The organism is Bradyrhizobium genosp. L (genome assembly GCF_015624485.1).
Classification (GTDB): Bacteria; Pseudomonadota; Alphaproteobacteria; order Rhizobiales; family Xanthobacteraceae; genus Bradyrhizobium.
The window spans coordinates 1-57,671 of record NZ_CP061378.1; the positions used below are offsets into that span (position 1 = coordinate 1).

Consider the following 57,671-nt stretch of genomic DNA (forward strand, 5'->3'; position numbering starts at 1 on the left):
ATGACGAACACGGAACAGGATCGCTGGTCGCGGGTGAAGGGACGGTTGCGGACGACTGTCGGCGAGGACGTCTATTCGAGCTGGTTTGCGCGGATGGACCTGGAGAGCGTGCACGACGAGAGCGTCCGCCTCTCGGTTCCGACCCGGTTCCTGAAGAGCTGGATCCAGGCGCACTACACCGATCGCGTGCTCGCCTGCTGGCAGGCCGAGATGCCCGAAGTGCACCGCATCGATCTGACCGTGCGTTCTGCGATCCGTCCGGTGGCGCCCGTCAAGGAAGCCCCTGCCGCGGTCGAAGCGCGCCCGGTGGCGCGCACCGACGGACGCCCGGCGCCGGAACTGCGCTCGTTTGCGACCGCGCCGGTCTCCGCCAATCATGATGCGCTCGGCGGCTCGCCGCTCGACCCGCGCCTGACCTTCGCAAGCTTCGTCGTCGGCCGTTCCAATACGCTGGCGCATGCGGCCGCGCGCCAGGTCGCGGAAGGACGCCGCGGCGATCCCGTGATGTTCAACCCGCTCTACATCCATGCCGGCGTCGGCCTCGGCAAAACGCATCTGTTGCAGGCCGTGACCTGGGCCGGCAATTCCGGCACCGAGCGCAAGGTGCTGTATCTCACCGCGGAAAAATTCATGTACGGCTTCGTCGCCGCGCTGAAGACGCAGACGGCGCTGGCATTCAAGGAAGCGCTGCGCGGCATCGACGTGCTCGTGATCGACGACCTGCAATTCCTGCAGGGCAAGTCGACGCAGGCCGAGTTCTGCCACACGCTGAACGCGCTGATCGATGCCGGCCGTCAGGTCGTGATCGCGGCCGACCGCCCGCCGTCGGATCTGGAGAGCCTCGATGACCGCGTGCGCTCGCGGCTCGCCGGCGGCCTCGTGGTCGAAATGGGCTCGCTCGGCGAGGAACTGCGGCTCGGCATCCTCAAGTCGCGCGTGGCCGCGGCCCGTGCCCACCATGCGACCTTCGAAGTGCCGGAGGAGGTGCTCGACTATCTGGCGCGCACCATCACCCATAACGGCCGCGACCTCGAAGGCGCGATCAACCGCCTGCTGGCGCATTCCAAGCTCAACAACCAGCCGGTCACCCTGGAGATGGCCGAGCGCGAGGTGCGCGACCTGATCCGCCCGCAGGAACCGAAGCGGATCAAGATCGAGGACATCCAGCGCGTGGTGGCGCGGCAATACAATGTCAGCCGCTCCGACCTGCTGTCGTCCCGCCGCACCGCCAACGTGGTGCGTCCGCGCCAGGTTGCGATGTACCTGGCGAAGACGCTGACCCTGCGCTCGCTGCCGGAGATCGGCCGGCGCTTCGGCGGCCGCGACCACACCACGGTGCTGCACGCCGTGCGCAAGATTGAGGCACTGGTCGCCAAGGACATCGCGCTCTCGGAAGAGGTCGAATCGCTGAAACGCCAGTTGCAGGAATAAGCCTGCCGCGCAAGATCGCCTGCGCCATCGCCCGCTCCCTTTGCATTGGGGCGGGCGAATGCTTTTTCAGGTCCAAAACGTGGGGGAACGGCCGCCGTTTCCCTTGCGCCGGCCCGCCATCCGCGCCACCTTGCGGTCCCCCCGTGGGTTTGATCAAATCCGATATTGATCCGGCTTTTCGGGTTTCAACGCCGCGGTGCTGCCATCAACGGCCGCCCGGCTCTTCCTCTGAGGGATCTGGCGGGTATTGCAATGAAGGTCACCGTCGAGCGCGCGCAACTCTTGAAATCGCTGGGTCACGTCCATCGCGTGGTCGAGCGCCGCAACACCATCCCGATCCTCGGTAACGTCTTGATCCGTGCCGCGGGCAGCGAGCTGTCGCTGAAGGCGACCGACCTCGACCTCGAGGTGACGGAGACGCTGGCCGCGGAAACCGGAACCGCCGGCTCGACCACCGTGCCCGCGCACATGTTCTACGACATCGTCCGCAAATTGCCCGACGGCTCGCAAATCGTGCTGGAGGCCGACGGCGACCGCTCGGTGCTCGCGGTGCGCGCCGGCCGCTCCCGCTTCACGCTGCAGACGCTGCCGGAGAGCGATTTCCCGGATCTCGCCGCTGGCGAGATGACGCATTCGTTTGCGCTGCCGGCCTCCGACATCAAGCGGCTGATCGATCGCACCCAGTTTGCGATCTCGACCGAAGAGACCCGCTACTATCTCAACGGCATCTATCTGCACGCGGCCGGCAGTGCCAAGGCGGCGACCCTGCGCGGCGTCGCCACCGACGGCCACCGCCTGGCGCAGATCGACCTCACGCTGCCGAAGGGCGCGACCGGCATGCCCGGCGTGATCGTGCCGCGCAAGACGGTCGGCGAGGTGCAGCGGCTGATCGAGGGCGACGCCGAGGAGATCCAGATCGAGCTGTCGCAGGGCAAGATCCGCTTCACGCTCGGCCATGTGGTGCTGACCTCGAAGCTGATCGACGGCACCTTCCCGGATTACGGCCGGGTCATCCCGCAAAACAACGACAAGGAACTGGTCGTCGACAAGAAGGATTTCGAGGCCGCGGTCGATCGCGTCTCCACCATCTCCTCCGAACGCGGCCGCGCAGTAAAGCTCGCTTTGTCCGCAGGCAAGCTGGTGCTCTCGGTCACCAACCCGGATAGCGGCAGCGCCACCGAGGAGATCGAGGTCGAATACGCCTCCGACGCCCTCGATATCGGCTTCAACTCGCGCTATCTGCTCGACATCGCCGCCCAGATCGAAGGCGAAGTCGCGGTGCTGCGGCTCGCCGACCCCGGCTCGCCGACCCTTGTGCAGGACAAGGACCACAAGGGCGCGCTCTACGTGCTGATGCCGATGCGGGTGTGATCGCATCTTCTCCTTGTCTGCGTCGTCACTAGATTGCGTCATGGCCGGGCTCGTCCCGGCCATCCACGTCTTGGCCGCAAGCAGGCGTGAGTGTCCGGCAATGACAGAGCAACCATGACCCCGTCCCGCATTCACCGCCTGTCGCTGACGCATTTCCGCAACTACCGGGCGGCGGCGCTGCAGGTCGCGGGTGATCTGGTGGTGCTGGTGGGCCCGAACGGCGCCGGCAAGACCAATTGCCTGGAGGCGATCTCCTTCCTGTCGCCGGGCCGCGGTCTGCGCCGGGCGACGCTGGAGGACATCGCCGACAATCAGGGCAACGGCTCCTGGGCGGTGTCGGCGGAGGTCGAGGGGGCGCTCGGGCTCGCGACACTCGGCACCGGCATCGATGCGCCGACCGGCGAGACGAACGGCAATTCCAGGCGCTGCCGGATCGACCGCGAGCCGGTGGGCTCCGCCACCGCATTCGGCGACCATTTGCGTATGGTCTGGCTGACGCCGTCGATGGACGGCCTGTTCATGGGCGCGGCGTCCGAACGGCGGCGCTTCTTCGATCGCCTGGTGCTGGCGATCGATTCCGAGCATTCCAGCCGGGTCTCGGCGCTGGAGCGCTCGCTGCGCTCGCGCAACCGGCTGCTCGAGGTGCGCAATTACGACGACCATTGGTGTGGCGCGATCGAACGCGAGACCGCAGAGCTTGCGGTCGCGGTCGCGGCCTTACGCGGCCAGACCGCGGCGAAACTCGCGGTGATGCTGCGCGAGCGCGGCGCGGCCTCGGCGTTCCCATCCGCCGAGATCGCGCTCGACGGCTGGATGGAGAATGCGCTGCTCGGTGAGCCCGCGACCGCGGTCGAGGACCGCTACCGCGAGATCCTGCGCACGAGCCGCCCACGCGACGCCGCCGCCGGCCGCACGCTCGACGGTCCGCATCTGACCGATTTGCAGGTGGTCTACGCGCCGAAGCACATGCCGGCGCGCGATGCCTCGACCGGCGAGCAGAAGGCTCTTCTGATCGGCCTGGTGCTGGCGCACGCCACGATGGTGGCGGAGATGACCGGCATCGTGCCGCTGCTGCTGCTCGACGAGGTCGTCGCCCATCTCGATCCCGCCAGGCGCAAGGCGCTGTTCGTGGAACTCGGCAAGCTCGGCGCGCAGGTCTGGATGACCGGTGCGGATCCCGCCGGTTTCGTCGACATCGGCCCAACCGGCGAGATTTTCGACGTCGAATCCGGCCGCGCCACACGGCGCAGCTGAAGCCGCGCGAGGGCCGTCCGAACGGCTGCGGATCCGGCTTCGAATCAAGCATTTCCGACGCCTCGGAATCGGCCTTTTGCGGCCTTGAAACAGGGCTAAAAAATCCTATTTATTCAATAGTTTGTGGATACAGACTTTGCGCTAGGCGCAACCCCTCTTTCATGGCACAAATAGCGTAATCAGCGCCTCATATTGCGCAGCTGATTCGGGACATCCTCGAAGGCCTCACATGACAGAACCTGCCCGGCAGACTCCTGCCGAACCTGAGCATCCCATTCCGGTCGAATATGGCGCGGAATCGATCCGGGTGCTGAAGGGCCTCGATGCCGTGCGCAAGCGGCCGGGCATGTATATCGGCGACACCGATGACGGCTCCGGCCTGCACCACATGGTCTACGAAGTCGTCGACAACGCCATCGACGAGGCGTTGGCGGGCCATGCGAGCCGCGTGCTCGTCACCCTCAACGCCGACAACTCCGTCACCGTGTACGACGACGGCCGCGGCATCCCGGTCGACATCCACAAGGGCGAAGGCATCTCGGCGGCCGAGGTCATCATGACCCAGCTCCATGCCGGCGGAAAATTCGACCAGAATTCCTACAAGGTCTCCGGCGGCCTGCACGGCGTCGGCGTCTCCGTCGTCAACGCGCTGTCGAGCAAGCTCGAGCTGCGGGTCTGGCGCGACGACAAGGAGCACTACATCGAATTCGCCCATGGCGATGCGGTCGCACCGCTGAAAGTGGTCGGCGACGGCCACGGCAAACGCGGCACCGAGGTCACCTTCCACGCCTCCACCGAGACCTTCAAGAACATCGAATACGACTTTGCGACGCTGGAGCATCGGCTGCGCGAGCTCGCCTTCCTCAATTCCGGCGTCAACATCGTGCTCTCCGACATGCGCCACGCGGTCGAGAAGCGCGAGGAGATGCACTATTCCGGCGGCGTCGAGGAGTTCGTCAAATATCTCGACCGCAACAAGAAAGCGATCGTGCCGGCGCCGATCATGGTGCGTTCGGAGGCCAACGGCATCGGCGTCGAGGCCGCGCTGTGGTGGAACGACAGCTACCACGAGAACGTGCTGTGCTTCACCAACAACATCCCGCAGCGGGACGGCGGCACCCATCTGGCCGGCTTCCGCGGCGCGCTGACGCGCCAGGTCAACGGCTATGCCGAGGCCAATGCCAAGAAGGAAAAGATCGCGCTGACCGGCGACGACTGCCGCGAAGGCCTCACCGCGGTGCTGTCGGTCAAGGTGCCCGACCCGAAGTTCTCGTCGCAGACCAAGGACAAGCTGGTGTCCTCGGAAGTGCGCCCGGTGGTCGAGAACGTCCTCAACGAGGCGCTGGCCGCCTGGTTCGAGGAGAACCCGAAGGAAGCCAAGGAGATCGTCGGCAAGGTGATCCAGGCCGCGGCGGCGCGCGAGGCTGCCCGCAAGGCGCGCGAACTGACGCGGAAAAATCCGCTCAGCGTCTCCTCGCTGCCCGGCAAGCTCGCCGACTGCCAGGAGAAGGATCCGGCCAAATCCGAATTGTTCATCGTCGAGGGTGACTCGGCCGGCGGCAGCGCCAAGCAGGGCCGCAACCGCGAGTTCCAGGCGGTGCTGCCGCTGCGTGGCAAGATCCTCAATGTCGAGCGCGTGCGTCCCGACAAGATGCTGTCGAGCGAGCAGATCGGCACGCTGATCACCGCGCTCGGCACCGGCATCAGCGACGATTTCGCAGTCGACAAGCTGCGCTATCACAAGATCATCGTGATGACCGACGCCGACGTCGACGGCGCCCATATCCGCACGCTGCTGCTGACGTTCTTCTACCGTCAAATGCGGGCGATCATCGATGGCGGCTTCCTCTATATCGCCCAGCCGCCGCTCTACAAGGTTTCGCGCGGCAAGTCCGAGCAGTACCTGAAGGACGAGCGCGCGCTCGAGGACTATCTGATCTCGACGGGGCTCGACGAATGCGTGTTCAAACCGGCCTCCGGCGACGACCGCTCCGGCCGGGATCTGCTGTCGCTGGTCGAGGAAGCCCGCATCATTCGCTCCGTGCTGCGCAACATGCACAGCCGGTACAATCGCGCGGTGATCGAGCAGGCGGCGATCGCAGGCGTGCTGAGCCCGAAGATCACCGGCGACGTCGCCACCGCGAAATCGGCAGCCGACTACATTGCCATGCGGCTGGACGCACTGGCCGACGAGGTGGAACGCGGCTGGGTTGGCGACTTCATCGAAGGCCACGGCTTCCAGTTCGAGCGCACGGTGCGCGGCGTCAAGGAAGTCGCAGTGATCGACGACGCGTTCCTTGGCTCGGCGGATGCACGCAAGCTCGACGAATATGCCAAGAAGCTGCAGGAAATTTACGCGCGGGCCGGCAAGCTTCGGCGCAAGGATGCAGAGCAGGCCATCCATGGCCCGATTGATCTTTTCGAGGCTGTGACCGATGCCGCCCGCAAGGGCGTCTCGCTGCAGCGCTACAAGGGCCTCGGCGAGATGAATCCGGAGCAGCTCTGGCAGACCACGCTCGATACCAATGCCCGTTCGCTGCTCCAGGTGAAGGTCAAGGAGGTCGACGAGGCCGACGATATCTTCACCAAACTGATGGGCGACGTGGTAGAACCGCGCCGCGACTTCATCCAGGAACACTCGCTCAGCGCCACCATCGATATCTAAGGGGCCTTTCTCCGCGTGCCGCCGATCCAGTACATCGTAGAAGGCGGCCGCCGGCTCTCCGGCACCATCGAGCCGTCCGGCAACAAGAATTCCGCGTTGCCGATCATCGCCGCGGCGCTGTTGACCGAGCACCCGGTGACGCTGACCAATGTGCCGCGGATCCGCGACACCGAGACCCTGGTCGAGCTGTGCCGTTCGGTCGGCGCGAGCGCCGAATGGACCGAGCGCAACACGCTGCAGATCCACGCCAGGGAGATCCGCGCCGCCGATCTCGATCCCGATCTGTGCGCACGCATCCGTGCCTCGATCCTGCTGGCGGGGCCGCTGCTCGCGCGCTGCGGTGAGGTGGCCTTGCCGCCGCCCGGCGGCGATGTGATCGGCCGGCGACGTCTCGATACGCATTTCCTCGCCTTCGAGCAGCTCGGCGCCACCGTGACCGCGACCCACCGGCTCGAATTCCGCGCCTCGCGGCTGAAGGGCGCCGACGTGTTCCTCGACGAGCCCAGCGTCACCGCGACCGAGAACGCGCTGGTGGCCGCCGTGGCCGCCCGCGGCACCACCTATCTGCGCAACGCGGCCTCCGAACCACATGTGCAGGACCTCGCGAATTTCCTGGTCGCGCTCGGTGCCAAGATCGAGGGCATCGGCACCAACACCATCACCATTCACGGGCCGGCGACGCTCGGCGGGACGACCTTCGCGATCCAGCCCGATCATATCGAGGTCGGCTCGCTGATCGGCCTTGCCGCGGTGACGCGCTCGCCGCTGCGCATTGCCCGCGCCGGCGTCGAGCACCTGCGCTCGATCCGGATGGGTTTTGAGCGGCTCGGCATCGTCTGCGGCGTCGAGGGCGACGATCTCGTCGTGCCGTCGAACCAGACCATGAAGATCCACGACGATTTCGGCGGCCACGTACCGAAGCTCGAGGATCAGCCCTGGCCGGCCTTCCCGGCGGACCTGATGTCGATCGCGATCGTCACCGCGACGCAGTGCGACGGCGTCATCCTCATGTTCGAGAAGATGTTCGAATCGCGGATGTTCTTCGTCGACAAGCTCATTGCAATGGGCGGCCGCATCGTGCTGTGCGACCCGCATCGCGCCATCGTCGCTGGTCCGAGCCGCCTGCGCGGCGCGCCGATGACCTCGCCCGATATCCGCGCCGGCATGGCAATGCTGCTCGCTGCTGTCTGCGCCGAGGGCACCTCCACGATCAACAATGCCGACCAGATCGAGCGCGGCTACGAGCGGATCGAAGAGCGGCTGAACGCGCTCGGCGCCAAGATCAAGCGAGTCCCGGCGCGAGCTTGATCGCCTGCGGCAGCTTGATTGCCTGCGGCAGCTTGGCCATGCTTTTGGCCGGCTTGCCGTGCTAAGCATCTCGCCATGACCTCCATCGGCAAGATCGCCCCGGCCGCGACGCGCGCGGCGGCCGTCCCTCGCAATCTGCTCGCGGCCGAGCTTGCGGAAACGCTGAAGCTCGCGGTGCCGCTGGCGCTGACCCAGCTCGGGCAGATCGCGATGATGACGACCGATCTCGCCTTCATCGGACGCCTCGGCAGCGAGACCGTCGCCGCCGCGGCGCTGGCGCACACCGTGTATTTCGTCAGCTTCACCATCGGCATGGGGATGGTCTCGGCGGTCTCGCCATTGGCCGCGCAGGCCTTCGGCGCCCGCGACCCGCATATGATGCGGCGCGCGCTGCGGGTCGGGCTCTGGGTCGCCTTCCTGATGGTGCTGCCGCTGATGGTGTTGCCATTCCAAGGCGAGCGCATCCTGCTCGCGCTCGGCCAGGCCCCGCTCACCGCGCATCTCGCGCAGCAATATCTGTTTGGCCTCGCCTGGGGAATCCTCCCCGCGCTGTGGTTCATCGCGCTGCGCGGTTTCATGAGTGCGGTGAACCGGCCGGAGCCGGTGCTGTGGATCACGCTTGCGGCAATTCCCGCCAATGCGCTGATGGTCTATCTCTTGCTCTACGGCAAATGGGGCATGCCCGAGCTCGGCCTGTTCGGCGCCGGGCTTGCGACCACGCTGGTCAATCTCGGCACCTTCCTCGCCGGCGCATGGTTTTGCGCAGAGCGTCGGCCATTCCGCAAATATCATGTGTTCAGCCGCATCTGGCGCATCGACTGGCCGCTGATGGGCAAACTGGTCGGCGTCGGCGCGCCGATCGCGATCGCCTTTCTGCTGGAGTATGGGTTGTTCGGCGCAGCCGGCCTCTTGATGGGGCTGATCAGCACCACGGCGCTCGCGGCACATCAGATCGCGCTGCAGATCGCGGCGATCCTGTTCATGGTGCCGTTCGGCGTCAGCATGGCGGCGACCGTGCGGGTCGGCCACGCGGTCGGCCGCCGCGACGCCGACGCGGTCCGCCGCGCCGGCTATGTCGCGGTTGCGCTGAGCGGCATCTTCATGAGCGTCATGACGCTCGCGGTGATCCTGGCACGTTTCGAGATCGCCGCGCTGTTCCTCGGCGAGGCCTCCGACACCACGGCGCAGCTCACCGCGACCTTGCTTTTGATCGGCGCGACCTTCTTCATCGCCGACGGCGTCCAGACCACCAGCGCCGGCGCGCTGCGTGGCATGAACGACACCAAGGTGCCACTGCTGTTCGCCACCATCAGCTACTGGCTGGTCGGATTCGCCTCGGCCTACGCGCTCGCCTTCTGGCTCAAGCTCGATGCCGCTGGTGTCTGGATCGGGCTGTCGCTCGGGACCGCGGTCTATGCCGCCCTCCTGATCTTGCGTTTCCGTTTGCTGGCGCGCAGATTGCGTCGATGAAGGTCGACGAAGTCACACCGAAGACGGATTCCAGCGCCCTGCTCGCAGGCGCCCAGTTCATCGATGCGTTCCGCATCGAGACCGCGCAGCCCGATCTCGACGCCCGGCGCGCAACCGAGGCGATGGTTGCGAGGCAGGCACGCTGGATCAAACTGTTGACCAGGCTGCGCAACATCCTGGTCACGCCGTTCGGCCTGAAAACGTCGGGCGCCGAACCGGGCGTGTCGCGCGACATGATCGGATTATTCCCGGTCGTCAGCGAAACGCCGGAGCGGCTGGTGGCGGGCTTCAATGACAAGCATCTGGACTTCCGGCTGGTGGTCGATGTCGATGCCGCGGGCACCGGCCGCAATGTCACGGCGACCACGCTGGTGCTGACCCACAACTGGCTCGGACGCGCCTATCTCGCTGTGATCGCGCCGTTTCACCGCCTGATCGTGCCGTCGATGCTGCGCAAGATCGCGGATTAGCTCGGCCGAACGCAAATCACGCCGCGCTCTTCGGTGCGGCATCCGCGACGATCTTCTCCGATGCCTCCTCGCTGGTGCACCAATTGTCGTGGCAGCGCTTGAGGTCGTTGAGGTTCTGTCGCATCTGCTCGAGCGAGAAGCCGAGCGCGAAGAAGCGCTCCATGGCATCGACCGGGAGGCCACGGGTCAGGCCCTCGCTGCGCACGGCGGCGACCTCGTCGCTATAGGCGTGCAGCGCCGCCTCGACCGGCGCCATGTCAGCCGTGCCGGTACCGGCGCGCAAGGAGGTCGCGACCGTCTTCATGTAGGTGACGATCGCATTGCTGACATCCGCCAGCGGCCGCGCCAGCCGGGTCTGGATATCGGCCGGGAGCGGTGTGACGGAGGCCCGTCCGATCATCACGACGTCGTGCCGCAGCCGCTGGATCGTCCGCAGCAATGGACCGGTCTCCGGCCCGGACGACAGATGCATCGAACGCTCGCGCTCGGCCTCCATGCCGGTCGTGTGCAGATTGGTCACGGCCGTGCCGATGCCGTCCTGGATCCGATGCAGCGCGTCGTTGTCGAGGCCTCGGGTCAGGCCGGCCAGCAGCTCGGCGAACGCGGCCGCGAGCAGCTCCAGCAGCTTCGATCCATTGACCCGGATCTGGCTGACCGCGCGCGACGGCAGCACCAGGAACGAGATCGCAAGCCCGGTGAGCGCCCCGACCGTGACCTCCAGCACGCGGTCGATTGCGGAATCCAGCGGATTGGATTGATGCATGGTCGGCAGCAGCAGCACGATCACCGCCGTCACCGTCGCCGAGTTCAGGCTGGGATTGAGCGAGGCGATGAAGGCCAGCGGCACGATCGCCAGCACCAGCAGCGCCAAGAGGCTGCCTTCGCCGGAATGCGGAATCAGCACGGCGATCGCGCCGCCATAGATGGCGCCGCCGATGGTGCCGAGCATGTAATCGCGCGTCGCCTTCAGCGAGCGGCCGACGCTCATCTGGGTCACGATCAACGAGGTCAGCACCGCCCAGAGCGGTAACATGAGATGAAACGCGACCGCGATCGCATAGGCCGCCACCCCCGAGGCCGCGATCCGGACCGCCAGCGCCAGCTGCGTCTTGCGGGCCCAAAGTCTGTCGAACATGCGTTTTGCGAAGGTGCTCATGCAGCGTGATCCGGAATTAATCGGGTGCCCCGTGTTAAACCATTGCGAGCATGGCTGCTGCCCGCGGCGGCAAGTCGGCTTGAACGGGTGCACCGTCCCGCCTACCCTGCGCCGCAAAATTGAGGAAACACGATGGCCCACGAAACCGCAACGCTCGCCGCCTATGTCGCCGGCCTGAAATATCAGGACATCCCGCCCGAGGTGCCGGAACGCGCCAAGGTGCTGACGCTGGATTTCCTCGGTAGCGCCATCCGCGCCCGCCGCGATGCGGAATCGACGCCCTCGCTGATGAAGATGCTGGAGGCCTTGGCGCTGGACGGCAAGGGCGAGGCCACCGTGTTCGGCGATGCGAAGACCTGGACGCCTGCGGTGGCGGCGCTGCTCAACGGCGCGCTTGGCCATTCGCTGGATTTCGACGACACCCATGCCGATTCCTCGCTGCATCCGAGTGCACCGGTGGTGCCCGCCGCGTTCGCGGTCGGCGAGATGGTTGGCGCCTCCGGCCGCGACGTGTTGACTGCGATCGTGGCCGGCTACGAGGTGTGCTGCCGGCTCGGCAACGCGCTCGACCCGACCTCGCATTACGCCCGCGGCTTCCACCCGACCGCGACCGCAGGCACCTATGGCGCGGCGGCAGCGGCCGCCAAGCTGTTCGAGCTCTCGGAAGCGCAGATCGTCTCGGCGTTCGGCGTCTCCGGCAGCCAGGCCGCCGGTTCGCTGCAATTCCTTGTCAACGGCGCCTGGAACAAGCGCTACCAGGTCGGCGCCGCCGCGATGAACGGCGTGATCGCGGCGACCCTGGCGCGCAACGATTTCGTCGGCTCGAGCGAGGCGGTCGAGGGCAAGCACGGCCTGCTGGTCGGCTACAGCGACGATGCGCATCCCGACAAGGCGGTGGCCGGTCTCGGCTCGACGTATGAAACGATGAAGATCGGCGTCAAACCGTATCCGAGCTGCCGCTACACCCATGCCGCGATCGACGCCCTGATCGCGATGCGCCGCGAGCACAATCTGACGCCGGACCAGATCCGGAAGGTCGAGATCGGCCTGCACCGCAACGGCATCACGCTGACCGGCGATGCCGCTACCAAGCGCCACCCGACTTCAGTGGTCGGCGGCCAGTTCTCGATGTTCTTCACCGGCGCGATCGCACTCGACCAGGGCCATTTCGGCTGGGACGATTATGAGCGCCTGGGCGACAAGGCGATCGACGCGCTCGCCGACAAGTTCGACGTGGTGCAGGATGATCGGTTGGAGAAGGGCCGCACCCACCCGTTCGGCGCCCGCGTCTCCATCACCACCGACGATGGCACCCATGAACGCCTCTATGCCGACCCCTCGGGTGAGCCGACCTCGTTCCCCGACGCGCAGGCGATGCAGCAGAAATTCCTGACGCTGGCCCGTCCGGTGCTCGACAAGCGCGCCGACCAGCTCGCGGATGCGATCCTCTCGCTGGAGCGATTCGATCGCGTGGAGAAGGCGACGCAGCTGGGACGGCAGTAGTTCAATGCTGTCGTCCCGGCGAAGGCCGGGACCCATACGCCGCGGCCCGTGTTGTGAACGGGACTCGTCGTTCCAACATCGCACAACAAGTTGCATTTGTGGTTATGGGTCCCGGCCTGCGCCGGGACGACACTGCGCTAATTGCGCTGCTTCCCGCTGCACGCGGCACTCTCAATTGCTTCCGGCAAGCTTCGCCTTGCCCGAGGTCGCGGCGACGACGTCGCGGACCAGGTCGAACACGCCGTCGGCTTCCGGCGGTGCGTTGGGCGAGCGTCCGAGGCGGACGATGACGAGGCGCTGCGACGGCACGATCACGACATATTGCCCGATCGTGCCCTTGGCGAAAAAGGCATCGCGCGGCCAGCCGCGGGCGACGCGATACGATGCGCCAAAGCTGTCGCCGAGATCGGTCCAGAAGCCGGCGCTGTAGCCGACCCAGGCGTTTGGCGTCGGCGATGCGGAATATGTCACCCAGCCTTCGGGCAGGATGCGCTTGCCGCCGGCCACGCCGTCATCAAGATAGAGCTGGCCGAAGCGCGCCCAGTCGCGCGCGCTTGCCATCATCTGGCTCGAACCTTCCGGCGTTCCCGCGGCATCGAACTGCATCACGACATTGCGCATGCCGAGCGGATCGAACAATTCGCGACGCGCGAAGCGCATCACGTCGGCGGCATGGCCGCCGGTTGCGTTGCGGATCAGATGCGAGAGGATGATGAAATTGCCGTCATGGTAATTCCAGACGCGACCGGGCGCGCTCTCCAGCGGAAAGCTTTCGGCGAAGGCCGCCATGTCGGATTCCATGAACTTCATCCGGTTGACCGGCTCCAGCGCCGAGCCCAGCGACGCCTGCAGCGAGCTGCCGAGCGCGAGCCCCGCGGTATGGCGCAGCAGATGATCGACCGTGATCGCGTGGCGCGGATCGGCGGGATCCTGCCAGGCCGCGATCGGCACCGGCTGATCGCGCGTGAGCTTGCCGTCGCGCACCAGGATTCCGATCAGTGCCGAGATCACCGATTTGGTCGCGGAGAAGCCGAGCAGCGGCGTGTCGGTACCGATGCCGTCGGCGTAGCGCTCGGCGACGATGCGGCCATCCTTCATCACCACAACAGCGCGGGTGTGACGGAACGGCGGCTCTGCCGGCTCGGCGAACGCGCGATCGAGCGCGGCGGCGAGTTGCGGGCTTCGCGGCGCGACCTCCGCGGGGCCGGCGATCTCGGGCAGCAGCGCGGGCTGCGGCGTCGCGGGCGACAACGGGCCATCGGCAAATGCCTCGCCATGATCGAGCGTGCAGCCGAGCCCGTCGCGATAGACCGCATGGCTGCGGCCGAGGCCGAACAGTGTGACGGTGACGTCCCTGGCGTTGCGATCGACGTCGGTGCGCATCGCCCAGGTGATCAGGCCAGCTCCCGGCATCGCCTCCATGGTCTCGGTGAGATTGCGCGTCGGCTCCAGCCCGCTGACGAAGGTCTCGGAGCAGAGGATGTTGGCGACGAAGCCGGTCGCCACTTTCGGCACGTCGTGGGCGCGAGCGGCAGACCACGCCAGCGCACCGAGCGCTGAGGTGGCGGCAAGGATGAGAATGAGCTTTCGACGGGTCACGGTGTCCTCCGGCATGGCGCGATGGGCGCGTGGCCGGAGGAAGCAGGACCGGGGCGGGAGCGCTCGCCGGATTTCGAAATCGGGCTGGTCGAAGCTTGGACGGGGCTCGCCGAATCTGAAATTGTCCAGCGATCCCAATGATCAAGCCCGCAAGCTGGGACGTTCGCCTCGTGCGGTGAGCACTTCGCTCAGGCTCCCTCCCCCCTTGCGGGGGAGGGTTGGGGAGAGGGGTGAGCCCCGCGCGAGATGATTGTTGGAACGGCTGCTTTGCAGTTCGCGCCGCGTCGTCGAACGCAATTGAGACCGCCCGAGGAGTACCCCTCTCCCTAACCCTCCCCCACAAGGGGGGAGGGAACCCTGCCGCCTGTGAGTCCCTCACGTCGTCGCCGATACTCCGTCGGCGTCACACCTGTCGTCGCCTTGAAGGCGCGGTTGAAGGGGCCGAGGGACTGGAAACCGGCGTCCATGGCGATGGTGATAACGGGGACTTCGGCCTGCGTGGGATCGGCGAGCGCGGCCTTCGCTTCCTCGATGCGGTGGTTGTTGAGGAAGACGTTGAAGTTGCGATAGCCCAGCCGCTGGTTGATCAGCCGGCGCAGCCGGTATTCCGGGATCTTCAGCCGGGTCGCCAGCGTGCCGATGGTGATGTTGTCATGGCGGTAGATGCGTTCATCCGCCATCAGCCGCGTCAGGGCGTCGACCAGTCGCTGGTCGGCCACCTCCTCGGCCGCGACCGGCTCGGCCGGCGCGACAATTTCGGCTGGCGCGGCGAACAGGTCGGCACCGTCGACGCGCATCATGGCCCTGGCGATCGCGGCGACGATGCCGGCCAACGCCGCGGCGTTGAGCGTGTTGGCCCAGTCCGATGCGATGCCGCTGCCGGCGATCGCGATCTGGAGCAGCGCGTTCAGACCGCCATAAAGTGCGGACGCGGCGACGATGAAGACGCGGACGCGACGGCGCCGCTCGACGAGATCCGCCGACCATGACGCGATGGTTTGCGTCACGGCCAGCGCGATGAAGACCAGCACCAGCAGATTGACTGCGACGATCGCAGTTCGTGCATGGCCGCCGGGCGCGAACCACAGGCAATTGACGAAGCTGAATGCGACAACCGCGATCCAGACCAGGCCATGCCACCAGCGCAGGGTGAAGGCATCATCGAACAGCGCACGGGTGAACAGCCAGAACACCACGATGTTGCCGGTGGAGAGCGCGATCAGCGGCGCGTGCCAGGCTGCGATCGCCGGTGTCGCGCCGATCGAGAAGGTCACCGCATGCGCCGCCGAGCCGAGCGCGAAGGCCGTGGCGAGCCGGCCCGTGAGCACGTTGCGGAAATCGGAGTAGAGCGTGGCCGCAAGCACCAGCAGCAGCGCCACGGTGGCACTGCGCAGGCAGAGTTCGGTTGCGGCCAATGTCATCGAGCCGAACAATCGTCGGTCAGCCGGGGTTTTTCAAGGCTGATCGCGCCGCCAGCGTTCGCGCTGCGTCACCCAGATATCGACAATGTCGCCCTCGAGCTCGCCCGGGCCCTCATTCACCGCGCCGAGCCGCCGCGCCACCGCCTGCGAGGCGACGTTGACCGGATCGATGCAATGGATGATGCGGTCGACCGTGAAATTGGCAAACACATGGTCGATTGCGGCACGGGCCGCTTCCACCGCATAGCCGCGGCCGCGATACGCCTTGGCGATGCCCCAGCCGACCTCGAAACCCGGCCAGCCCGGCGGACAATAAGGACCGACACGGCCGATGTAGCGGCCGGAGGATTTCTCTTCGACCGCGAACATGCCGAAGCCGTGCAGCGCCCAGTGGCCGGCGATGACGGCCGCATTGCGCCAGCCCTTCAGCTCCGACGTGACCGGCTGATGATCGGGCGTGATGAAGCGTGCAGTCTCGGGATCGGACAGCATCGCGGTGTTGTCAGCGACATCAGATGCGCGCCACGGCCGCAGGATCAGCCGCGCGGTCTCGATCACGGGACCGTCGACTGTCAGCAGTCGTGCGCCGGGCTTGATCAGAGAAACCATCGACATCCCCGGTTTCCAGGATTGCTCTCTGTCGTCCTGGCCTAGTGCGCAATTGCGCACGGGGGCCGGGACCCATTACCACAGGAGCACGTTGTCGGGCTGGCTGTGGCCCCAGCCTTCGTAACACAAACATTTGTGGTTATGGGTCCCCGCCTTCGCCAGGACGACGAATGAGGTATGATCGATGCAAACCTCGAAGGAGTCATACCATGAGCTGGCAGCCCTCGACCGATCCCGAACTCGGCGATCCCACAACCTGCGATGCGCTGGAGCTGATCATCGTGCCGCGCACCCGCGATCTCGGCGATGGCTTTGCGGTGCGCCGCGCGCTGCCGCATGGCAAGCGGCAGATGGTCGGGCCTTTCATCTTCTTCGACCATTTCGGGCCGGTGCAGTATCTCGCCGGCAAGGGCATGGACGTGCGGCCGCATCCGCATATCGGGCTTGCCACCGTCACCTACCTGTTCGACGGCAGCATCATGCATCGCGACAGCGAGGGCAATGTGCAGGAGATCCAGCCCGGCGCGATGAACCTGATGACCGCTGGCCGCGGCATCGCGCATTCCGAGCGCACCCCCGACGTCAAGCGCCGCGACGGCCAGACCATGCTCGGCCTGCAAAGCTGGATCGCGCTGCCGGCGGGCAAGGAAGAGATCGCGCCGTCGTTCCAGCACTACGCCGCAGGCGACCTGCCCATGATCACCGAGCGCGACTTCACTGCGCGCGTGATCGCGGGCTCCGCCTTCGGCATCGCCTCGCCGGTCTCCATGGTGTCGCCCTGGTTCTACACCGAGGTGACGGCGCAGGCCGGCACAAGCGTGCCGCTCGATCCCGATCATGAGGAGCGCGCGATCTATCTGGTCGACGGCGAGGTCGAGATCGCGAACGAACGTTATGAGGGGCCGCGGCTCCTGATCTTCCGGCCGGGCGACCGCATCACCGTCAAGACATTACGGCCGACCCGGATGATGTTCCTGGGCGGCGACGCGCTGGAAGGGCCGCGCCACATCTGGTGGAATTTCGTCTCCTCTTCCAAGGAGCGGATCGAGCAGGCCAAACAGGACTGGAAAACCGGGCGATTTGCCGCGGTTCCGCAGGAACACGAGTTCATTCCGCTGCCGGAGTGAGCTATCTCCTGATCAGGCTCTCTGCCGCCCGCGCGAGATGTGCGGGCGCGCTGCGTTTTCGAAAGATCATGTCATGACTGCGATGCTCTCCAGCGACTTGCCCCTGCCCCGGATCGGCCGCGGCAAGGTGCGCGATATCTATGCCGTCGGCGAGGACCGCGTGCTGCTCTTGACCACCGACCGCATCTCGGCGTTCGACGTGGTGATGGCGGAGACCATCCCGATGAAGGGCGCGGTGCTGACCCAGATCAGCGCCTGGTGGTTTCGGCAGCTCGAAGGCACCGTGCCGCATCACATGATCAGCGCCGATGCCGACGAGATCATCCGCGCGGTGCCCGAGTTGAAGAACCATCGCACCGATATCCTGGGCCGTGCGATGCTGTGCAAGCGGACCACCGTATTCCCGATCGAATGCGTGATCCGCGGCTATATCTCCGGCTCGGCGTGGAAGGAATACGCCGCCGAGGGCACGCTCGCCGGCGAGAGGCTGCCGGCGGGACTGGTGGAGAGCGAGAAGCTCGCGCCCGCGATCTTCAGCCCGGCGACCAAGGCCGAGACCGGCCATGACGAGAACATCACGGTGGCCCGCGTGCGCGAGATCGTCGGTGCCGACGTCGCCGCGACGCTGGAGAAGATGGCGCGCGATGTCTATGGCTACGGCGAGCAGACCAGCCGCGCCCGCGGCATCATCATCGCCGACACCAAATTCGAATTCGGCCGCGACAAGGACGGCCGCATCATCCTGATCGACGAGGTGATGACGCCGGACAGTTCGCGCTTCTGGGCGCTCGACGCCTACAGACCCGGCCGACCGCAGCCAAGCTTCGACAAGCAGCCGCTGCGCGACTATCTCGACACCGAGCGCAAAGCCGGCCGCTGGAACGGCGACGCGCCGGCCCCGGCGCTGCCGGCGAGCGTGGTGGACGCGACCAGCAAGCGGTATCTGGAAGCGTTCCGGCGGGTGACGGGAAGCGAGCTGAAAGTTTAACGCTATCGTAGCGTCGGGTGGGCAAGGGAGCACAGCGACGTGCCCACCATCCATGGCGTGCTCGCGATGGTGGGCACGCTGCGCTTTGCCCACCCGGAATTGCGCGCGAGGTGACGGCATTGCGCCGAACTCACCTCTGATCCACTCTCTGGGCAGAACAACAACACCCAGGGAGCGCCCCATGTCCGAACCTGATGCCGTGCTCATCGAGCGCGACGGCCCGATCACCATCGTCTCCATCAACCGTCCGCATTGCCGCAACGCCGTCGACGGCTTAACCGCGCGCAAATTGTATGACGCGTTCCTTGCCTTCGATGCCGACGCCAGTACGTCGGTCGCCGTGTTCACCGGCACCGGCGGCACCTTCTGCGCCGGCGCCGACCTGAAGGCGGTGGCGGCTGGCGATCCCGAGAAGAAGCGCGAGCTCGGCGGTCACACCACGATCGCGCCGATGGGACCGAGCCGGCTGCGGTTGACAAAGCCTGTGATCGCCGCGGTCGAGGGTTTTGCGGTCGCCGGCGGCATGGAGCTCGCGTTGTGGGCCGACATGCGCCTCGTCGCCGAAGATGCGACCTTCGGCGTGTTCTGCCGCCGCTTCGGGGTGCCGCTGATCGACCTCGGCACCATCCGCCTGCCGCGGCTGATCGGCCATTCGCAGGCGATCGATCTGATCCTCACCGGGCGTCCGGTCGCAGGTCCCGAGGCGCACCGCATCGGGCTCGCCAACCGGCTGGTGCCGAAGGGCGAGACACGCGCGCACGCGATCGCGCTGGCAAAAGACATCGCGCGCTTCCCGCAAAACTGCATGCGCGCCGATCGGCTGTCGGCGCTGCGGCAGTGGGATCTCGAGGAGGAAGACGCGATCAAAAACGAGATGCGCGGCGGTCTCGACGTGATCGCGTCGGGTGAGACGCTGTCGGGCGCGACACGCTTTGCATCCGGCGTCGGCCGCCACGGCGCGTTCGGCAATGAGGCCGGCAACGGCTGAGTTCCCTCGATCACGGCTCGCCCTCGCGGGAGCAATCAAGGGCGACGACGCGTCGTGGAACCGCGCCGTGCGCGTGTTGAGAATGCGTTTCGCAAAAATCCTGTTGTCGCTTGGTGCCGTGGTCGTCTACGACTGTGGCGACATTTTCAGGACTCCTTTTTGTGATCAGTCGTTCGTTCTATGTCGGCTCGCGGGCGCGGCGAGCCGTCAATGATATTCTGGGCGGGGGCGCGGCGAGCGTCCTCAGCATCACATTCGGCCTCTCTTACGCGTTGCTCATCTTCGCCGGCCCGCTGTCGCCCTATCTGTCGTACGGCGTCGCCGCGACCTTCATCTCGTCCGCGGTGCTCGCGACCTTCATTGCGCTTGGCAGCTCACTGCCTTTCGCAATCGGCGGACCGGACAGTTCCACCGCTGCGGTGACGGGACTCCTGACCGCCTCGCTCGCCGAGCGGATCAGCGCAGCCAACCCCTCCGCACCGCTGCTCGCGCCGGTGCTGATCACGCTCGGGCTCTCGACCATCGTCACGGGCCTCGTGATGTGCGGCCTTGGCCTGACGCGAATGGGCCGTGCGATCCGTTATGTCCCCTACCCCGTGGTCGGCGGATTCCTCGGCGCGACCGGATTGCTGATCGTGCTCGGCGCGATCAGGGTGATCACCGGCCACACCGTGCAGTTGAGCACGGCGCCGCTGTTTGAGAACATCATCACCGCCTCCGAACTGAGTGCAGCCGGCGCCATGGCGCTGGTGCTGTACCTGACCTGGCATCGATCGAGAACCCCGCTCGGCCTCCCGATCATCCTGATCGGCGGCGTCATCGTCGCGCATCTTGCGTTCTGGATCATCGGCCTCACGCCCGAGGAGGCCCAGGCCACCGGCTGGACGTTCCAGTCGCCGCCGACCTCGACTTTCATGCTGCCCTGGCATGTCGAGGAACTGGCGCGCTACCCGTGGCCGATGGTTCCCGACCTGCTCGGCAACCTGATCGCGGTCGTCTTCGTGACCGCCGCCTCGACCCTGTTCAACACCACCGGCGTCGAGGTGGCCGTGCACCGTGAGGCCAACCTGGAGCGCGAGCTCAACGTCACTGGCTTTGCCAATATCCTGACCGGCGCGCTGGCTGGTTATGCCGGCTGCACTTCGATCAGCCGCACCATCCTCAACTTCTCCAGCGGCGGACGCGGTCGCCTGTCCGGATTGACGGTGGCCGCAGCGTCGCTGCTGATGCTCGCCGTGGCGCCGGATTTGCTGGGCTTCATGCCGAAATTCGTGCTCGGCGGCCTGCTGCTCTATCTCGGCGCCGACCAGCTGCACAAATGGATCATCGAGTCGCGCAAGCGGCTGTCGCAGACCGAATATCTGTCGCTGCTGGCGATCATCGCCATCATCGTGATCTGGGGATTCGTGCCGGGCATCCTGATCGGCATCATCATCGGCTGTGCAACCTTTGCACTCAGCGCGTCACGAGTCGAGGCGATCAAATACAGTTTCGACGGCTCGGAGTATCGCTCGTCGCTCGACCGCTCGCGCGACGACCAGGAGGTGCTGCTGGCGCATGGCGGCCAGATCCGCGGGCTCAATCTGCAGAGCTATCTGTTCTTCGGCTCCGCCAACCGGCTGTATCAGCACGTCAAGGCGCTGTTGCAGCGGCATCCCGAGTGCCGCTATCTGCTGTTCGACTTCAAGCTCGTCACCGGCATCGATTCCTCGGCCGCCTACAGTTTCGCCCAGATCAAGCGCAGCGCGCATGACGTCGGCGTCGAGCTGGTGCTGGTGCATCTGCCTTCGGCCGCCGAGAAGGTGCTGCGCTCCGGCGACTTCATCGCCGAGGGCGTCACTGTGATCGGGGAGCTCGATCACGCCCTGGAATGGTGCGAGAACGAGATCATCTCCCAGCATCAGGGGCGCGCCCAGGAAGAGGCCGACCTGCACGGCTGGTTCACGCGGATCCTCGGCAGCGAGCGCGATGCCGACGAGCTGATCCGCCGCTGCCAGCGCATCGAGGTCGACGCCGGCGAGATCATCGTGCGCGCCGGCGATGCCGCCGATTCCATGCTTTTCATCCTCGACGGCCGCGTCGGCGTCATGGTGCCCGCCGAAGACGAGCGTTCCACACGGGTGCGCAGCCTCGGCCGCTACACCACGATCGGCGAGATGGGCCTGGTCTCGCATTCACCGCGCAGCGCGACGATCCAGGCCGAGGTGGCAAGCGTGCTCTATGTGCTCAACACCCATCAGTTCACGGCGATCAAGGACGAAGATCCCGAGCTCAGCCACAAGCTGCTGACGTACTTCGTCTCCGTGATGGCCGAACGGCTCACCTTCGCCAGCCGGACGATTGCGGTGCTGCGAAGGTAACGACCGCGTAGCCCGGATGCAGCGAAGCGTAATCCGGACTACGAGATCATCACAGCAAACCGCGGCTCGCGGTCGCTTCCAATTCATCCATCAGCGCCTTGTCCTGATAGCGCGCGAGCGAGAGGCTGCGGGCAAATTCCGGGACGGGCGTGCCGGCGACGGCGCGGGCGCACAGATCGCCCGTCGCGCAGGCGCCCATGGTGCCGTAGCCGGAGAGCGCGGCCGCCAGGAAAACGCCCGGCGTTGCCGCCGCGCCGATCAGCGGCCAGTTCTCCTTCGTCATCGGATAATAGCCACCGTAATGCACGCGATCGCGCGGCAGCGCGCCGAGGTAGCGCGCGAGCTTCGGCTGCAGCCGGCTCGCCGCGCGCAGCACCACTTCGGGGAAATAGGGATTGAGCTCCGGCTCGCGCAGCGGCGCGGTCGTGGTCTCTTCATTGAACGCCCAGCCGAGCTTGATCCACTCGCCCTGATCGCCGCCGTCGGGCCGGCAATGGATGCTGCCCGGCATCGGCTGCAACAGACCGGCGAATTCCGGCGCCGCGGCGAGCGCCTCGCGCTCGTCGTCGGACCAGGCCAGCGTCTGGCCGTCGAGATCGATCGCAAACGGCATCGCCCGATCAACGGCGCGGTTGCGGTCGGCGAAGGCGATCTTCTGTTGCAGCACGTTGACGATCGGCAGCGCTTCGCCATGCATCGCCGCGACCTGCGCGGCGAACGGCCCTGCGGCATTGACGATGATGTCGGCCTTGATGCTCTGCCTCGTCCCATCGGCCAGCACATCGACGGTGAAGCGGTCAGCCTTGGCGATGCCGACGACCTTGGCCTGCTGAAACTGCGCGCCGAGCGGCCGTATCGTCTCCAGCATGTATTGGCCGAGCTGCTGGCCGCTGATATCGCCGGCCCGACGGATGTGCAGGGCGGTGGCGACCTCGTTGTCGAACGCCGGGTAATGCTTCTGGATCAACTCGCGGCCGAGCAGCACGTCGACGCCGTCGGGCGCGCTCTGCCAATCCGCCGACAGCGGCGGCTGGTAGCCGCGGCTCGATCCTTCGTGCAGGCGGATCAGCTTCGCGGCCTGCGCGCCATAGCCGGCGTGCAATTGCTGCAGCAGCGCCTCGGGCCGCGCCTCGCGCGTGACGAGAAGATAGCCGCGCCGCGTCATGTGGATGCGATTGTCAGTCGCCCGCGCGATCTGCTCCATCAGGTCGGTGGAGTGGTTGGTGAAGTCGGCCATAGTCGGATGCGGCCACCAGTTGCGGTAGTTCTCGCCCGACTGTGCCGAGGTCAGCGCCATCGGCTGCCCTTCGTCGACGATCAGGACGCGCGAACGCTTGTGCTGGACCGCGAGATAATAGGCCGTGGCGATGCCGACGATGCCGGCACCGATCACCAGGATGTCGACGTCATTGCTTTTCACACGCACACTCCTGCATCCCGCGGGACGCCAACGATTGTCTCACTGGATATTGTCTCATCGGACATTGTCTCATCGAACCTGATCAGCTTTCCGCAGTCGCATCGCGCACGGCCTGGCGCTGCGCCGAGCGCAGCGTCTTCTGCGTCTCCTCGATATGCTCGCGGAGCAGGCGGACGGCCTTCTTCGCCTCGCCATCGCGGCACAGTTCGAGCAGCCGGTAATGCTCGCGCTGCGGCCGCTCCTTGCCGGTCGCCTGCGACACCAGCGCCCGCGTGAAGCGACTGACATGGCCGTAATTCGCCTCGATCATGCTGAGCAGGCGCGGACGATTGCACGGCGCGTAAAGCGTGGCGTGGAATTTCCAGTTGAAGGCGCCCCATTGCGCCGGATCGGGCTCCGCGTCGTAGGCGCGCAGGATTTTGGTCGCTGCGTCGAGATCGATCTCGCCCATCGCGGGGATCGCCAGCCGCAGCGCATGGCATTCCAGCGCGACGCGGATTTCGAGCAGCTCGATCACCTCGTCGATCGACAGATCGGAGACGACCGCACCGCGATTGGGCTGGATCGTCACGAAGCCCTCGACTTCCAACTGCCGCAGCGCTTCGCGCACCGGAATGCGGCTGGTCCCGAACCGCTCCGCCAGTTCGTCCTGGCGCAATTGCGATCCGGGCACCAGTTCGCCCGAGCTGATCGCACGCCGCAGCGCCTCGCGCACGGCGTCGGGCGCGGAGCCGTGCGCGCCGACCCCTCGGCTGCCTGTCGCGGTTCCAGGTCCCATCCGGTTTCTCTCCCTGCGTGGCACGGGCCATGAGCATCCAATACGTAACCAATTGTATAAAATCGATTTGCCGATTATGCAATGCTGTGTATAAAATCGATCATTATCGTATCCATTCCTTGCCGACATCCGGAGCATCTCGATGAGCCAATCTACCAAGCGGTTGATTTACCTGGCTTTTATGGCCACGCTGGCAGTATTACCGGCGCGCGCTCAGTCGCCCGGCGGCACGCTGGCAAAGATCCGTGATCTCGGCGCAATCACGCTCGGGCACCGCGACGTCTCGGTGCCGTTCTCCTATCTCGACGACAACCAGAAGCCGGTCGGCTTCGCGATGGACCTCTGCGCCAAGATCGTCGACGCCGTGAAGACCGAGCTCAAGCTGCCGGCGCTGCAGACCAGATTGCAGCCGATCCAGCTCTCGACCCAGATCCCGCTGATCGAGAACGGCACCATCGACATCGTCTGCGGCCCCGCCACCAACACGCTGGAGCGGCAGAAGGTGGTCGCCTTCAGCGACACCATCTTCGTCTCCAGCATCCGCGCCGTGGTGCGCAAGGATGCGCCGATCAAGACCTTCGAGGACCTCAAGGACCGGCCGGTCTCGTTGACCTCGGGCTCGACCTCGATCGGGCTCTTGAGCGCGCGCGCCCAGGAGAAGAATTTCCAGACCAAGAACATCCTGACGCCGGATCACGGCGCATCGTTCCTGGCGTTGACCACCGGGCGCAGCGAAGCCTTCATCATGGACGACATCCTGCTCGCGAGCCTGATCGCCAACAGCACCAACCCGTCCGATTGGCGCATCATCGACGACAGCCTGCGCACCGAGCCCTACGGCCTGATCATCCGCAAGGGCGATCCGGAGTTCAAGGCGCTGGTCGACAAGAGGCTGACCGCGATGATGAAGGGCGGTGAATTCCAGGAGCTTTACACAAAATGGTTCATGCGGCCGATCCCGCCGAAGAACGTGAACCTGAATTTTCCAATGACCGCGCCGCTGAAGGACGCCGTCGCCAATCCGAACGACAAGGGCGTGTGACGGCCGGTCGACGGCGCGCTTGATGCCGCGCATGCGAGGGAACGCGTGGTTGTTGCGGCAAAAATTGCCGGTTCCCGTTAACGAGCCGTTAGGCAGGAACCGAAATCGAGGCAGAAGCGATAGGGCTTTGTAGCGTTGATCCGGCTCGAATAGCGCGTGCCCAATGGGAGACGCAGCCATGTCAGCGCCCAATTTCAAGGCCCGCGGCCGCACGTTGCTGACCGCCAAGGTCATCTTCAACTTCGGCCAGTCGACCATCGATTGCGTCGTGCGACGGATCAGCGACGACGGAGCGACGGTCGAGTTGGAGAGCGGGCTCGGCATCCCCGAGCACTTTCAGCTCTCGATCCCGAGCGAAGGCGCGGTCCTCCCCTGCAGGCTGGCGTGGCAATCGGAACGGCAGATCGGGGTCACCTTCGAGACATTGCAAGCCGCTGACGATACGGCCGGTGCCAAACAGAATGAACCGGCCGAACGCGGCGGCGACCATGTCGTGCGCAGCCAGATGCTTGCGCTGCGCGCGGCGCTCGATCAGGTGCCGCTCGGCATCGTCCTGCTCGATTCGAGGCTGAACGCCCGTTTTATCAACCGTGCATTCCGGCGGATGTGGGCGCTGTCGGACGCGGTCGCCGACCGGCACCCGTCCTTTGCCGCGCTGATCTTCCACGGCCGCGACACCGGCGCCTATGACATCCCTGCGGACCGGATCGAAGCTTATGTCGCCGAACGCATCGAGCGCATCACCAGGAATGAGAGTTTTCAGCTCGATCTGCGCCGCACCAAGGGCGATGTCATTCGCATGCAGTGCACGCCGCTGCCCGACGGTGGCCGGATGCTGAGCTACATGGAGGTGACCGATATCGTGCGTCAGGCCGACGAATTGAGGGCGCTGCGGGACGCGCTGGAAACCGTCCAGGATGGCGTGCTGCTGCTCGATGGCGATCTCAGGTCGCGATTCATGAACCAGAAGGTGCGGCAGTTCTGGGAGATCGACGAACCGGAAGCGGCGACCCGCCCGTCCTATGCCTCGCTGATCACCCGCACCCGGCGGGCGGTCGATCCGCACGCATCTGCCAAGGAGCTCGCCGGCTTTGCCGCCAAACGTATCGCCGAGGTGAAGGCAGGCGATCATGTCCGCGAGTTGCAGACCCCCGACGGCCGCCGTCTGCGCGCGCATTGCACCACCATGACCGGCGGCGGTCGCATGATCACCTATTACGACGTCACTGATCTGATCCGGAACGCCGAGCAGCTCGAACGGCTCGCAACGACCGACCCGCTCACCGGTCTGTTCAACCGGCGGCACTTCCTGGAGATGCTGGACGCCGAGTGGAGTCGCTTCCAGCGCTACTATCGCGCGGTGTCGGTGCTGATGGTGGACATCGATCATTTCAAGGACGTCAACGACCGCTACGGACATGCCGTCGGCGACGAGGCGATCAAGGCCATGGCCGGCGCGTGTCTGCATGGCAAACGGAAGTCCGACATCGTCGGCCGGGTCGGCGGCGAGGAATTCGCCATCGTCTTGCCGGAGACGAACCTGTCGCGCGCCAGGATCGTCGCGGAGCGTGTTCGCAAGCGGATCGCCGGACAAGCGCTGCAAGCGCGCGATGCACCGTTCCGGATCACCGCGAGCATCGGGATCGCCGAGGCCTCGGTCAGCATGCCCGGCACGGAAGCGCTGATGATCGCTGCCGATCAGGCGCTTTATCAGGCCAAGGCGCAGGGCCGGAATTGCTGCGTGTGCTGGTCGCCGCCAGCCCCGGCAAGGCTGGCCGCCGAGTAGCGTATCGACGGTGCCGCGCCCGGAAGATCGCCGTCCGGCCGAAGCCGAACGACGCGATCGGATCGGGCTAAACCCCCGCCATCATCACGTATTTGATCTCGACATATTCATCCATGCCGTGGCGCGAGCCTTCGCGGCCGAGGCCGCTCTCCTTGACGCCGCCGAACGGCGCGACCTCGGTCGTGATCAGGCCGGTATTGACGCCGACCATGCCCGACTCCAGTGCTTCCGCGACGCGCCAGACCCGGCCGATGTCGCGGGAGTAGAAGTAGGAGGCAAGGCCGAACGGCGAGTCGTTGCAGAGCGCGATCACCTCGGCCTCGTCCTTGAAGCGGAACACCGGCGCCAGGGGCCCGAACGTCTCCTCATGCGCGACCAGCGCGTCCGGCTTCACATTGGCAAGCACGGTCGGCTCGAAGAACGAGCCGCCGAGCGCATGGCGCTTGCCGCCGGTGACGATCTTGGCGCCGCCCTTGACGGCATCGGCGATGTGCTTCTCGACCTTGAGCACGGCGTCCATGTTGATCAGCGGACCCTGCACCACGCCCTGCTCCGTACCGTCGCCGATCTTCATCGCCGCGACCTTCTTCGAGAGCTTGTCGACGAACGCGTCGTAGATCTTGTCCTGAGCATACAGACGATTCGCGCAAACGCAGGTCTGGCCCATGTTGCGATATTTCGAGACGATGGCGCCTTCGACCGCGGCATCGATGTCGGCATCGTCGAACACCACGAAGGGCGCATTGCCGCCGAGCTCGAGCCCGAGCTTCTTCACGCCGACCGCGGCCTGCTCGAACAGGATCTTGCCGACTTCAGTGGATCCGGTGAAGCCGACGAAGCGCACCGCGGGATGCTCGCACAGCACCTTGCCGATCGCCGACGAATTGCCGGTCAGGATGTTGAACACGCCTTTCGGCACGCCGGCCTTCTCGGCCAGCGCGACCAACGCCAGCGCGGTGAGCGGGGTTTCGTTGGCGGGCTTGAGCACCACGGTGCAGCCGGCCGCGAGCGCCGGCGATACTTTTCGGGTGATCATCGAGCACGGGAAATTCCACGGCGTGATGGCGCCGCAGACCCCGATCGGCTGGCGGATCGCCAACAGCCGCGCATCCGGCCGCTGCGTCGGGATGGTCTCGCCATAGACGCGGCGCGCCTCTTCGGCGAAGAATTCGACATAGGCGCCGCCGATATCGATCTCGCCGAGCGCTTCCGTCAGCGGCTTGCCCTGCTCGGAGGTCAGGATCAGCGCGAGGTCCTCGCGGTTGGCGACGATCAGGTCGAACCATTTGCGCAAGATGTTGGAACGCTGCTTGGCGGTCAGCTTGGCCCAGGCCGGAAACGCGCGCTCGGCGGCTTCGACGGCCTGCGTCGTCTCCGCGGTGCTCATGACCGGGACTTTGGCCAGTTCCACGCCGTTGACCGGATTGGTCACGGAGCGCTGTGGCGTGCCGACCCAGGCGCCGTCGATATAGCAGCGGTCGCGCAACAGCGACGGATCCTTGAGGCGGTCGTGGAGAGAGGATGTGGATTGTGCAGCGCGTGCGGCGACGGGCGGGGTCATGAGCGTGCTCCTCGATTTTTTGGAGGGATTTTCGCCAGCCTATATAGGCCGAAACTCGGGGAGATGCATGAGCCGCGACGCGCGTCTGGTGGTGCGCAAATGCGACGCTCTCGGCATTCCGGGCGGCTCGAACAGCCGAACCCGGAACGACGACCAGAATTCACACCGCCCCGCCGCTCATATATGTCTCGCGGCGCCCGATCATCCGTTCGGCCGCGGCCTTGGCATCCGCCTTGGTGGAGGTCGCGCAAGTGCGGTATTCGAGATCGGGCTGCGCCGCCGTATCACGGCGGCCGAACCAGGACTTCGGGCCGGTGTGCAGCAGCGAAAGCGCCTGCGCCACATTGTCGACCGCTTCGAACGAGTGCAGCGCGCCGGTACCTGCGTAGCGGACTTCGTAGAGGCCCGGGCTGATCGGCGCCTCGATATTCTCGCCACGGCCCGACCGCGGATAGCGCTTCCACTCACTCCAGGTCGAAATCATTGCTGCGTCCCCGCAAGCCTCAAATCATGACGATCTTGGTCAAATCGTCCCGAACAGGCTGCACGCTTTGTGCAGCGATGTGAATGCGTTAATTGAAAAAACCGGATAAGGAAATCAATCTGCCGATCACGCTATCGCGCTTGTTCCCGACCGTCCCCACGGCTTGCGTGACATCCACCGTAAAATCTGCGCGCGTGGTTTACGTCGGGTGCCCGCGGGTCCTGCGCAAGGCCCTCCCGCTCTGTTCTTCACGACATCGCGACATCATCGCCATCAGCGCGGTGCTTGCCGGGCTGCAAAAGCCGGAGGATGATCCCACCACAACAATAATCCACCGGAGGAACCCCCAATGCAAAGCAAGGCCCAGATCGACCAGGTGCTGCAGCAGAAGAGCGAGGCCAAGGAGATTCCCGGCGTCGTCGCGATCGCGGCGACCGGCAAGGACGTGATCTACCAGGGCGCGTTCGGCAAACGCGACCTTTCCAAGAGCGATCCGATGACGCTGGACAGCGTGTACTGGATCGCCTCGATGACCAAGGCCGTGACATCGGCCGGCGCGATGCAGCTCGTCGAGCAGGGCAAGCTGTCGCTCGACGAGCCGATCGGCAAGCTGTTGCCCGACCTCGCCGCGCCGCAGGTGCTGGACGGTTTCGACGCCGGCGGCGAACCGAAGCTGCGGCCCGCAAAGTCACCGATCACGCTGCGCAAGCTGATGACCCACACCGCCGGCTTCGCCTACGACATGTGGGACGCCAACCTCGGCAAATATCTCGAGAAGACCGGCACGCCCGGCATCATCACCTGCCTCAACGCCGCGCTGAAGACGCCGATCATGACCGATCCCGGCACGCGCTGGGAATACGGCACCAATATCGACTTCGTCGGCAAGGCGGTGGAAGCCGCATCCGGCAAGAAGCTCGATGCTTACCTGCGCGACAACATGTTCGCGCCGCTCGGCATGAACGAGACCGGTTTCAAGATCTCGGACGACATGCGCAAGCGGCTGGTCGGCATGCATGCCCGCGGCGAAGACGGCACGCTGGCCGCCATCCCGTTCGAGCTGGAGCAGAACCCCGAATTCCACATGGGCGGCGGCGGGCTGTACTCGACCGCGAGCGACTACATCAAATTCTGCCAGATGATCCTCAACAAGGGCAAAGGCAACGGCAATCAGGTGCTGAAGGCCGAGACCGTCGCGACCATGGGGCAGAATCATATCGGCGACCTCACCGTCGACAAGATGCCGACGGCGGCGCCGATGTACACCAATGACGTCGATCTCTATCCCGACATGATCAAGAAGTGGGGGCTGAGCTTCCTGATCAACACCGCCAAGACGCCGGAAGGCCGCAGCCCGGGCAGCCTCGCCTGGGCTGGCCTCGCCAACACCTATTACTGGATCGATCCGGCGCGCGACGTCTGCGGCGTGATCCTGACCCAGCTGCTACCATTCGCCGACAAGCACAGCCTGGAAGCTTTCGCCGGCTTCGAGCGCGGCATCTATGCCGGGCTGGACGCCGGCAGCGGGCAGAAGGCGGCTTGAACGTCACCTCGCCCCGCTTGCGGGGAGAGGTCGGAACGCATCGCCAGATGCGTTCCGGGTGAGGGGGAGCCTCCGCGAATCCAGCCCTTGCCGTTGATGCGGAGACAGCCCCTCACCCCAACCCTCTCCCCGTAAGAACGGGGAGAGGGAGCCAACGCATTGCGGCCGGATGACCTCGCCATAGGTCGGGCCTGTCCCGCCAGCGCCAAACGACTAAGATCGCGCATCAAGCGCGGCGATGCGACCACGAGGGAGGACGAACTTGGCACCCAAGAGCTTGGCACCCAAGGCAGACAGCTACGTTTGCGGCATTTCCGATACGCCGCTGCTCGGCGAAACCATCGGCCGCAGTCTCGATCGCGCCCGTGCGCGCTGGGGCGACCGCGAGGCGCTGGTCTCGCCGAGCCACAATGTGCGCTGGACCTGGAATGAGTTTGCCGAGCGCGTCGAAGCACTGGCGGCGGGCTTTCTGGCGCTCGGCCTGCAACGCGGCGAGCGGATCGGCATCTGGTCGCTGAACCGGCCGGAATGGACGCTGACGCAGTTCGCTGCCGCGAAGGCCGGCCTGATCCTCGTCACGATCAATCCGGCGTACCGCCTGAGCGAGTTGGAATTCGCGCTCGGCAAGGTCGGCTGCGCCGCGATCGTGACCGCCACCGCGTTCAAGACCTCGGCCTATATGGAGATGCTGAACACGCTGCTGCCGGAGCTGGCGAGCGCGGAGCCCGGCCATCTGCAATCGAGGCGGCTGCCGCAATTGCGTGCCGTGATCCAGATCGGCGGGCCGGCCGCGCCGGGCACCATTCCGTTCGATGCGGTCGCGCAGATGGGTGGCGCGCGCCATCGCGAGCAGTTGCTCGCGCTCGGCGAAAGCCTGCAATTCGACGACCCCGTCAACATCCAGTTCACCAGCGGCACCACGGGCTCGCCGAAGGGCGTGACGCTGACCCACCACAACATCCTCAACAACGGTTATTTCACCGGACGCGCCATGCGCCTGACCGAGCAGGACCGCATCTGCATCCCGGTGCCCCTCTATCACTGCTTCGGCATGGTGATGGGCAACCTTGCCTCGGTGACGCTCGGCACCACCATGGTCTATCCCGGCGAGGGCTTCGATCCCTTGGCGACGCTGACCACGGTGGCGCAGGAGAAATGCACCACGCTGTACGGCGTGCCGACCATGTTCATCGCCGAGCTCGATCATCCCGAGTTCAAGCGGTTCGACCTGTCGTCGCTGCGCACCGGCATCATGGCCGGCGCGCCATGCCCGATCGAGGTGATGAAGCGCGTCAACACCGAGATGAACATGCGCGAGGTGACGATCGCCTACGGCATGACCGAAACCAGCCCGGTGAGTTTCCAGAGCGCGACCGACGATCCCCTGGAACGTCGCGTCTCCACCGTCGGCCGCATCCATCCACATGTCGAGGTCAAGGTCGTCGACCTCGACGGCAGAGTGATGCCGCGCGGCGAACGCGGCGAGCTCTGCACCCGCGGCTACAGCGTGATGCTCGGCTATTGGGACGAGAAGGAAAAGACCGGCGATGTGCTCGACGCCAACGGCTGGATGCACACCGGCGACCTCGCCGTGATCGACGACGAGGGCTATTGCAACATCGTCGGACGCATCAAGGACATGGTGATCCGCGGCGGCGAGAATCTGTATCCGCGCGAGATCGAGGAATTCCTGTATCGGCATCCGAAGATCCAGGACGTGCAGATCTTCGGTGTCGCGGACGACCGCTATGGCGAGGAATTGTGCGCCTGGGTGCGGGTGCGCGCCGGCGAGACGCTGACCGAAGACGAGGTGCGCGGCTTCTGCCAGGGCCAGATCGCCCACAACAAGATCCCGCGCTATGTCGAGTTCGTCGAGGAATTCCCGATGACGGTGACCGGGAAGATCCAGAAATTCGTGATGCGGGACAAGGTCGAGCAACGGCTGGGGCTGAAGGCCGCGAAGACGGCGTGAGGGTGCGCACGATATCTCAACATCGTCATGCCCGGGCTTGTCCCGGGCATCCACGTCTTCGTCCGCGAGAAAGGCGTGGATGGCCGGGTCAAGCCCGGCCATGACGGCGAAAGCTGCGCCTTAGACCAACAGCCCCTTCCCCGTCGCCAGCTCCTTCAGCGACACCAATGGCCTTGCGCCGATGTGCTGAATCACCTCTGCCGCCGCCAGCGCGCCGAGGCGGCCGGCATTCTCGTAGCCGAGGTTGCGGACCAGGCCGACCAGGAAGCCGGCGGCGAACAGGTCGCCGGCGCCGGTGGTGTCGACGAGCTTGTCGATCGGAGACGCCGGTGCCGACGTCACGCCATCCTTCGACACCACGACGCAACCCTTCTCGCTGCGGGTGACGACGCCGAGTTTCGTATCCTTGCCGAACTGCTTCAGCGCACCCTCGAAATCCGAGGTCTGGTACAGCGAGTGCAGCTCCGCCTCGTTGGAGAACACCACGTCGACGATGCCCTTGCGCATCAAATCGAGGAATTCATCCCGATAGCGATCGACGCAGAACGAATCCGACAGCGTCAGCGCGACCTGGCGGCCAGCACCGTGGGCGATCGTCGCGGCCTTGACGAAAGCGTCCTTGGCGTTCTTCGGGTCCCAGAGATAGCCTTCGAGATAGAGGATGCCGGCGGCTTCAATCTGCGCCGGATCGATGTCGTCGGGCGTCAGGTCCTGAGCGGCGCCGAGATAGGTGTTCATGGTGCGCTCGCCGTCCGGCGTCACCAGGATATAACAGCAGCCGGTCGCAGGCCCCGCGGCGGCGGGCCTGGTATCGAAGGTCACGCCGGCGGCGCGGATATCGTGGACATAGAGCTTGCCGATCTGGTCGTCCTTGACCTTGCCGACATAGGCCGCGCGCGCGCCGAGATTGCCGACACCGACGATGGTGTTGGCGGCCGAGCCGCCCGACATCTCGGTCGCCTTGGCGGTCTCCTTGCCCATGTCGCTGTAGATCGCGGTGGCGCGTGCCTCGTCGATCAGCTGCATCGACCCCTTGGCCATGCCGTGGCGGCCCAAAAAGGCCTCGTCGGTCTGCACCAGCACGTCGAAGATCGCATTGCCGATCCCGAGAACGTCATATTTTGCGTCAGCCATTGACCTGCCCTGTGTTCACAAACGGCTGCGGCCTATCACGTTAGCCCTAGCACCAGCAAGCCGACCTGGAGGCCAATCCCCTCATCCTGAGGTGCTCGCCTCTTCGGCGAGCCTCGAAGGATGAACGGCCCGGCTGGTGGCCGTCGACCCTTCGAGGCTCGCTACGCGAGCACCTCAGGATGACGGGTTTGGGAGGGCGCTGCTACTGGAAGCAACACGAGCGGCTGCTATACAGGCCAGATGATCCGCTCCTTCCTTACGGTTTCCTCGGGCACGCTGGCATCTCGCCTGCTTGGCTTCGTGCGCGATTCCGTGATTGCGGCGCTGCTCGGGGCGGGGCCGGTGGCGGATGCGTTCCTGGCGGCGTTTCAGCTCGTCAACGTTGTGCGGCGACTGCTGGCGGAGGGCGGGCTGAACGCTGCCCTGGTGCCGGCATGGCTGAAGCTTCGCGACGCCGATGGCGAGGCTGCCGCGACCGCGTTTGCCGGACGCGTGCTTGGCACCGTCAGCGCGGCGGTCATCGTGGCGGCGCTCGTGATCGGCGTCGCGATGCCGCTGGTGATCGCTCTGGTCGCACCGGGCTTCGTCGGCCGCGACACGCTGCAATTCGCAGTCGACGATGCCCGCCTGATGCTGCCTTACCTCGCCTTCGCCGGCCCGGTCACGGTGATGATGGGACTGCTCAATGCACAGGGGCGCTTCGCGCTGACGGCGTTCTCGCCATTGCTGTTCAACATCGCGCTGATCGCCGTGATGGCGGTACTGCTGATGCGGCAGCAGGATCCGGTGTGGGCCGCGCTCGTCATGGCGGCGACCATCGGCGTCGCCGGCTTGCTGCAACTCTCGATGCTGGCGCTGCGCGGCGCCAGGCTCGCTTCGCCGCTGCGCGTTTCCCTCGATCCCGAGATGCGCGGCTTCCTCGGCCGCGCGGTGCCCGGCATGGTCGCAAGCAGCGGGCCCCAATGGCTGATGGTGGCAGGCGCGGTGATCGCATCGACCTCGCCGTCGGCGGTGTCCTGGCTCTATTTCGCCAATCGCCTGCTGGAATTGCCGCTCGGCATCGTCGGTGTCGCGATGGGCACGGTGCTGATCCCGGAGATGACGCGCGCGGTGCAGGGTGGCGCGCCCACCGCGATCGCGCATGCCGAATCGCGCGGGCTCGAGCTCGCGGTCGGGCTGGCGCTACCGGCAACCCTCGGCCTGATCGTGCTGAGCACACCGATCGTGCGCATGCTGTTCGAGCATGGCGCGTTCACGGCCGCGGACACCGCGGCGACCGCGCACGCGCTAATCTGGTTGACGCTGGCGCTGCCGGCGCATGTGCTGGTGAAGGCCTTGTCGCCGGCATTTTTTGCCCGCGAGGACACGCTGACCCCGCTGTTTGCGACGCTGAAGGCCGTCGTGGTGGCGATCGCGGCCGCCTTCCTGCTGGGCCACCTCTTCGGTGCCAACGGCATCGCGGCCGGCATCGCGCTCGGCGCCTGGAGCAACGCGGTGGCGCTGATCCGCAAGGGTGCCTCGTCGTTCGGCTTTGCGATCGACGCCGATGCCCGCCGCCGGTTGCCGCGAATCCTTGCGGCGGCACTCGCGATGGGCGCTGCGCTGTGGCTGGCGTCGTGCATCCTGCCGGCGACAGGCACACACCGCTTTGTACAGGCGGCATCCCTCCTCGTGCTGATCGCGGCCGGCATCGCGGCTTACGGGCTGTTTTTACAGCTCTTCGGCGTCATGGGCTGGCGCGAGGCGGTTAACGCGATCAAACACGGCCGCTCCGCCTGACTTGCGCACACCGGGCTTAAGTGGCAAACGACGCGGCCGGAGCCTTTATCCGTTCCGATGGAATCGGGGCGGGGCTCCGGACTCTCGGTTCGACGCGTTTTCTTTACGCGAACCGGTGCCCACTTCGCTCGAAAACGCTCTTAAGCAGCCATTTCCGGGAATCTCGACCATGGCGTTCGTTCAACGGGTTTTCTCAGGCGTCCAGCCGACGGGCAATCTGCACCTCGGCAACTATCTCGGCGCCATCGTCAACTTCGTGAAGATGCAGCAGACGCATAACTGCGTCTATTGCGTCGTCGATATGCACGCGATCACGCAAGGGGTCGAGGTCTGGGGCGGCCCGGCTGAGCTGGCGCGCAACACCCGCGAGGTCACCGCGGCCTTCATCGCCGCGGGCATCGATGCCAGGAAGCACATCGTGTTCAACCAGAGCCAGGTCGCCGGCCATGCCGAGCTGACCTGGCTCTTCAATTGCGTCGCGCGGATCGGCTGGCTGAACCGCATGACCCAGTTCAAGGAGAAAGCCGGCAAGGACCGCGAGAACGCGTCGGTCGGTCTCTACGACTATCCGGTGCTGATGGCCGCCGACATCCTTCTGTACCGCGCCACCCATGTGCCGGTCGGCGAGGACCAGAAGCAGCACCTGGAGCTGTCGCGCGACATCGCGCAGAAGTTCAACAACGACTTCGTCGATTCGATCCGCGGCCACGGCTTCGAGGACGGCCTGTTTTTCCCGCAGCCCGAGCCGCTGATCACGGGGCCGGCGACGCGGGTGATGAGCCTGCGCGACGGCACCAAGAAGATGTCGAAATCGGATGCGTCGGACAATTCGCGCATCAACCTCACCGACGACGCCGAGACCATCGCGCAGAAGATCCGTCGGGCCAAGACCGATCCGGAGCCGCTGCCGTCGGAGGAGAAGGGCCTCGAGCCGCGCCCCGAGGCCGACAATTTGGTCGGCATCTACGCGGCGCTCGCCGGCACCACCAAGCAGGCGGTGCTGAGCCAGTTCGGCGGCGGCCAATTCTCCACCTTCAAGAACGCGCTGGTCGAGGTTTGCGTCGCGAAACTGGCACCGATTGCCGCCGAGATGAAGAAGCTGATGGCCGACCCCGGCCATGTCGACGCGATCCTGATCGACGGCGCCAACCGCGCCCGCGTGATCGCCGACGAGACCATGCGCACGGCCAAGGACATCGTCGGCTTCATCCGCCCGCGCTGACCCACGCGCAAGAACTGCGGCTCCCTCTCCCAAACGGAGAGGGAGTATGGCAGCATGCGCCCTGTTTGAGCATCGTGGGCCAGCACCGGGACATGCATGACCACCCAGCGACGCAGCTATGAGACGGGCCACAAGCCGAAGTGCCTCGTCATCGTCGACGACACCGCCGAATGGGACCGCGCGGTCTACTACGCCAGCCGCTGGGCGATCCGCGTCGACGGCGGCGTGGTGATGCTGCGGGTGATCGAGACCGAGGACCAGAACCAGCAATGGCTTGGGGTCGCCGACATCATGCGCGCGGAGGCCGAGGAAGCCGCCAATGAGGCGCTCGACCGAGCCTCGGGCCGCGCCAACGGGATCGCCGCGATCACCCCGGAACGGGTGATCCGGGAGGGGGACCCGACCGAGCAGATCCTCGACGTGATCGACAAGGACGTCGACATCGCCATGCTGGTGCTGGCCGCCAATCCGGGCCCCGAGGGGCCGGGGCCGATCATCACCACCATGGCCAAGACCATCGGGGCTTTCCCAATCCCGGTCACCATCGTACCGGGCGGCCTGACCGATTCCGAGGTCGACGCCCTGTCCTAGAGCATGCGGAAGGGGCGGGAACCGCAGTTTTGCGGCTTGATCGATGGCTTTTTAGTTGCCATTTGAGAGGGGGAACCAACGCGCCGGCCTTGAACCGGCGACGCCGGAGACAACAGATGTTCATTCAGACCGAAGCTACGCCTAATCCCGCCACCTTGAAGTTCATTCCCGGCCGCCTGGTGCTCGACACCGGCACCATGGAATTTTCGTCGCCGGAGTCTGCCGCGCGCTCGCCGCTGGCCGAACGGCTGTTCGCAGTCGCCGGCGTCACCGGCGTGTTCTACGGCGCCGACTTCATCACCGTGACCAAGGCGGACGGCGACTGGCAGCACCTCAAGCCCGCGATCCTCGGCGCCATCATGGAGCACTACATGTCCGGCGCGCCGCTGCTCGCCGACGGTACGGCGTCCAGCGATGCCGCGAGCGACGAGGAAGGCGAATTCTTCAGCGAGGAGGACGCCGAGACCGTCGAGCAGATCAAGGACCTGATCGAGACCCGCGTGCGTCCCGCGGTCGCCAATGACGGCGGCGACATCACCTTCCGCGGCTTCAAGGACGGGATCGTCTATCTCAATATGAAGGGCTCGTGCGCCGGCTGCCCGTCGTCGACGGCAACCTTGCAGCACGGCATCCAGAACCTGCTCCGGCATTTTGTCCCGGACGTGCAGGAAGTCCGACCGATGTAACCCACGTAGGGTGGGCAAAGGCGCGCTTGCGTCGCGCCCACCCTCAGGAGCACGGCAAGCGATGGTGGGCACGCTGCGCTTTGCCCACCCTACGAGAGGGGACGAGCGGTGAAGCGGCGAACGGACATCGACGGTGGTCCTTCATTCGCTACTGCCTATTCGCCATTCGCCCCATGCTGATCCTCGCCATCGACACCGCGCTCGACGCCTGCTCCGCGGCCGTGCTCGACACCACGGCCGGCAAGCCGCTCGCCGCGGAGTCCCAGCCGATGCCGCGCGGTCATGCCGAGGCGCTGATGCCGCTGATCGGCCGCGTGATGAAGCAAAGCGGCATCGCGTTTGCCGGCCTCGACCGCATCGCCGTCACCACCGGCCCCGGCAGCTTCACCGGCCTGCGCGTCGGCCTTTCGGCGGCGCGCGGCATCGCGCTCGCCGCGGACAAGCCGGTGGTTGGTCTGACGACACTTGCCGCCTACGCCGCGCCCGTGGTCGCCGAGAACAGAGAGCACCCGATCCTGTCGGCGATCGATGCCCGGCACGATCATGTCTATTTCCAGCTGGTCGGCGGCGACGGCAGCCCGATGCTCAAGCCGAAAGTGGCGCCGATCGCGGAGGCGCTCGAGGCTGCGCAGTACGGCGCACTGCATCTGGTCGGCAATGCCGCAAACATCCTGGCCGAGCGTTGGCCCACGGACGCTGTGCCGCCACTCAATGTCGAGATGCAGCCCGCACCCGACATCATCTGGGTCGCCTGGGTCGGCGCCGCCGTCGATCCCGTGAGCGCGCCGCCGCGGCCGTTCTATCTGCGCGCACCGGATGCGAAGCCGCCGAGGGATCGGCTTGCGGTCAGCGCGCCGCCATCGACATGATCGCCTTGATCTCACGATGGTGGAGCGGCGGCACGCCCGCGGTCGAGCCGGCATCGCTGCGCGACGCCAGCCGCCTCGCGCAACTGCACGGCGCCTCGTTTCACCGCGGCTGGGGCGAAGGCGAGTTCGAGACGATGCTCGCCGAGCGCAACACGCTGGTGCATCGCCTGCGGCTGGGGCGCAAGGTGATCGGCTTCGCGGTGTCGCGCATGGCGGCTGACGAAGCCGAGATCCTGTCGATCGCGATCGATGCCGGCCAGCGCGGGCGCGGGCTGTCGCGCAACCTGCTGTTGACCCATCTCGGCCATCTTGCCGGCCGCGGCATCCGCACCATCTTCCTCGAAGTGGAAGAGAACAATCAGCCGGCGCGACGGCTCTACGAAAAGGCCGGATTCGGCGTGATCGGCCGCCGCGAGCGCTACTACAAGCAGCCCGGCGGGGAACATTTGAACGCGCTTCTGATGCGGCGCGACTTGTCGTAATATCCGCGTGGTGGCAGAACAGCGCCCGCTCCGCCACCCAAGGTTCTGATGTCCATGACCACGGTTAAAATCCCGCCTGCGCAGAAGAATACCGGCATCGAGGCGCGCTGCGCCGCGACCGGCATGCGCATGACCGAGCAGCGCCGCGTGATCGCGCGCGTGCTCGCGGAATCCATGGATCACCCTGACGTCGAGGAATTGTACCGTCGCTGTGTCGCGGTCGACGACAAGATCTCGATCTCGACCGTTTACCGCACCGTCAAGCTGTTCGAGGATGCCGGCATCATCGAGCGCCACGATTTCCGCGAGGGCCGCGCGCGCTACGAGCAGATGCCGGAGAGCCACCACGACCATCTGATCAATCTGCGCGACGGCAAGGTGATCGAGTTCACCTCCGAGGAGATCGAGAAGCTGCAGGCCGAGATCGCGCGCAAGCTTGGCTACAAGCTGGTCGATCACCGGCTGGAGCTATACTGCGTGCCGCTGGACGAAGAGGGCAAATAGCCCGCGCCGTCATTCCGGGCTCGCGCGGAGCCTGTCATCGGGCGCGCGTTTGCGCGCCCCGTTTGTGCGCTCCGGAATGACCGGGAGGGAATGGGCCGGGAACGGCTGGATTTTCGTCCCCTTTGGCTATATCTGAGCCCTCGGCGCCCTGATGGCGCCGTTCCCTTATGCACGATCCGGGTTCCATGACGACGCCGCGCAAGCTGCACATCAAGTCCTATGGCTGCCAGATGAATGTCTACGATGCCCAGCGCATGGTGGACACGCTTGGCGCCGAGGGCTTTGTCGAGACGGCGAACGCGGATGACGCGGACCTGGTGATCCTCAACACCTGCCACATCCGCGAGAAGGCGTCCGAGAAGGTCTATTCCGAACTCGGCCGGCTGCGCGTCGCCAAGGAAGAGGCCGCGCGCCAGGGCCGCGACATGAAGATCGCCGTCGCCGGCTGCGTCGCGCAGGCGGAAGGCGAAGAGATCATCCATCGCGCACCGACCGTCGACATCGTGGTCGGCCCGCAGAGCTATCATCACCTGCCGCAACTGCTGAAGCAGGCCAAGCAAGGCGGCCGGGCGCTGGAAACCGAATTTCCCGTCGACGACAAGTTCGGCTTCCTGCCGCAGCCGAGGCCGGACGCGATCCGCGCGCGCGGCATTTCGGCCTTCGTCACGGTGCAGGAAGGCTGCGACAAGTTCTGCACTTTCTGCGTGGTGCCGTATACGCGCGGCGCCGAAGTCTCGCGTCCGGTCACCAAGATCATCGACGACGTGATGCAGCTCGTCGACAACGGCGTGCGCGAGATCACGCTGATCGGACAGAACGTCAACGCCTATCACGGCGAAGGCCCCGACGGTCACGCCTGGCCGCTCGGCAAGCTGCTGCAGCGGCTTGCCGAGATCCCCGGCGTCGTGCGGCTGCGCTATTCGACCAGCCATCCGCGCGATGTCGACGACGCGCTGATCGCGGCGCATCGCGATTTGCCTGCGCTGATGCCGTTCGTGCACCTGCCGGTGCAGTCGGGATCGGACCGGATCCTTGCAGCCATGAACCGCAAACATACCGCCGATGACTACCGGCGCGTCATCGACCGATTCCGCGCCGCGCGGCAAGACATTGCTTTTTCATCGGATTTTATCGTCGGCTTCCCCGGGGAGACTAGGGAAGAATTTTCCGCCACCCTCGCGCTTGTCACGCAAATCGGCTACGCTGCGGCCTATTCATTCAAATATTCGCCACGGCCGGGCACGCCGGCGGCGGAGATGCGGGAGACGGTGTCAGCAGCTGAGATGGACGAGCGCTTGGGGCGGCTTCAGGGACTGATCGACAGCCAGCAATCGGCCTTCAACCGGGCTGCGATCGGCGCAACGGTGGACGTGCTGTTCGAGCGCGCCGCGCGCAATCCCGGCCAGATCGTCGGCCGCACCGCCTATCTGCAGCCCGCCCACGTGATGGCCGCGCCTGACATCGTTGGAAAAATCCTGCCGGTGCGGATCGACAGCCTCGAGCGCTACAGCCTGAAGGGCGAGCTCGCGACGGCATCCGCGCCCGACATCATTTCGCAGACCATTGGAGCCTGAAATCCTTGCCCAAAAGCGCATCGGATTCGCCTTCGCTCGCTCCCAGCCGCAAACTCGACATGCAAACCCCACCTGAGACCCAGGTCGTCATCGATTTCGACGACAACCGCGCCGCGTCCGCGCTGGTCGGTCCTTACGGGCAGAATCTGGCGCTGATCGAGCGGCGGCTCGGCGTCGTGGTCGATTCCCGCGGCAACCACGTCACCATCGCCGGCTCGCGCGACGGCTGCGATGCGGCGCGACGCGTGCTGGAAACACTCTATGCGCAGGCCGTTCAGGGCCACGATCTCGACCAGGGCGAGGTCGACGGCGCGATCCGCGCCGTGCTTGCACAGGGATCGCTGTTCGAATTCGACAACAAGACCGCCAAGCCGACCTTCGAGACCATCAATTTGCGCAAGCGTCCGGTGCGTGCGCGCACCGCCGCGCAGGATTCCTATATCCGCGCGCTGAAGCGGCACGAGCTGACATTCGGTATCGGCCCCGCCGGCACCGGCAAGACCTGGCTCGCCGTCGCCTATGCCGCGCAACTGTTCGAGCGCAAGGAAGTCGACCGCATCATCCTGACGCGGCCCGCGGTCGAGGCCGGCGAGCGGCTCGGCTTCCTGCCTGGCGACCTCAAGGAAAAGGTCGATCCCTATCTGCGTCCGATCTACGATGCGCTGTACGATCTGATGGATGCGCGCGTCGTCGAACGCGCGCTGCAGGGCAACGAGATCGAGATCGCGCCGCTCGCCTTCATGCGCGGCCGCACCCTGACCAATGCCGTCATCATCCTCGACGAGGCGCAGAACACCACGACGATGCAGATGAAGATGTTCCTGACCCGTCTCGGCGAGAACAGCCGGATGATCGTCACCGGCGACCCTTCCCAGATCGACCTGCCAAACGGACAGACATCGGGGCTCGCCGAGGCGGTGAAGCTGCTCAACGGCGTCGAGGGCATCGCGCAGGTGCATTTCAAGGCCGAGGACGTCGTCCGCCACGAACTGGTGGCGCGCATCGTCGCCGCCTATGAGGGATTGCCGCAAAAGCCGGCAAACGCCAAATCGTGAGACCAACAGCTCCGGCCACGAGCCCGCGCGATGCGGGCTCTCGCCACAACGCAGATTTTGGAACGACCTTGTCCAACCTTCCCGCAACCGAGGTGCTCGTCACCGCCGAAGTCTGGCAGACCGAGCCCGACTCCGAGGCGGTGATCCATCGCGCCATCGAGGCGGCCGCCGCGACCGTCGATGCCGACGTGGCCGACGCCGAGCTTGCGATCATGCTGACCGACGACACCGGCATCCGCACCCTCAACGCCAACTGGCGCAACATCGACAAGCCGACCAACGTGCTGTCGTTTCCCGCGCTGCAGCCGGAGGGCGACGGGAGCGACGACGATGCGCCGCGCATGCTCGGCGACATCGCGATCGCCTATCAGACGACGCGGCGCGAAGCCGACGAAGAGCAGAAACCGTTCGAGCATCATTTGAGCCATCTTGCGGTGCACGGCTTCCTGCATCTGATCGGCTACGACCACGAGAATGACGGCGATGCCGAGGACATGGAAAACCTCGAGCGCGAGATCCTCAACTCCCTCGGCATTCCCGACCCCTATGCGGATCGGACCGACTGACATGCCGGACTCCGAACCAACCCATGACAATCCGCGCAACGTGAGCAACCTGCCCGCCGTGGTGCATGAGGGCGAGGTGCAGCGGCCCGCCGCCGAAGGCTGGCTGGTGCGCGCGATCCGCACGCTGTTCGGCTGGAAGGCCGGCTCGGTGCGCGACGATCTCCAGGTCGTGCTCGACGCCTCGACGCCCGACGATGTCGGCTTTTCGGCGATCGAGCGCACCATGCTGCGCAACATCCTGTCGCTCAACGAGCGGCGGATCGCCGACGTCATGATCCACCGCGCCGACATCGTCGCGGTCAAGCGCGACATCCCGCTCGGCGAGTTGATGAGCCTGTTCGAGAGCGCGGCGCATTCGAGGCTGGTGGTCTACAACGAGACTCTCGACGATCCCGAAGGCATGGTGCACATCCGCGACCTGCTCGCCTTCATGACCGCGCGCGCACGGGTCACCGAGGCGACCAAGACGCGGCGCAAGAAGCCGTTCCCGGCCGGGCTCGACTTGCGCACGGTCGATCTCGCGCTGCCGCTGTCGGACGCCAACATCATCCGCAAGCTGCTCTACATTCCGCCCTCGATGCGGGCGATCGACCTGTTGGCGCAGATGCAGGCCTCGCGCATCCATCTCGCGCTGGTGGTCGACGAATATGGCGGCACCGACGGCCTGGTCTCGATCGAGGACATCGTCGAGCAGATCGTCGGCGAGATCGATGACGAGCACGATTCCGACGAGCCGCCGGCGATCGTCCGCCAGGCCGACAATTCCTTCATCGCCGACGCCCGCGCCAGCCTCGACGACGTGCGCACGGTGATCGGCGAGGATTTCGTCACCGGCGAGGCCGGCGAGGAGGTCGAGACGCTGGGCGGCTATCTCGTCTCGTTCGTCGGCCGCCTGCCGGTGCGCGGCGAGGTGATCTCGGGACCGGGCAATTTCGAGGTCGAGGTGCTCGACGCCGATCCGCGACGGGTCAAGCGGCTGCGCATCACGACACGCAAGGAGCGGCCGGCGCCGCGCAAGGAGCGGGAGAAGGAACGCGAGCGCCGCCGCGAGCAGGCGCCTGATTCCGGCAGCCCCCAGGCCAATGATAATCAGGCCAATGACAACACGCCGCCGCCGTCAGGCGATGGAGCCGGACAGCCGTGAAGCTCTCCGACCAGCTCCGCGCGGCCGGGCTTGCGATCATCCTGACCTGGGGATGGAAGCGCGCCGCGATCGCGCTGCTTGCCGGCGCCCTGTCGGCGCTGGCGATGGCGCCGTTCAACGCCTGGCCGGTGCTGTTCCTGACCTTTCCGATCGCGGTGTGGCTGATCGACGGCGCCGCGGCCGGGCGCTGGCACGGCGTGCCGGCGGCTGCGCTGTCCGGCTTCTGGTTCGGTCTCGGCTATTTCGTGCCGGGACTGTACTGGATCGGCTACGCGTTCTTCGTCGATGCGGACACCTTCGCCTGGCTGACGCCGTTCGCGGTGCTCGGCCTGCCGGCCTATCTTGCGCTGTTCACCGCCTTCGGCTTCGCGCTGGCGCGGCTGATCTGGCCGCGCGATGTCTCGCGCGTGCTGGCGCTCGCGGTCAGCCTGACGATCGCGGAATGGCTGCGCGGTCATGTCCTGACCGGCTTTCCCTGGAATGTGTTCGGTTACGCGCTGAGCGAGCCGCTCGCTTTGGCACAAACCGCATCCCTCGTCGGGCTGTGGGGCATGACATTCCTCGCGGTCGCGATCTTCGCCAGCCCCGCGGTGCTGATCGACGGCACGTCGCGCGGCCGCAAGCCCTGGCTTGCGCCGGTGACGGCGGTCGCGGTGCTGGCAGCGATGCTGGCGTTCGGCGCGATCCGATTGTCGCTGCTGCCGACCAGCATGGTCGCCGGCGTCAAGCTGCGCATCATGCAGCCCGACCTGCAGCAGGACGCCAAGTTCAACTACGCCGCCAAGGCGGCGGTGATGCAGAAATATCTCACCTTGTCGGATCGTTCGTCCGGGCCGCACTCCACCGGCGTCAGCGATGCCACAATTCTGATCTGGCCGGAATCGGCGTTTCCATTCTTCCTGACGCGGGAAGCCGACGCGATGGCGCAGATTGCCGATCTCTTGCCCAAGGGAACCGTGCTGATCACGGGCTCGGTGCGCGCGCCCGATCTGCCGGCGGGCGTTCGCATCACGCGAGCCTATAATTCTATCTATCTGATCGATCACGATGGCAGCGTGCTGTCGGTCTACGACAAGCTGCATCTGGTGCCGTTCGGCGAGTATCTGCCGTTCCAGGACTGGATGGAAAAGCTCGGCTTCCAGAATCTCACCAAGGTGGTGGGCGGCTTCATTCCGGGCACGATCCGCAAGCCGATCGACGTGCCGAACGCACCGTCCGCGCTGCCCCTGATCTGCTACGAGGCGATCTTCCCCGGCAATGTCGTCAGTCGCGACGACCGCCCCGGCTGGATCATCAACGTCACCAATGACGGCTGGTTCGGCATCTCGACCGGTCCCTACCAGCATCTGCAGCAAGCCCGCATGCGCTCGATCGAAGAGGGCTTGCCGCTGGTGCGCGCCGCAAATACGGGTGTTTCCGCCGTGATCGATCCGGTGGGACGAATTGTGGCGCGATTGGGTCTCGGCATCGAGGGCGTGCTCGACGCCGGCCTGCCGTCGGCCATCGCGCCGACGATCTATGCGCGCATTGGCAATGTCCCCGCCGCCGCAATTGTGATAGTTGCCCTCGCAATCGTGCTGCGGCGCCGTTTTGTCAGGCGAAAAGCCTGACGACTGCATATTGCCGGTTGTCGTCCGAACCCGAAATAACGTCGAAATTTACCTCAGCGCGATTCCACCTGTTGACAGATTGACCGTGCACTTCGCATTGTACGGGTCCGTGCGAAATCAGAAGTCCAGTCAGCCACTTTGCGCAAATTATCCGCATTTCGTCCCGATCCTCCCTGCAGGATTTGACGGCACCCGCGCCTGAGGCATACTCCGCTTCCAACTTGCCTCACCCCCGGGCGCGCACAATCCTAGGAGAGTTGGAGATGTCGACCAAAGCGCCCAACCCTGTTGACAAATATGTCGGCAGCCGCGTCCGCATGCGACGCATCATGCTGGGCATGAGTCAGGAGAAGCTGGGAGAAGCGCTGGGATTGACATTCCAGCAGGTGCAAAAATACGAAAAGGGCACCAACCGCGTCGGCGCCAGCCGGCTGCAGCAGATCTCCGAGATCCTGCAGGTGCCGGTCTCCTTCCTGTTCGACGGCGGCCCGAGCGGCGTCAAGACCGCGGACGGTTTTGGCGAGGGCGCGTCGCCGGCCTACGTCTCCGATTTCCTGGCAACCGCCGAGGGCCTGGCGCTGACCCGCGCCTTCACCCGCATCAACGACGCCAAGCTCCGCCGCAGCATCGTCGAGCTGGTCGAGCAGATCGCCGCACGGGAAGCCTCCGACCAGGTCTGAGGCAGCCATATCCCGTTTGAGGGATCGCAAAATCTGGAATATGTCATTGCGGCGACGCGCACATGATCGAGGTCATGGCGCGATGGCGCGCGCGTCGCGTTATGGCGTGCGTAAAATGAGAAGCGACATCACGGACGGCGACAACGATCATGGCAAACAACCGGTTTGAAGCCGCGGCAATTCTCGACGGCATCCGCCGCTGGGTCGAGATCGAATCTCCGACCGAGCGGCCGGACCAGGTCAACAGGCTCGCCGACCTCGTCGTCTCGGATTATCGCGACCTGCCGGCGACCGTCGAGCGGGTCGCCGGTCGCGACGGCTGCGGCGATCATCTGGTGGTGCGCTCGTCATGGGGTCAGCAGGCTCCGGGCATCCTGGTGCTGAGCCATCTCGATACAGTGCATCCGATGGGGTTCATCGAACGGCTGCCATTCAAGGTCGAAGGTGATAGCGCGTTCGGCCCCGGCATCTACGACATGAAGGGCGGCGCCTATCTCGCCTATCACGCATTCCGGCAGATCTGCGCCGATGATGCGCGGACGCCGCTCGGCATCACGCATCTTTATGTGTCCGATGAGGAGATCGGCAGCCCGACCTCGCGGGCGCTGATCGAGGCGGAGGGGCGCAAGGCCAAATATGTGCTGGTGACCGAGCCCGCGCGCGACGGCGGCAAGATCGTCACCGGGCGCAAGGGCGTGGCGCGCTTCGACGTCGCCATCAAGGGCGTCCCGGCGCATTCGGGCACCCGTCCGGAGGACGGCCGCAGCGCGATCAACGAGCTCGGCAATGTGATCCAGACCCTGGCGGCGATGAACGACCTCAAGCGCGGCATCAGCGTCAATGTCGGCGTCGTGAAAGGCGGCACCAAGCCCAACGTGATCGCGGAGGAAGCCACCGCCGAGGTGGATCTGCGCGTGCCGACCCTGGCCGACGCCGACGAATTTGTCGCGAAGATCCTCGGACTGAGGTCGCGCACCGAGGGCGTCACCGTCAAAGTCACGGGCGAGCTGAACCGTCCGCCCTACGAGAAGAGCAACGCCGGCGCGGCGCTGTTCGAGCACGCGAAGGAGCTTGCCGCCGAGCTCGGCTTCGATCTCGTCGACGTCTTCACCGGCGGCGGCTCCGACGGCAATTTCACCGCGCCGCACACCGCAACCCTCGACGGCCTCGGTGTCGACGGCAAGGGCGCGCATACCCACTACGAGCAGCTCTATGTCTCGTCGCTCGAGCCGCGCGCGCGGCTGCTGTACCGGCTGTACCAGACGCTGCGATGACACCGGCACCGCGCGACACCGGCGATCGGGAGCAACCGGACGATGGCGCGCCGGCACATGCCGGCGGCTCGTTCTTCGGACGGCGCAAGGGCCACAAGCTGCGATCGCATCAGGCCGACCTGATCGACAATCTGCTGCCGCATCTGGCGGTCGACATCGCGGCGAGCGCGCCTGCGCGCCTGAGCGAATTGTTCGACGACGGCATCGCGGAGGTCAGGCTCGAGATCGGTTTCGGCGGCGGCGAGCACCTGATCGCGGAAGCGCAGGCGTTTCCGAACACCGGCTTCATCGGCTGCGAGCCCTACGTCAACGGCATGGCCAAGATCCTGACCCGGATCGAGGCCAACAATATCGGCAATGTCAGGCTGTTCGCCGGCGACGCCGCCGAGCTTTTGGCCTGGGCGCCGGCACGCGCATTGGCGCGCATCGACTTGATCCATCCCGATCCCTGGCCGAAGCGGCGGCACTGGAAGCGGCGCTTCGTGCAGGATGCGACGGTCGCCGCGATGGCGCGGATTCTGAAGGCTGGCGGCGAGTTTCGCTTCGTCAGCGACATCGACGACTACTGCGCCTGGACGCTCGCGCATCTGATGCGTTCGCCGGATTTCGCCTGGCTCGCCGAGCGCGCCGGCGATTGGCAGCTTCCGTGGCCCGACTACACGATGACGCGCTATGGCGCCAAGGCCGAGCGTGAAGGGCGGAAGGCGGCGTATCTGCGATTTCGGCGAACCGTCTAGCCTCGTCATTCCGGGGCTCGCGAAGCGAGAGCCCGGAATCCATCGCACCGCAGGCGCAAGCAGAGAAATGGATTCCGGGCTCGCGCCAAGTGGCGCGCCCCGGAATGACGGAGACCTACCGCGACTTCCAGAAGTCCACGACGCGCTGTGCGGTCGACGGCATCAGGCGGGTGAAATTGACCCGCGCACCTTCGATATCGGCGGGAGAGACGCTCCGGTTCGGCCCGATCCGCATCAGGATCAGCGTGCGCACCGTCGGCCATTCCAGACCGATCGTCTTGCCCGCGATCAGGATCGGATCGTAGCGGTCGCCATCGATCAGGCGGTCGAGACTTGCGATCTTGACGCCGGTCATCAGGGCGAGCGCCGCAACGGCCTCCTCGTACTTGAATGCCTTGGCGAAGTTGAGTAACGCGCCTTCGGTCAATTGACCGGCGCGATGCAACGCCATCACCGTGCGTTGTGCTAGCGCAAAGTCGCGACGATTCTCGACATGCTGGGTTGCACCGGTGATTTCGTGCATCGCGTCGCTGATCGCGGCCTGGCGCTCGGGCTTGGCCATGGTGAGCAGGCGGCGGCGCACCACGTCGATCGAGCCCGCCAGCAGATTCTTCAGATGCTCGGGCGGAAGGTCCTCGCGCCGGCCGATCCTGAGCGTCAGCACGCCGTCCTGCCCGGCGCGCCGGATCAGCGCGGCAAAGCCATCGTCGGAGAATGCGGCGCCCGCATTGCCGGCCGCGCATCTGATCACATCGCGATCGCCGCGGTGGACGATGACATCGGTCAGCGCCGTCGAGAGCTTCGGTCGCTCGGCCATCGCGAGCAGATGACCCTGCCCCTTGGCATTGGCGATCTCGATCAGCACCGGCTCGGGGATGACAAGGGATTGCCGCAGCAGCGGGCCGGCGATCGCGAGATCGTCCTCGCGCGCAAGCTGGCCCACGAGACGGCGCGGCGCATTGGCGAGCGGCGCGAGCCGCTCGGCGAGATCGACGCGCGCGGCCAGCTCGGCATGCGGAACCAGGCTGGTCAGCACACCGTCGAACAGATCGACGTGATCGGCGCGGAAGTTCGCCGCGCCCTGCAGGAACAGCTCGCTGACGCGCCGCGCCGCCTCCGCGCGCCGCCTGGGGTCGCCGCGGCGAACGATGTCATCGAGTTCCGGAATCAGCGCGGGGGCTGTCGTCATAAGCCTGTCCAAACCGGCGTTTGGTGCCGATTTGCCGCAATCTAAGGTCCGGTTCGTAAACGGACTGTTAGATCGATTCTCTGCGGCGAGGCGCCGCAAAATCACCCCCGCCCGGGCCGGAAGCCCTTGCCGGACCCACCCAAAAGGGCTATATCCGGCGCAACTTATGGTATCTCATACGATCGCGTAGGAGAGTGGGCCCCCCGGGACCCGCTCTTTTTTATTACCCGAGGGGACCCAGCCAGGCCGGGCTCCGTTTGGGTAGCGTTAGCGGCCTCTTAAGGCCGAGCGAGCAACACGACAGACCGCCCTTGACGCTGGATATGACCGAACCGACCGCCACGTCCGTGGACACCGACCTGCTTTCCGAGCCGCGCCTCGTCGTCGAGCCCGGGGTCGCGGCGCGCGTCGCCGCGGTCGCCGTCCCGGTGCTGCAAGGCATGGGCTATCGGCTGGTGCGCATCAAGGTCTCGGGCGATGCCGGCTGCACGGTGCAGATCATGGCGGAGCGGCCCGACGGCTCGATGCAGCTCGAGGATTGCGAGGCGATCTCGCGCGCGCTGTCGCCGGTGCTCGATGTCGCCGATCCGATCGAGCGCGCCTACCGGCTGGAGATCTCGTCGCCCGGCATCGACCGCCCGCTGGTGCGCCGCTCCGATTTCGAGCGCTACACCGGCCACCTCGTGAAGATCGAGATGGCGGTCGCGCATCAGGGCCGCAAACGCTTCCGCGGTACGCTCGCCGGCGTCGAGGATCCTGCGGTACGCCTCAAGCGCGACGACCCGCGCGCGGACGAGGATGCCGAGGTTCTCCTGGTCATGGAGGACATTTCGGACGCGCGGCTGGTGCTGACCGACGAGCTGATCGAGGAATCGATGCGCCGCGGCAAGGCCGCCGAGCGCGATCTGCGCCGCGAGCTCGGGCTCGCGCCGCCGCAGCCGGCACACGCCAGGAAGAGCGACCCCGCCAAGAGCCAGAAACCGAAGCCGAAGCCCGGCGACAAGCCGGCTCCGACCAACACGAAGAAGCATCGCCTCGCCGCCGAACGCGCGCGCCGCGGCGAGATCGATCCATTCGAAGGAGACTAAGCCATGGCAGTCAGCGCCAACAAACTCGAACTGCTGCAGATCGCAGACGCAGTTGCGCGCGAAAAGTCGATCGACCGCTCCATCGTGATCGCGGCGATGGAAGACGCCATCGCCAAGGCGGCGCGCGCCCGCTACGGCAGCGAGACCGACGTCCATGCCGAGATCGACGCCAAGAAGGGTGAGCTCCGCCTGACCCGCCACATGCTGGTGGTCGAAATCGTCGAGAACGCCTCGAACCAGATTTCGCTGGTCGATGCGCAGCGCGCCAATCCGGGCGCCCAGGTCGGCGACACCATCGCCGACACGCTGCCGCCGCTGGAATATGGCCGCATCGCCGCGCAGTCCGCCAAGCAGGTGATCGTGCAGAAGGTGCGCGAGGCCGAGCGCGACCGCCAGTACCAGGAATTCAAGGACCGCATTGGCGACATCGTCAACGGCATCGTCAAGCGCGTCGAATATGGCAGCGTGATCGTCGATCTCGGCCGCGGCGAAGCCATCGTGCGCCGCGACGAGATGCTGCCGCGCGAGGTGTTCCGCAACGGCGACCGCGTCCGCGCTTATATCTTCGACGTCCGGCGCGAGACCCGCGGCCCCCAGATCTTCCTTTCGCGCACCCATCCGCAGTTCATGGCGAAGCTGTTCGCGCAGGAAGTGCCGGAGATCTACGACGGCATCGTCGAGATCAAGGCGGTCGCCCGCGATCCCGGCTCGCGCGCCAAGATCGGCGTGATCTCGCGCGATTCCTCGGTCGACCCGGTCGGCGCCTGCGTCGGCATGCGCGGCTCGCGCGTGCAGGCCGTGGTCAACGAGCTGCAGGGCGAGAAGATCGACATCATCCCGTGGTCGCCCGACATCGCGACCTTCGTCGTCAACGCGCTGGCGCCGGCTGAAGTCGCCAAGGTCGTGATCGACGAAGACCGCGAGCGCATCGAGGTCGTGGTGCCCGACACCAACAATCAGCTGTCGCTGGCGATCGGCCGCCGCGGCCAGAACGTGCGCCTCGCCTCGCAGCTCACCGGCTGGGATATCGACATCCTGACCGAGCAGGAAGAGTCGGAGCGCCGTCAGGCCGACTTCGAGAATTCCACCCGCGTGTTCATGGAAGCGCTCAATGTCGACGAGGTCGTCGGCCAATTGCTCGCCTCCGAGGGCTTCACCTCGGTCGAGGAGCTCGCGATGGTCGACGTCAAGGAGCTTGCCGGCATCGAAGGCTTCGACGAGGAGACCGCGACCGAGCTGCAGACCCGCGCCCGCGAATATCTCGAGCAGCTCGAGGCGGAACTCGAGGCGAAGCGCAAGGAGCTCGGCGTCGAGGACGACATGAAGACCGTGCCCGGCGTGACCGGCAAGATGATGGTGAAGCTCGGCGAGAACGACGTGAAGACGGTCGAGGACCTCGCCGGCTGCGCCACCGACGATCTGGTCGGCTGGACCGAGCGCAAGGAGGGCGGCGAGCCGACCAAGCATGCCGGGTTCCTCGATGGCATCGAGATCTCGCGCGACGAGGCCGAGGGCGTGATCATGCAGGCCCGCCTCAAGGCCGGTTGGATCACGGAGGCCGACCTCGCCAAGCCGGCCGAGGAAGAGACCGAGGCCGCCGAAGAACCTGCGGCGTAAGGAGATGGCGCACGGATGCTCGCATCAGCTGACCCCGATCTCGACGATGGGCCGCGGACACAGAAGTCCGCGACCACGCGGATGTGCGCGGTCAGCCGCGAGGTCCGTCCGATCGACGAACTGATCCGTTTCGTCGTCGCCCCCACCGGCGAGGTCGTTCCGGACCTCAAGCGCAAGCTGCCGGGCCGCGGATTATGGGTTTCCGCATCGCGGCGAAGCGTTGCGGAAGCGGTCCGTCGTCACCAATTCAGCAAGGGATTCAAGCGCGATGTCCGCGTCGCGCCGACCCTTCCCACCGACACCGAGACCCTTCTGGTGCGCAGCGTCACCGAGGCCCTGGCGATGGCCGCCAAGGCCGGACAGGTGGTCGCGGGCTTCGGCAAGGTCGAGGACGCACTCAACCGGAGCGAAACCGCAGCCCTGATCCACGCTTCCGACGGCGCACCCGACGGAATCCGCAAATTGGACGCGATCCTGCGGCAAAGAGACGAAAAACGTGGTGAATCGCGGGTAATCGCCGTCGTCAATGTTTTGACCTCGGAAGAATTGGATTTGGCACTTGGGCGGTCAAATGTGATACATGCTGCGCTGCTCGCGGGCCCGGCGAGCAAGACGTTCCTGTCGCGCTGCCAGATGCTGGTCCGATACCGGATGGCCGACGACGACAAGACCGCCGACGCGGCCAGAAATTCCAGAGCCTGAGCCGGAGAAGGCGGACGCCGCCTTTGCACGGATCATGCTCAGCAAAAGACGACGTTGATGGATTTGTGCGGAAAGCGCACAGCGAAAACGAGATTAGGACTGCTGAATGGTTGATACCAAGACCCCTGGCGACAAGACTCTGAGTGTCCCGAGCAAGACGTTGTCGCTGAAGCCGCGCGTCGAGACGGGCACCGTGCGCCAGAGCTTCAGCCACGGCCGGACCAAGCAGGTCGTGGTCGAGAAGCGAGGCAAGCGTCGCGTTGGCGGCGACGGCCCGGAGACCCACGCACCGGAACCCGTGGTTGCAAAGCCTGCGGCGCCCGCGCCGCGGCCTCCGGCTGGTCGGCCCTCCGGCCCGCCTCCCAGCCAGCAGCGCAACACCCGCTCGGGCGTGGTGTTGCCGACCCTGACCGAAGACGAACGTTCCGCGCGCGCCAGCGCCCTTGCGGATGCACGGCAGCGCGACGTCGAAGAACGCCGCCAGGCCGAAGAGGAAGCCAAGCGTCGCGCCATTCGCGAGGAAGCCGAGAAGGTCGAGCGCGAAGCCGCCGAAGCTCGCCGCAAATCCGAAGACGAGCGCCATCGCCACGAAGAAGAAACCAAGCGCAAGGCTGAGGTCGAAGCTAAGCGACGCTTCGGCGAAGGCGAGGCCAAGCCCGGAGCCGCGCCGGCCGCAGCACCGGCGAGGCCCGCAACCTCGTCAGCCGCCCCCTCGCGCCCCGCGACGTCTGCTCCGGGACGCCCCGGGACGTCCGCCCCGGCCCGCACGACAACGACGACCCCCGGACGCACTCCGGCTATGGCGCCGCGCGCGCCGGGCGTTGCGGCTGAGGCGTCGGACGAGGATGAAGGTCCGCGTCTGGTGCGTCGCCCCGGCGGTGCGATCCGCCCCGTGGCAGCGCCGAAGACCACCCAAAAGCCCGGTCCGCAGAAGGAACGCGGCCGTCTGACCTTGACCACCGCGCTGAACGCCGACGACGTGCGCGAGCGTTCGATCGCCTCGTTCCGCCGCCGCACCCAGCGCCTGAAGGGCCATGCCTCGAACGAGCCGAAGGAAAAGCTGATCCGCGAAGTCACGATCCCGGAGGCGATCACGATCCAGGAGCTCGCCAACCGCATGTCGGAGCGCGCGGTGGACGTCATCCGCATGCTGATGAAGCAGGGCGCGATGCACAAGATCACCGACGTGATCGACGCCGACACCGCGCAGCTGATCGCCGAGGAGCTTGGCCACTCGGTCAAGCGCGTCGCCGCATCCGACGTGGAAGAGGGCCTGTTCGACGTCGTCGAGGATTCGACCGATACCGAGCCGCGTTCTCCCGTGGTCACCGTGATGGGCCACGTCGACCACGGCAAGACCTCGCTGCTCGATGCGCTGCGTCACGCCAACGTGGTGTCGGGCGAAGCCGGCGGCATCACCCAGCATATCGGCGCCTATCAGGTGCTTTCGCCCGAGAGCGGCACCAAGATCACCTTCATCGACACGCCCGGCCACGCCGCGTTCACCGCGATGCGCGCCCGCGGCGCCAAGGTCACCGACATCGTCGTGCTGGTGGTCGCCGCCGATGACGGCGTGATGCCGCAGACGATCGAGGCGATCAACCACGCCAAGGCGGCCAGGGTGCCGATGATCGTGGCGATCAACAAGATCGACAAGCCCGATGCCCGGCCGGAGCGCGTGCGCACCGAGCTGCTGCAGCACGAGGTGCAGGTCGAATCGCTCGGCGGCGACGTGGTCGACGTCGAGGTCTCGGCGAAGAACAAGACCAATCTCGACCGGCTGCTCGAGATGATCGCGCTGCAGGCCGAGATCCTCGACCTGAAGACCAATTCGGAGCGTCCGGCGGAAGGCACCGTGATCGAGGCCAAGCTCGATCGCGGCCGCGGTCCGGTCGCGACCGTGCTGGTGCAGCGCGGCACGCTGCGGATCGGCGACATCATCGTCGCCGGCGCCGAGATGGGCCGCGTCCGCGCGCTGATCTCCGACCAGGGCGAAAATCTCGAGGAGGCCGGCCCGTCCGTGCCGGTCGAGGTGCTCGGCTTCAACGGTCCGCCGGAAGCCGGCGACCGCCTCGCGGTGGTCGAGAACGAAGCCCGCGCCCGCCAGGTCACGAGCTACCGCGCGCACCAGAAGCGCGAGAACGCCGCCGCCTCGATCTCCGGCATGCGCGGCTCGCTCGAGCAGATGATGTCGCAGCTCAAGACCGCGGGCCGCAAGGAGTTCCCGCTGATCGTGAAGGCCGACGTGCAGGGCTCGCTGGAAGCGATCCTGGGCTCGCTGGAGAAGCTCGGCACCGAGGAAGTCGCCGCCCGCATCCTGCATGCCGGCGTCGGCGGCATCTCGGAGTCCGACGTCACGCTGGCGGAAGGCTTCAACGCCGCGATCATCGGCTTCTCGGTCCGCGCCAACAAGGAAGCGGCCGCCGCGGCCAAGCGCAACGGCATCGAGATCCGCTACTACAACATCATCTACGATCTCGTGGACGACATCAAAAAGGCGATGTCCGGCCTGCTCGCGCCGACGCTGCGCGAGACCATGCTCGGCAACGCGCAGATCCTGGAAGTGTTCAACATTTCCAAGGTCGGCAAGGTCGCCGGCTGCCGCGTCACCGACGGCACCGTGGAACGCGGCGCCAATGTGCGCCTGATCCGCGACAACGTCGTGGTGCACGAAGGCAAGCTGTCGACGCTGAAGCGCTTCAAGGACGAAGTGAAGGAAGTGGTCGCCGGCCAGGAGTGCGGCATGGCATTCGAGAACTACGGCGACATGCGTGTCGGCGACGTGATCGAGTGCTACCGCATCGAGACGATCCAGCGCTCTCTGTAAGTCCAAATCTTACGAAGCGCAGATCTTACTAAGCGTTGGGTCCATTTAACTGACACATGCGACGGCGTGGCCGGACTTCGTTCCGGCCACCCGCGCATTGCCTGAATTGAAAGCTAGGACATTGATGCCCGCGGGCTGCGCCTGCGGGCGCGACGGTTTTGGGAAAAGGTCATGCCCCGTCAAAAGAAAAGTTCCGCCCCTGGCGGCTCACAACGTCAGCTGCGCGTCGGCGAAACGGTTCGCCATGCGGTTGCCGACATTCTGTCGCAAGGTGACGTCCACGATCCGGATCTCGAAGGCCACATCATCACCGTTCCCGAGGTGCGCATGTCGCCGGACCTGAAGCTCGCGACGATCTACGTGATGCCGCTCGGCGGACGCGACACCGACGCCGTCATTGCCGCGCTCGACCGCAACAAGAAATTCCTGCGCGGAGAGATCGCGCATCGCGTCAACCTGAAATTTGCGCCCGACATCCGCTTCCGCGTCGACGAGCGGTTCGACGAGGCGGCGCGCATCGAGAAGCTTTTGCGGACACCTGCGGTGCAGCGCGACCTGACACCCGATACGGACGACGAGTGAAATGACTGTGATGACGACCAACAGCGTTGCCGACGCGAAGGATATCGACGCGCGCGACGCTGACCGCGAAGCCGTTCCCGCGCCGCGCGCCGAGGAGCCGCGCCGCACCAACAACGATCCGCGCCACAAGCAGGGCAAGCAGAACCAGCAGCCGCGCCGCGACAAACGCGACGTCCATGGCTGGGTGGTGCTCGACAAGCCGATCGGCATGACCTCCACCCATGCGGTCGCCGTGCTCAAGCGCCTGTTCCAGGCCAAGCGCGCCGGCCACGCCGGCACGCTCGATCCGCTCGCCTCCGGCGGCCTGCCGATCGCGCTCGGCGAGGCCACCAAGACGGTGCCGTTCGTGATGGACGGCCGCAAGCGCTACCGCTTCACGGTGTGCTGGGGTGAGGAGCGCGACACCGACGACACCGAGGGACGGGTGACCAAGACCAGCGAGGTCCGGCCAAGCGCGGACCAGATCCGCGAGCTGCTGCCCCGCTTCACCGGAACCATCGAGCAAATCCCGCCGCAATATTCGGCGATCAAGGTGCAGGGCGAGCGCGCCTATGACCTGGCGCGCGACGGCGAGACCGTGGAACTGAAACCCCGCCCGGTTGAAATTCACGAATTAACCCTTGTAGAACATGGGGATAACGGCCAATCCGTATTCGAGGCCGAGTGCGGCAAGGGAACTTATGTCCGGGCGCTCGCCCGCGACATGGGCCGGCTTCTGGGCTGTTTCGGCCATATCTGCGCCCTGCGGCGGACCCTGGTCGGTCCGTTTACGGAAGCGGACATGATTCCGCTGGAACAGTTGGAGGCTTTATGCAATAGAGCCGCGTCTGGCGAGGGCAGCCTCGCCGACGCGCTTTTGCCCGTTGAGACCGCGCTGGACGACATCCCGGCACTGGCCGTCACACGGGCTGATGCGGCAAGGCTCCACAGGGGCCAGGCCGTTTTGTTGCGCGGACGGGATGCGCCCAATAGTAGCGGCACAGTCTATGTCACGGTGGCAGGCCGTCTTTTGGCGCTTGCCGAACTTGGCAATGGCGAACTCATCCCCAAGCGCGTGTTCAACCTGAACGGACTGACTGCCAGTTCCGCTCGCAACAACGAAAGTAACTGACGATGTCGATTACCGCCGAACGCAAAGCGGAAGTCATCAAGACGAATGCCAACAAGGCCGGCGACACCGGCTCGCCCGAGGTTCAGGTCGCGATCCTGTCGGAACGCATCAACAACCTGACCGAGCACTTCAAGTCCCACGTCAAGGACAACCATTCCCGCCGTGGCCTGCTGAAGCTGGTGTCGACGCGCCGCTCCTTGCTTGACTACATCAAGCGCAAGGACGAGGCGCGCTACAAGGCGCTGCTCGAGAAGCACAACATCCGTCGTTGATATTGAGAAGCACGCGCGCGGGGTTCGCGCGCGTTTTCGTATGGTCTTCCGGGAAAGCGGACTTTCGAAT

48 protein-coding genes are annotated in these 57,671 nt (G+C 65.9%); 38 read left to right on the plus strand and 10 right to left on the minus strand.

Translation table 11 applies throughout. From position 1 onward, the window contains the following. The 7 genes from dnaA to IC762_RS00035 all read left to right on the plus strand — a co-directional run bounded on the left by dnaA (position 1) and on the right by IC762_RS00035 (position 9,969). Positions 1 to 1,431, plus strand: a complete 1,431-nt coding sequence (gene dnaA / locus IC762_RS00005; RefSeq protein ID WP_195786631.1) for a chromosomal replication initiator protein DnaA — start codon at positions 1 to 3, stop codon at positions 1,429 to 1,431. Positions 1,432 to 1,683: 252 nt separating this feature from the next. Beyond that, a complete protein-coding gene (gene dnaN / locus IC762_RS00010; RefSeq protein ID WP_195786632.1) occupies positions 1,684 to 2,802 on the plus strand; it encodes a DNA polymerase III subunit beta in 1,119 nt (372 codons plus the stop codon). A gap of 114 nt (positions 2,803 to 2,916) precedes the next feature. Beyond that, positions 2,917 to 4,056 carry a DNA replication/repair protein RecF gene (recF, locus tag IC762_RS00015; RefSeq protein WP_195786633.1) on the plus strand — a complete coding sequence of 380 codons (1,140 nt, stop codon included), beginning with the start codon at positions 2,917 to 2,919 and terminating at the stop codon, positions 4,054 to 4,056. Positions 4,057 to 4,285: 229 nt separating this feature from the next. Next, entirely contained in the window at positions 4,286 to 6,721 is a 2,436-nt protein-coding gene (gene gyrB, locus IC762_RS00020; RefSeq protein ID WP_195786634.1) for a DNA topoisomerase (ATP-hydrolyzing) subunit B, read from the plus strand. Between the two features lie 15 nt (positions 6,722 to 6,736). Further along, a complete protein-coding gene (murA, locus tag IC762_RS00025; RefSeq protein WP_195786635.1) occupies positions 6,737 to 8,029 on the plus strand; it encodes a UDP-N-acetylglucosamine 1-carboxyvinyltransferase in 1,293 nt (430 codons plus the stop codon). Positions 8,030 to 8,104: 75 nt separating this feature from the next. Then, on the plus strand, positions 8,105 to 9,499 hold the full coding sequence (locus tag IC762_RS00030; protein WP_195786636.1) for an MATE family efflux transporter: 1,395 nt from the start codon (positions 8,105 to 8,107) through the stop codon (positions 9,497 to 9,499). Then, positions 9,496 to 9,969, plus strand: coding sequence for a DUF2867 domain-containing protein (locus IC762_RS00035; protein ID WP_195786637.1), 474 nt, complete (start codon positions 9,496 to 9,498; stop codon positions 9,967 to 9,969). Before IC762_RS00030 ends, IC762_RS00035 begins: the two co-directional genes overlap by 4 nt. 16 nt (positions 9,970 to 9,985) lie before the next feature. On the opposite strand, the gene IC762_RS00040 is transcribed toward IC762_RS00035, so the two are convergent. After that, positions 9,986 to 11,125, minus strand: coding sequence for an FUSC family protein (locus tag IC762_RS00040; RefSeq protein WP_195786638.1), 1,140 nt, complete (start codon positions 11,123 to 11,125; stop codon positions 9,986 to 9,988). Positions 11,126 to 11,257: 132 nt separating this feature from the next. Between IC762_RS00040 and IC762_RS00045 the strand changes: the two genes are divergently transcribed. Then, a complete protein-coding gene (locus IC762_RS00045; protein ID WP_195786639.1) occupies positions 11,258 to 12,628 on the plus strand; it encodes an MmgE/PrpD family protein in 1,371 nt (456 codons plus the stop codon). A 171-nt stretch (positions 12,629 to 12,799) separates the two neighbouring features. Here IC762_RS00045 and IC762_RS00050 read toward each other — a convergent pair whose 3' ends face one another. The 3 genes from IC762_RS00050 to IC762_RS00060 form a co-directional block, all read right to left on the minus strand. Further along, the gene (locus tag IC762_RS00050) at positions 12,800 to 14,227 is read right to left on the minus strand and encodes a serine hydrolase domain-containing protein (protein WP_195786640.1); all 1,428 of its coding nucleotides are present in this window, start codon (positions 14,225 to 14,227) and stop codon (positions 12,800 to 12,802) included. 326 nt (positions 14,228 to 14,553) lie between these two features. Beyond that, complete coding sequence (locus tag IC762_RS00055) at positions 14,554 to 15,648, minus strand: AraC family transcriptional regulator (protein ID WP_195786641.1); 1,095 nt, start codon at positions 15,646 to 15,648, stop codon at positions 14,554 to 14,556. Between the two features lie 33 nt (positions 15,649 to 15,681). Next, positions 15,682 to 16,263 carry a GNAT family N-acetyltransferase gene (locus IC762_RS00060; protein WP_246801377.1) on the minus strand — a complete coding sequence of 194 codons (582 nt, stop codon included), beginning with the start codon at positions 16,261 to 16,263 and terminating at the stop codon, positions 15,682 to 15,684. 203 nt (positions 16,264 to 16,466) lie between these two features. Here IC762_RS00060 and IC762_RS00065 point away from each other — a divergent pair, with 203 nt between their 5' ends. The 4 genes from IC762_RS00065 to IC762_RS00080 all read left to right on the plus strand — a co-directional run bounded on the left by IC762_RS00065 (position 16,467) and on the right by IC762_RS00080 (position 21,720). Further along, entirely contained in the window at positions 16,467 to 17,384 is a 918-nt protein-coding gene (locus IC762_RS00065; protein ID WP_195786642.1) for a pirin family protein, read from the plus strand. 73 nt (positions 17,385 to 17,457) lie between these two features. Continuing rightward, complete coding sequence (locus IC762_RS00070) at positions 17,458 to 18,372, plus strand: phosphoribosylaminoimidazolesuccinocarboxamide synthase (RefSeq protein WP_195786643.1); 915 nt, start codon at positions 17,458 to 17,460, stop codon at positions 18,370 to 18,372. Between the two features lie 181 nt (positions 18,373 to 18,553). Next, entirely contained in the window at positions 18,554 to 19,360 is an 807-nt protein-coding gene (locus tag IC762_RS00075) for a crotonase/enoyl-CoA hydratase family protein (protein ID WP_195786644.1), read from the plus strand. A 161-nt stretch (positions 19,361 to 19,521) separates the two neighbouring features. After that, positions 19,522 to 21,720 (plus strand): SLC26A/SulP transporter family protein, encoded by a 2,199-nt coding sequence (locus tag IC762_RS00080; protein ID WP_195786645.1) that lies wholly within the window; start codon positions 19,522 to 19,524, stop codon positions 21,718 to 21,720. A 49-nt stretch (positions 21,721 to 21,769) separates the two neighbouring features. Here IC762_RS00080 and IC762_RS00085 read toward each other — a convergent pair whose 3' ends face one another. Both IC762_RS00085 and IC762_RS00090 read right to left on the minus strand, forming a co-directional pair. Next, positions 21,770 to 23,140 carry an NAD(P)/FAD-dependent oxidoreductase gene (locus IC762_RS00085; protein WP_195786646.1) on the minus strand — a complete coding sequence of 457 codons (1,371 nt, stop codon included), beginning with the start codon at positions 23,138 to 23,140 and terminating at the stop codon, positions 21,770 to 21,772. Between the two features lie 82 nt (positions 23,141 to 23,222). Then, positions 23,223 to 23,918, minus strand: coding sequence for a GntR family transcriptional regulator (locus IC762_RS00090; RefSeq protein WP_195786647.1), 696 nt, complete (start codon positions 23,916 to 23,918; stop codon positions 23,223 to 23,225). Between the two features lie 142 nt (positions 23,919 to 24,060). Here IC762_RS00090 and IC762_RS00095 point away from each other — a divergent pair, with 142 nt between their 5' ends. Continuing rightward, positions 24,061 to 24,960 (plus strand): transporter substrate-binding domain-containing protein, encoded by a 900-nt coding sequence (locus IC762_RS00095; protein ID WP_195786648.1) that lies wholly within the window; start codon positions 24,061 to 24,063, stop codon positions 24,958 to 24,960. Positions 24,961 to 25,138: 178 nt separating this feature from the next. Further along, positions 25,139 to 26,746: a sensor domain-containing diguanylate cyclase gene (locus IC762_RS00100; RefSeq protein ID WP_195786649.1), complete on the plus strand. Its 1,608-nt coding sequence runs from the start codon at positions 25,139 to 25,141 to the stop codon at positions 26,744 to 26,746. Between the two features lie 67 nt (positions 26,747 to 26,813). Here the strand turns inward: IC762_RS00100 and IC762_RS00105 are convergent, their stop codons facing one another. Beyond that, positions 26,814 to 28,307 (minus strand): NAD-dependent succinate-semialdehyde dehydrogenase, encoded by a 1,494-nt coding sequence (locus tag IC762_RS00105; RefSeq protein WP_195786650.1) that lies wholly within the window; start codon positions 28,305 to 28,307, stop codon positions 26,814 to 26,816. A gap of 160 nt (positions 28,308 to 28,467) precedes the next feature. Beyond that, the gene (locus IC762_RS00110; RefSeq protein WP_195786651.1) at positions 28,468 to 28,791 is read right to left on the minus strand and encodes a hypothetical protein; all 324 of its coding nucleotides are present in this window, start codon (positions 28,789 to 28,791) and stop codon (positions 28,468 to 28,470) included. Positions 28,792 to 29,140: 349 nt separating this feature from the next. On the opposite strand from IC762_RS00110, the gene IC762_RS00115 reads away from it, so the two are divergent. Both IC762_RS00115 and IC762_RS00120 read left to right on the plus strand, forming a co-directional pair. Then, positions 29,141 to 30,334, plus strand: a complete 1,194-nt coding sequence (locus IC762_RS00115) for a serine hydrolase domain-containing protein (RefSeq protein ID WP_195786652.1) — start codon at positions 29,141 to 29,143, stop codon at positions 30,332 to 30,334. 238 nt (positions 30,335 to 30,572) lie between these two features. Then, positions 30,573 to 32,306: an AMP-binding protein gene (locus IC762_RS00120; protein ID WP_195786653.1), complete on the plus strand. Its 1,734-nt coding sequence runs from the start codon at positions 30,573 to 30,575 to the stop codon at positions 32,304 to 32,306. A gap of 120 nt (positions 32,307 to 32,426) precedes the next feature. Here IC762_RS00120 and IC762_RS00125 read toward each other — a convergent pair whose 3' ends face one another. Then, positions 32,427 to 33,440 carry an adenosine kinase gene (locus IC762_RS00125; RefSeq protein WP_195786654.1) on the minus strand — a complete coding sequence of 338 codons (1,014 nt, stop codon included), beginning with the start codon at positions 33,438 to 33,440 and terminating at the stop codon, positions 32,427 to 32,429. Positions 33,441 to 33,680: 240 nt separating this feature from the next. Here IC762_RS00125 and murJ point away from each other — a divergent pair, with 240 nt between their 5' ends. The 15 genes from murJ to IC762_RS00200 all read left to right on the plus strand — a co-directional run bounded on the left by murJ (position 33,681) and on the right by IC762_RS00200 (position 48,213). Then, complete coding sequence (gene murJ, locus IC762_RS00130) at positions 33,681 to 35,219, plus strand: murein biosynthesis integral membrane protein MurJ (RefSeq protein WP_195786655.1); 1,539 nt, start codon at positions 33,681 to 33,683, stop codon at positions 35,217 to 35,219. A gap of 169 nt (positions 35,220 to 35,388) precedes the next feature. After that, positions 35,389 to 36,441, plus strand: coding sequence for a tryptophan--tRNA ligase (gene trpS, locus IC762_RS00135; RefSeq protein WP_195786656.1), 1,053 nt, complete (start codon positions 35,389 to 35,391; stop codon positions 36,439 to 36,441). Positions 36,442 to 36,537: 96 nt separating this feature from the next. Beyond that, positions 36,538 to 37,032: a universal stress protein gene (locus IC762_RS00140; protein WP_195786657.1), complete on the plus strand. Its 495-nt coding sequence runs from the start codon at positions 36,538 to 36,540 to the stop codon at positions 37,030 to 37,032. A 116-nt stretch (positions 37,033 to 37,148) separates the two neighbouring features. Next, positions 37,149 to 37,718 (plus strand): NifU family protein, encoded by a 570-nt coding sequence (locus IC762_RS00145; RefSeq protein WP_195786658.1) that lies wholly within the window; start codon positions 37,149 to 37,151, stop codon positions 37,716 to 37,718. A gap of 173 nt (positions 37,719 to 37,891) precedes the next feature. Further along, positions 37,892 to 38,587 (plus strand): tRNA (adenosine(37)-N6)-threonylcarbamoyltransferase complex dimerization subunit type 1 TsaB, encoded by a 696-nt coding sequence (gene tsaB / locus IC762_RS00150; protein WP_195786659.1) that lies wholly within the window; start codon positions 37,892 to 37,894, stop codon positions 38,585 to 38,587. Further along, positions 38,584 to 39,069 (plus strand): ribosomal protein S18-alanine N-acetyltransferase, encoded by a 486-nt coding sequence (gene rimI, locus IC762_RS00155; protein WP_195786660.1) that lies wholly within the window; start codon positions 38,584 to 38,586, stop codon positions 39,067 to 39,069. Before tsaB ends, rimI begins: the two co-directional genes overlap by 4 nt. Positions 39,070 to 39,123: 54 nt before the next feature. Further along, a complete protein-coding gene (locus tag IC762_RS00160; RefSeq protein ID WP_195786661.1) occupies positions 39,124 to 39,573 on the plus strand; it encodes a Fur family transcriptional regulator in 450 nt (149 codons plus the stop codon). Between the two features lie 185 nt (positions 39,574 to 39,758). Beyond that, complete coding sequence (gene miaB / locus IC762_RS00165) at positions 39,759 to 41,147, plus strand: tRNA (N6-isopentenyl adenosine(37)-C2)-methylthiotransferase MiaB (RefSeq protein WP_195786662.1); 1,389 nt, start codon at positions 39,759 to 39,761, stop codon at positions 41,145 to 41,147. Between the two features lie 59 nt (positions 41,148 to 41,206). Beyond that, positions 41,207 to 42,202: a PhoH family protein gene (locus IC762_RS00170; RefSeq protein WP_210338409.1), complete on the plus strand. Its 996-nt coding sequence runs from the start codon at positions 41,207 to 41,209 to the stop codon at positions 42,200 to 42,202. A 68-nt stretch (positions 42,203 to 42,270) separates the two neighbouring features. Beyond that, positions 42,271 to 42,768 (plus strand): rRNA maturation RNase YbeY, encoded by a 498-nt coding sequence (ybeY, locus tag IC762_RS00175; RefSeq protein WP_195786664.1) that lies wholly within the window; start codon positions 42,271 to 42,273, stop codon positions 42,766 to 42,768. Position 42,769: 1 nt separating this feature from the next. After that, positions 42,770 to 43,912, plus strand: a complete 1,143-nt coding sequence (locus IC762_RS00180; protein ID WP_195786665.1) for a hemolysin family protein — start codon at positions 42,770 to 42,772, stop codon at positions 43,910 to 43,912. Beyond that, positions 43,909 to 45,522, plus strand: a complete 1,614-nt coding sequence (gene lnt / locus IC762_RS00185; protein WP_195786666.1) for an apolipoprotein N-acyltransferase — start codon at positions 43,909 to 43,911, stop codon at positions 45,520 to 45,522. Before IC762_RS00180 ends, lnt begins: the two co-directional genes overlap by 4 nt. A gap of 263 nt (positions 45,523 to 45,785) precedes the next feature. Beyond that, positions 45,786 to 46,202 carry a helix-turn-helix domain-containing protein gene (locus tag IC762_RS00190; RefSeq protein ID WP_195786667.1) on the plus strand — a complete coding sequence of 139 codons (417 nt, stop codon included), beginning with the start codon at positions 45,786 to 45,788 and terminating at the stop codon, positions 46,200 to 46,202. A 149-nt stretch (positions 46,203 to 46,351) separates the two neighbouring features. After that, positions 46,352 to 47,476: a M20 family metallopeptidase gene (locus tag IC762_RS00195; RefSeq protein WP_195786668.1), complete on the plus strand. Its 1,125-nt coding sequence runs from the start codon at positions 46,352 to 46,354 to the stop codon at positions 47,474 to 47,476. Then, a complete protein-coding gene (locus IC762_RS00200) occupies positions 47,473 to 48,213 on the plus strand; it encodes a tRNA (guanine(46)-N(7))-methyltransferase TrmB (RefSeq protein ID WP_195786669.1) in 741 nt (246 codons plus the stop codon). The genes IC762_RS00195 and IC762_RS00200 overlap by 4 nt, the downstream gene beginning before the upstream one ends. Positions 48,214 to 48,328: 115 nt before the next feature. Here the strand turns inward: IC762_RS00200 and IC762_RS00205 are convergent, their stop codons facing one another. Further along, on the minus strand, positions 48,329 to 49,402 hold the full coding sequence (locus tag IC762_RS00205; protein ID WP_195786670.1) for a DUF2336 domain-containing protein: 1,074 nt from the start codon (positions 49,400 to 49,402) through the stop codon (positions 48,329 to 48,331). A gap of 323 nt (positions 49,403 to 49,725) precedes the next feature. On the opposite strand from IC762_RS00205, the gene rimP reads away from it, so the two are divergent. The 7 genes from rimP to rpsO all read left to right on the plus strand — a co-directional run bounded on the left by rimP (position 49,726) and on the right by rpsO (position 57,601). Then, positions 49,726 to 50,490, plus strand: a complete 765-nt coding sequence (gene rimP / locus IC762_RS00210) for a ribosome maturation factor RimP (RefSeq protein WP_195786671.1) — start codon at positions 49,726 to 49,728, stop codon at positions 50,488 to 50,490. 3 nt (positions 50,491 to 50,493) lie between these two features. After that, positions 50,494 to 52,107, plus strand: coding sequence for a transcription termination factor NusA (gene nusA / locus IC762_RS00215; protein WP_195786672.1), 1,614 nt, complete (start codon positions 50,494 to 50,496; stop codon positions 52,105 to 52,107). A 15-nt stretch (positions 52,108 to 52,122) separates the two neighbouring features. Further along, positions 52,123 to 52,809, plus strand: coding sequence for an RNA-binding protein (locus IC762_RS00220; protein WP_195786673.1), 687 nt, complete (start codon positions 52,123 to 52,125; stop codon positions 52,807 to 52,809). Between the two features lie 106 nt (positions 52,810 to 52,915). Continuing rightward, entirely contained in the window at positions 52,916 to 55,636 is a 2,721-nt protein-coding gene (gene infB / locus IC762_RS00225; RefSeq protein ID WP_195786674.1) for a translation initiation factor IF-2, read from the plus strand. Positions 55,637 to 55,807: 171 nt separating this feature from the next. Continuing rightward, positions 55,808 to 56,218 (plus strand): 30S ribosome-binding factor RbfA, encoded by a 411-nt coding sequence (gene rbfA, locus IC762_RS00230; RefSeq protein ID WP_195786675.1) that lies wholly within the window; start codon positions 55,808 to 55,810, stop codon positions 56,216 to 56,218. Position 56,219: 1 nt separating this feature from the next. After that, a complete protein-coding gene (gene truB, locus IC762_RS00235; protein WP_195786676.1) occupies positions 56,220 to 57,329 on the plus strand; it encodes a tRNA pseudouridine(55) synthase TruB in 1,110 nt (369 codons plus the stop codon). Between the two features lie 2 nt (positions 57,330 to 57,331). Continuing rightward, positions 57,332 to 57,601 carry a 30S ribosomal protein S15 gene (gene rpsO / locus IC762_RS00240; protein ID WP_016844725.1) on the plus strand — a complete coding sequence of 90 codons (270 nt, stop codon included), beginning with the start codon at positions 57,332 to 57,334 and terminating at the stop codon, positions 57,599 to 57,601. Positions 57,602 to 57,671 lie beyond the last annotated feature (70 nt).

Bases quoted from the DNA above. Each gene is read 5' to 3' on its own strand.
- dnaN (WP_195786632.1), top strand. From the start codon at position 1,684: ATGAAGGTCACCGTCGAGCGCGCGCAACTCTTGAAATCGCTGGGTCAC.
- IC762_RS00200 (WP_195786669.1), top strand. From the start codon at position 47,473: ATGACACCGGCACCGCGCGACACCGGCGATCGGGAGCAACCGGACGAT.
- IC762_RS00045 (WP_195786639.1), top strand. From the start codon at position 11,258: ATGGCCCACGAAACCGCAACGCTCGCCGCCTATGTCGCCGGCCTGAAA.
- IC762_RS00145 (WP_195786658.1), top strand. From the start codon at position 37,149: ATGTTCATTCAGACCGAAGCTACGCCTAATCCCGCCACCTTGAAGTTC.
- IC762_RS00180 (WP_195786665.1), top strand. From the start codon at position 42,770: ATGCCGGACTCCGAACCAACCCATGACAATCCGCGCAACGTGAGCAAC.
- IC762_RS00205 (WP_195786670.1), bottom strand. From the start codon at position 49,402: ATGACGACAGCCCCCGCGCTGATTCCGGAACTCGATGACATCGTTCGC.
- rpsO (WP_016844725.1), top strand. From the start codon at position 57,332: ATGTCGATTACCGCCGAACGCAAAGCGGAAGTCATCAAGACGAATGCC.
- IC762_RS00170 (WP_210338409.1), top strand. From the start codon at position 41,207: ATGCAAACCCCACCTGAGACCCAGGTCGTCATCGATTTCGACGACAAC.
- IC762_RS00065 (WP_195786642.1), top strand. From the start codon at position 16,467: ATGAGCTGGCAGCCCTCGACCGATCCCGAACTCGGCGATCCCACAACC.
- IC762_RS00115 (WP_195786652.1), top strand. From the start codon at position 29,141: ATGCAAAGCAAGGCCCAGATCGACCAGGTGCTGCAGCAGAAGAGCGAG.
- miaB (WP_195786662.1), top strand. From the start codon at position 39,759: ATGACGACGCCGCGCAAGCTGCACATCAAGTCCTATGGCTGCCAGATG.
- IC762_RS00075 (WP_195786644.1), top strand. From the start codon at position 18,554: ATGTCCGAACCTGATGCCGTGCTCATCGAGCGCGACGGCCCGATCACC.
- IC762_RS00060 (WP_246801377.1), bottom strand. From the start codon at position 16,263: ATGTCGATGGTTTCTCTGATCAAGCCCGGCGCACGACTGCTGACAGTC.
- IC762_RS00055 (WP_195786641.1), bottom strand. From the start codon at position 15,648: ATGACATTGGCCGCAACCGAACTCTGCCTGCGCAGTGCCACCGTGGCG.
- IC762_RS00140 (WP_195786657.1), top strand. From the start codon at position 36,538: ATGACCACCCAGCGACGCAGCTATGAGACGGGCCACAAGCCGAAGTGC.
- IC762_RS00195 (WP_195786668.1), top strand. From the start codon at position 46,352: ATGGCAAACAACCGGTTTGAAGCCGCGGCAATTCTCGACGGCATCCGC.
- IC762_RS00125 (WP_195786654.1), bottom strand. From the start codon at position 33,440: ATGGCTGACGCAAAATATGACGTTCTCGGGATCGGCAATGCGATCTTC.
- murJ (WP_195786655.1), top strand. From the start codon at position 33,681: ATGATCCGCTCCTTCCTTACGGTTTCCTCGGGCACGCTGGCATCTCGC.
- truB (WP_195786676.1), top strand. From the start codon at position 56,220: ATGACTGTGATGACGACCAACAGCGTTGCCGACGCGAAGGATATCGAC.
- IC762_RS00110 (WP_195786651.1), bottom strand. From the start codon at position 28,791: ATGATTTCGACCTGGAGTGAGTGGAAGCGCTATCCGCGGTCGGGCCGT.
- IC762_RS00100 (WP_195786649.1), top strand. From the start codon at position 25,139: ATGTCAGCGCCCAATTTCAAGGCCCGCGGCCGCACGTTGCTGACCGCC.
- IC762_RS00090 (WP_195786647.1), bottom strand. From the start codon at position 23,918: ATGGGACCTGGAACCGCGACAGGCAGCCGAGGGGTCGGCGCGCACGGC.
- tsaB (WP_195786659.1), top strand. From the start codon at position 37,892: ATGCTGATCCTCGCCATCGACACCGCGCTCGACGCCTGCTCCGCGGCC.
- IC762_RS00120 (WP_195786653.1), top strand. From the start codon at position 30,573: ATGCGACCACGAGGGAGGACGAACTTGGCACCCAAGAGCTTGGCACCC.
- nusA (WP_195786672.1), top strand. From the start codon at position 50,494: ATGGCAGTCAGCGCCAACAAACTCGAACTGCTGCAGATCGCAGACGCA.
- IC762_RS00190 (WP_195786667.1), top strand. From the start codon at position 45,786: ATGTCGACCAAAGCGCCCAACCCTGTTGACAAATATGTCGGCAGCCGC.
- trpS (WP_195786656.1), top strand. From the start codon at position 35,389: ATGGCGTTCGTTCAACGGGTTTTCTCAGGCGTCCAGCCGACGGGCAAT.
- IC762_RS00095 (WP_195786648.1), top strand. From the start codon at position 24,061: ATGAGCCAATCTACCAAGCGGTTGATTTACCTGGCTTTTATGGCCACG.
- recF (WP_195786633.1), top strand. From the start codon at position 2,917: ATGACCCCGTCCCGCATTCACCGCCTGTCGCTGACGCATTTCCGCAAC.
- IC762_RS00030 (WP_195786636.1), top strand. From the start codon at position 8,105: ATGACCTCCATCGGCAAGATCGCCCCGGCCGCGACGCGCGCGGCGGCC.
- IC762_RS00220 (WP_195786673.1), top strand. From the start codon at position 52,123: ATGCTCGCATCAGCTGACCCCGATCTCGACGATGGGCCGCGGACACAG.
- infB (WP_195786674.1), top strand. From the start codon at position 52,916: ATGGTTGATACCAAGACCCCTGGCGACAAGACTCTGAGTGTCCCGAGC.
- IC762_RS00035 (WP_195786637.1), top strand. From the start codon at position 9,496: ATGAAGGTCGACGAAGTCACACCGAAGACGGATTCCAGCGCCCTGCTC.
- IC762_RS00160 (WP_195786661.1), top strand. From the start codon at position 39,124: ATGACCACGGTTAAAATCCCGCCTGCGCAGAAGAATACCGGCATCGAG.
- IC762_RS00040 (WP_195786638.1), bottom strand. From the start codon at position 11,125: ATGAGCACCTTCGCAAAACGCATGTTCGACAGACTTTGGGCCCGCAAG.
- rbfA (WP_195786675.1), top strand. From the start codon at position 55,808: ATGCCCCGTCAAAAGAAAAGTTCCGCCCCTGGCGGCTCACAACGTCAG.
- gyrB (WP_195786634.1), top strand. From the start codon at position 4,286: ATGACAGAACCTGCCCGGCAGACTCCTGCCGAACCTGAGCATCCCATT.
- rimI (WP_195786660.1), top strand. From the start codon at position 38,584: ATGATCGCCTTGATCTCACGATGGTGGAGCGGCGGCACGCCCGCGGTC.
- IC762_RS00105 (WP_195786650.1), bottom strand. From the start codon at position 28,307: ATGACCCCGCCCGTCGCCGCACGCGCTGCACAATCCACATCCTCTCTC.
- rimP (WP_195786671.1), top strand. From the start codon at position 49,726: ATGACCGAACCGACCGCCACGTCCGTGGACACCGACCTGCTTTCCGAG.
- dnaA (WP_195786631.1), top strand. From the start codon at position 1: ATGACGAACACGGAACAGGATCGCTGGTCGCGGGTGAAGGGACGGTTG.
- IC762_RS00070 (WP_195786643.1), top strand. From the start codon at position 17,458: ATGACTGCGATGCTCTCCAGCGACTTGCCCCTGCCCCGGATCGGCCGC.